Raw genomic sequence first — 42,275 nt, forward strand, 5'->3', positions numbered from 1 at the left:
CGTCCGCACAAATCTCATGCACAGACGGCCGATCAACAACTTGCTCGAACTACGGCAATCCGTCCCAATCAACCAAAATCAGTTGAACCTTGGACTATACTTCCAATGAACCGGACAGCCGTGGGCTTGTCCCGGGCATCCACGTTCTTCGTACCGCGTGGCAAGGCGTGGATGGCCGGGACAAGCCCGGCCATGACGGAGAGAACACCTCACGCCTCGATATCCAGCGCGCAGTCGAAATTCGGCGCCGAATGCGTCAGCGCGCCCGCCGAGGCGTAATCGACGCCAGTCGCCGCAATCGTCGCGATCGAGTCGAGCGTGACGCCGCCTGACGCTTCCAGTTTGAGGCGGCCCTCGTTGATCCGCACCGCCTCGCGCAGCGTCGCGAGATCCATGTTGTCGAGCAGCACGGCGTCGGCCATTCCACTGTCCAGCACCTCGCGCAGCTGCGCCAGCGTATCCACCTCGATCTCGATCTTGACGAGATGGCCGGCATGGGCACGGGCGCGCTCCAGCACCGGACGGATGCCGCCGGCGACTGCGATGTGGTTGTCCTTGATCAGGATGGCATCGTCGAGCCCGAAGCGATGGTTGAAGCCGCCGCCGCAGCGCACCGCGTATTTCTCCAGCGCGCGCAGTCCCGGCGTGGTTTTTCGCGTGCAGCAGATGCGCATCCTGGTGCCTTCGGTGCGCGCGACATAGTCCGCCGTGAGCGTGGCTATGCCCGACAGGCGGCCGACGAAATTCAGTGCGGTCCGTTCCGCCGTGAGAATGGCGCGCGCAGGTCCCGAGATCGTCAGCACGTGCCGCCCGCGGACAACGCGCGCGGCGTCGCGGACATGTGCGCGCACCTCGACGTCGGGCGACAGCCTCTGCAGGGTCGCGAGCGCCAGCGGCAGCCCGGCGATCACGCCGGACTGGCGCGCGACGAGGATGGCTTGCGCTCTCGTCGCTTCCGGGATCGTCGCTAGCGAGGTGATGTCGCCGGCGCGGCCGAGGTCCTCATCGAGCGCGCGCTGCACAGCCGCGTCGATCGCGAGCGGAGAGAGAAAGGCATCGGGGTAGAGCAGTGAGGTCGGGGGGATCATGGGGCCTCCTTCAGGCAATCATGGCTTGCGCAATGCGTGGCAGCGGACGATCGTTCAGGCTCTCCGCGACCTCGCGCGCTGCGGCGAGCGTGGTCATCGTTCTCTGCGCCAGCGCGGGGTTGTCGGCCGGATGATCGGAACGGAAATGCGCACCGCGGCTCTCGCGCCGCGTCCAGGCCGCAGCGGCGACGAGCAGGGCCGATGTCGCCATGTTGCGGACAGCGATGTTTCCAGCCTCGCGCTCGAGCGTGGCGAAGTGGCGCACGGCTTGCGCAAGCCCGTCATCATCGCGGATCACGCCGACATGCGCGCTCATCATCGCACGCAGCCGCGTCACCGCTGCAGCATCCAGCGTGCCTGCGCGCGGCGTCACCAAGGCGTCGGGAAGGCCGGCGGGCGAGGGCACCGTGCGGCCGGCGATGTCGTCGGCAATCCGGGCGGCATAGACGACGGCTTCGAGCAGCGAATTCGAGGCGAGCCGGTTGGCGCCATGCGCACCGGTCGAGGACACTTCGCCGCCGGCCCAGAGCCCGTCGATCGAGCTGCGGCCGCGCGCGTCCACCGCGATGCCGCCCATGTGGTAGTGCGCTGCGGGCGCAATCGGAATCGGCTGCGCCGCGGGATCGATGCCGGCGGCGATGCAGCTCGCATGCACGGTCGGAAATCTTTCGGCGAAGCGCGGGCCCAGCGCCTGCCGCGCATCGAGGAAGGCGCCGCGCCCGGCCGCGATCTCGGCGAACACGCCGCGGGCCACGATGTCGCGCGGCGCGAGCTCGGCGAGCGGGTGGCGCGCTCTCATGAATCGCTCGCCATGGCCGTTGATCAGCGTTGCGCCTTCGCCACGCAGGGCTTCGGTGGCGAGCGGCGCCGGATCGCGGCCGACCATGATGGCGGTGGGGTGGAACTGCATGAATTCAGGGTCGGCGATCACGGCGCCGGCGCGGGCCGCGATCGCAAGGCCCGAGCCGCTCGCTTCAGGCGGATTGGTGGTGGCGGCGTAGAGATGGCCGAGTCCGCCGGTCGCAAGCACGACAATGTGTGAGGCGAGCACGACCGGCCGTGCCGCGGGATTGCCGGCCTCGCGCAATTGCAGACCGGTGACCGCACCGTCCTCGGTCAACAGTGCTTCGGCGACGAAGCCTTCCATGAGGCGGATCGAGGGCGTGCGACGTACGGCATCGCTCAAGGCCGCGATGATCGCGGCGCCAGCGCCATCGCCGCGCACATGCACGATGCGACGGGCGGAATGCGCAGCTTCCCGTCCGACGGCGAGCCTGCCGTCGAGATCGCGATCGAACGGCACGCCATAGGCGAGAAGATCATGGATGCGCGACGCTGCCTCGCGCGCGATCCCGAGTGCGACGGCTTCATCGACGAGACCGCCGCCGACCGCGATGGTATCGGCGGTGTGTGCTTCCGGCGTGTCGCCTTCGGCCACTGCTGCCGCGATGCCGCCTTGCGCCCATGCGGACGATGCGCCCTGTCCGAGCGGTGCCGCCGAGATCAAGGTCACCGGCCGCGGCGCGAGCTTCAGCGCGCAGAACAGCCCGGCAAGGCCGCCGCCGACGATGACGACGTCGTCGGTTGAGCGGGTGAGGTTGCGGATGGTGATTGTCATGGCTTTCTCCATTCACTCCGCCGTCGTCCCTGCGAAAGCAGGGACCCATACGCCGCGGCGGACATTGTTCTTGCGAAGCTCTGCAACGCCGTTCGTCGCCAAACATCTTCCTGTGGTTATGGGTCCCGGATCTGCGCGCGCTCGAGGCGCGCTTGTCCGGGACGACAGCTGTGCTTGTGGCTGCGTCCCGCCCTAATTCTTCAGATTGATCATCCGCTCGACCGAGCGCCGCGCGCGTTCCGCAAGCGCGGGATCGATCGTCACCTCCTCGCGGAGCGTCAGCAGGCTGTCCAGAATATTGGCGAGCGTGATGCGCTTCATGTGCGGGCAGAGATTGCAGGGGCGGAGCATCTCCACATCAGGCAGCTCGGCCCGGACATTGTCGGCCATCGAGCATTCCGTGATCATGACCAGCCGCCGCGGCCGCTTCGCCCGCACCCAGTTGATCATGTGCGCGGTCGAACCGGTGAAATCGGCTTCCGCCAGCACGTCCGGCGGGCACTCCGGATGCGCGATGATCTGGACGGACGGATCGGCCTCGCGAAAGTTCCGCAGCTCCTCGCCCGTGAAGCGCTCATGCACCTCGCAGGCGCCTTTCCAGGCGATGATCTTCACGTCGGTCTTCGAGGCCACGTAAGTGGCGAGGTACCGGTCGGGCAGGAAAATAACGCTCGGCGCGTTCAGACTCTCGACCACCTGCACCGCGTTCGAAGACGTGCAGCAGATATCGACCTCCGCCTTCACCTCCGCCGAGGTGTTGACATAGGCAACGATGGGCACGCCGGGAAATTTTTCACGGAGCAGCCGCACGTCCGCGCCGGTGATGCTGGCGGCAAGCGAGCAGCCCGCGCGCGAGTCCGGGATCAAGACGGTCTTGTCCGGATTGAGCAGCTTCGAGGTTTCCGCCATGAAGTGCACGCCGCACTGGACGATGATGTCTGCCTCCACCTTGGTGGCTTCGACTGCGAGCTGCAGCGAGTCGCCGCCGATATCGGCCACACAGTGGAAGATCTCCGGGGCCTGGTAATTGTGGGCGAGGATGACCGCGCCCCGAGCGCGCTTCAGCTCGTTGATCGCGTGAATCGTCGGCGCCATCAGCGGCCATTCGATTGGCGGGATGACGTGCTTTACGCGGTCGTAGAGCGGCGCGGTGGCGCGTTCGACCGCCGGCGTCCATTCCAGCGAGGGCATTGGCAATGTCGGCCCCGCGGGCACTGGTGCGGCGCGCGGGGAGGTGATCGGCTGGCCCTGCGGCCGGTTGGCAAAGTCGTCGGGGCCGTAAATTCCAATGATCGGCATTGAAGCCTCCCAAGCGCGGTTATTATGCTCAATTTGAGGATATATGCGGCCCGAGAAATCCGGCCGAGAGGCCGGTTGAACGTCGTCGCTGCCCTAATATGCTCAATCTGAGTAAATCGAAGATAGCACGCTCCGCTGCGCGCCGCTAGGTCCTGCCGCACACATTCCCGTCAATTCGCGGCTGGAGCGTAAGGCGGCGAGACCGTGTTGAAACGCAATGCTCCCGCGGCAGCTCCTCGTGGAATGCAACCGTTTTTCACTTGGGCTTTTCATGCAAATGCATTAAACGGGCTCTCCCGCGGCTGCTGATTTGCGGATCCGCCAACGACAGACGAGGAACACCATGTCGACACAGATCGGCGAACTCGCACCGGCCTCGCGTTCCTCCAACTGGCGCACCCCGGCCGTCATCATCCTCTGCGGTTGCGCCATCGGCATGCTCGGTTTCGGCCCGCGTTCGGCGCTCGGCTTCTTCGTGCAGCCGATGAGCCACGAGTTCAGCTGGGGCCGCGACGTGTTTGGCCTCGCCATCGCCGTGCAGAATCTGTTGTGGGGGCTGGGCCAGCCGCTCGCCGGTGCGGTCGCAGATCGCTTCGGTCTGTTTCGGGTGATGTGCGTCGGCGCGCTGCTCTATGCCGGCGGCCTGCTCTTGATGCGCTATTCCTCGACGCCGCTGTCGCTGAATGTCGGTGCAGGCGTGATGGTTGGCTTCGGCCTTGCCGGCTGCTCGTTCAATCTGGTGCTGTCGGCCTTCAGCAAGCTCCTCCCGGCCGAGAAGCGCGGGCTTGCGCTCGGCGCCGGCACCGCGGCGGGCTCGTTCGGCCAGTTCCTGTTCGCGCCCATTGGCGTCGCGTTGATCGATAATTTCGGCTGGCAGCAGGCGCTCTCCGTGTTCGGCTTCCTGATGCTGCTGATCATCCCGTTGTCGCTGGCGCTCTCGACGCCTCCGGTCGCAGCGACCAACAGCGCAACGCCGGCGGATGACCAGACCTTCACCAGGGCGCTTGCCGAAGCCTTCGGCCACCGCTCCTACGTGCTTTTGGTGCTCGGCTTCTTCACCTGCGGATTCCAGCTCGCCTTCATCACCGTGCATCTGCCGGCCTTCCTGGTCGATCGCGGCATCTCGACGCAAACCGGCGGCTGGGTGATCGCTGCGATCGGCCTGTTCAACATCATCGGCTCTCTCAGCGTCGGTTATCTCCAGAACTATCTGCCCAAGCGCTACATCCTCTCGACCATCTACTTCACGCGTGCGCTTGCAACGCTGGCCTTCATCTCGTTCCCGATCACGCCGTTCTCGGCGATCGCGTTCGGCGCGATCTCAGGCCTGACCTGGCTGTCGACGGTGCCGCCGACCTCGGCGCTGGTGGCGCTGATGTTCGGCACACGCTGGCTCGCGACGCTCTACGGCTTTGCCTTCGTCAGCCATCAGGTCGGCGGCTTCCTCGGCGTCTGGCTCGGGGGCATCGTGTTCGAAAGGTTCGGTTCCTATACGCCGATCTGGTGGCTCTCGATCCTGTTCGGCGTGCTCTCGGCGCTGATCAATCTTCCGATCGTCGAGAAACCTGTCGCGCGGGCGGTTGCGCAGCCGGCCTGATCGGCTAAACATCCCTGACAAACAAGTCAGGGAGTGCAGTCGTGGCGACATTCAAGGCGATCCGGATCGACAAGGCGGACAAGGGCACCACCGCGCAGCTCGCGCAGTTCGACGAAGCCGAGCTGATGGAGGGTGACGTCACCGTCCGCGTCGAATGGTCGACGCTGAACTACAAGGACGGCCTTGCGCTGACAGGCAAGGCGCCGGTGGTGCGCCGCTTCCCGATGATCGCCGGCATCGACTTTGCCGGCACGGTCGAGACCTCCTCGCATCCGCAGTGGAAGGCGGGCGATAAGGTCGTCTGCACCGGCTGGGGCATGGGCGAGACCCATCTCGGCGCCTATGCCGAGAAGGCGCGGGTGAAGGGCGATTGGCTGGTCGGCCTGCCGCAGGGCCTGTCCGCGCGCGACGCCATGGCGATCGGGACCGCTGGCTTCACCGCGATGCTCTCGGTGCTGGCGCTGGAGAAGCACGGCATCTCGCCGAAGAGCGGTCCCGTGGTGGTAACGGGCGCAGCCGGCGGCGTCGGCTCGGTCGCAACCGCCGTGCTGTCCAAGCTCGGCTACCACGTCATCGCCTCGACCGGCCGCGCGGCGGAAGCCGATTACCTGAAGCACCTCGGTGCCGCCGAGGTCATCGATCGCAATGAATTGTCGGCGCCGGCAAAACCCCTCGCCAAGGAGCGCTGGGCGGGCGGTGTCGACAGCGTCGGCTCGACCACGCTCGCCAACCTGCTCTCGATGACCAAATATGGCGGAGCGATTGCGGCTTGCGGCCTGGCCGCCGGTATGGACCTGCCGTCCTCGGTCGCGCCGTTTATTTTGCGCGGAGTGTGCCTTCTCGGCATCGATTCCGTGATGTGCCCGATCGAACCGAGGAAGGCGGCCTGGCAACGCCTCGCGTCCGATCTGGATCGGACAAAACTATCTGAAATAACTCAGGAAATTGCGCTCGACGAGGTTTCGGAGTGGGGCGCGAAAATCCTTGCCGGCCAGGTCCGGGGCCGTATCGTGGTTAAAATTGTCTAATGGCGTTTAGACTTTACCAACCAAGCTGCTCCAATGTTGCCTTGGTTCGTATGGTAAGCAGCGGGTAACAGAGATAGGGCATCGCCCGCTGCGGGGGTTGAGTTCGGAGTTGAGCATGCTTGCGCGTATTATGTTGGGGGCTGTCACGGCGGCAGCGACGTTTGCGCCGGCCATTGCTGGAAGCATGAACGCCGACGAGGCGCGCCGCTTCGTCGCCGGCAAGGTGTTCGCCTTCACCTGTTTCGATGGCACCCGCGGTGCGGGCCGCATCCTCGACGATCTCGGCGCCGCCGGTGCGGTGCAGTTCTCGGGCGCAGGCCCGGTCCGCCATCTTCGCCTGCCCGGCAATACGCTCCAGATCCGCGGCCAGAACGTCTGCGCCTCCATCAAGGGCATTCCGTTCGAGCCCTGTTTCAACCTGGAAAAGACCGATGATCGCAGCTTCCGCGGCTCGGTGTCGGGCATGGGCTTCGCCTATTGCGACTTCCACCACCAGGGCGGCAATCAGATGCTGATGGCGCGGGCTGCGGCGCGGCCACGCTCGCTACGCTCTGCAGAGCACACCGGCTCGGTCGCCTCCTCGAACACAGAGGTCGCCGCGCGCGTCGAGACCCCGCGTGTCGAGAGCAGCCGGCTCGAGCCGGTGAAGTCCGAGCCCGCGAAGAACGAAGGCCCGCTGGAGCTGCGCCGGTCGACCCAGTGAGCTGGCCTGCGCGGGACAACCCGCGCATTTTGTCGTCGAAGACGTCCATCGAACACGAAGCCGCCGTGCCGTAGTCATACGGACGGCGGCCTTCATGCGTTGGTAGCTGTTCGCGCCTCAGTTTGCGTGCTGCCGGGGGGCGGTCCCACGCAAGGGTTCAACGATGTCGCTGTATTTCTTCCGCATCAGCACCGGCCGCTATTCCGGCGCCGCCGACCTGCCGTACGAGTTCGAGGATCGCGCGGCCGCCTGGACCGAGATGACCGAGGTGTGCGCCAATCTGCTCGGCGGCATCGCGCGCAGCCTGAAGCCGAACGCCGAGTGGTGCATGGAGCTGCTCGACGAGAACAAGAAGCCGGTGTTTCGAATCAGCCTCGTCGGTGAGGCCATCGGATGCAAGGCTTCCTAGATCCGACTTGAAGCTGCAATTTACAACTATGACGAGATCATTTCCCTTCGCGTTCAATCAATTAGCGTACAAAATCAGTATTTCTGCGAGGGATCTTGTTAACCAGAAGATGGAGCTCTGATCGGTAGCTTCGCGGTAAGGGCGATCAACGTCCACGCAGCCAACAATGACTTGGCAGCTCGTTTCCAGGGGAAACGCACCGATGTTGAGCCTCTTTCGGAATCTGCAGATCGGGACCAAGCTGGCGATCGCTTCGGCTCTCGGAGGGCTGCTGGTTGGAGCCATGATCGCAAGCCAGATGCTCGGCAATGCGAGCATCCGCGAGACCAGCCAGAGCGCGCTTGCGCAGCAGCAGATCGCCCGCGACGCAGTGAAGGCCGAGGCCGCAGTTCGCGGCATGCAGCTCGCGGTCCGCGACCTTCGTCTCGCCCATAGCTCGGCCGATATTCAGAAGGCCACCCAGAGCCTGGGCGAGCAGCAGAAATCGACGAATTTGCTGGTCGATGAGATGCTGAGGCTTTCTCACGAGCCGGAGAACCGCGCTCGTATGGAGAAACTGAGATCGCTGGCCGCGGAATACGAAAGGGCTGCGCAGCAAATCGCGGGCGTACGCGGCGAAGCCCTGGCGGCGAGTGGAGCAGACGGCGCCACGCGCGCCGCGAAGCTCAATGAAGACGTCATTCGCATCGCACGCGAGACGACCCTGCCGATTGCGAGTCAACTCGACGTGCTGATCGGCCAGATCGCCGATTACGCGGGACACAAATCCGAAGAGAAGAATGCCGCAGCCGCCGCACAAATGAGATCGAGCGAGCAGCTTGCGATCCTGGTCGGGGCACTCGCCATGCTCGTCCTCGTCGGCTCCTGGCTGATGTCGTTCCTGACCATCGCGCGGCCGATCCGCGCGCTTACCGTGACCATGGACAAGCTCGCCGGCGGCGATTTCTCCGTGGTTCTGCCCGGTCTCGGCCGCAAGGACGAGGTCGGCGGGGTCGCTGCCGCAGTCGAGAAGTTCAAGATCGTGTCCGAGCAGAAGGCGCGCGAGGAGGCCGAAGCCAAGATCAGGCAGGACCAGATTGCGGCCGCGCAGCGCAAGACCGAGATGCACAAGCTCGCGGACAGCTTCGAAGCCGCGATCGGTGAAATCATCGATACCGTGTCCTCGGCCGCGACCGAGCTGGAAGCTTCTGCGTCGACGCTGACGTCGACTGCGGCGCGCGGACAGGAGCTCACCACCATGGTTGCCGCCGCCTCCGAGGAAGCGTCCACCAATGTGCAGTCTGTAGCGTCGGCGACCGAGGAGCTGTCGTCGTCGATCACCGAGATCAGCCGACAGGTGCAGGAATCAGCCCGCGTCGCGAGCGATGCGGTGAACCAGGCCCGCACCACGACCGATCGTGTCGGCGAGCTTTCCACTGCCGCGTCGCGGATCGGCGACGTGGTCGAACTGATCAACAACATCGCCGGCCAGACCAATCTCCTGGCGCTCAATGCAACCATCGAGGCCGCGCGGGCCGGCGAGGCGGGCCGCGGCTTTGCCGTCGTCGCCTCCGAGGTCAAGGCGCTTGCCGAGCAGACCGCGAAGGCGACCGGCGAGATCGGCCAGCAGATCGCCAGCATCCAGACCGCCACCGAGCATTCGGTCGGCGCGATCAAGGACATCAGCCACACCATCGAGAAGCTGTCGGAGATCTCCTCGACCATCGCAGCCGCGGTGGAGGAGCAGGGCGCCGCAACGCAGGAGATTTCCCGCAACGTGCAGCAGGCGGCGGCAGGCACCCATCAGGTGTCGTCCAACATCACCGATGTGCAGCACGGCGCAAGCGAGACCGGTTCTGCGTCCTCGCAGGTGTTGGCGGCGGCGCAATCGCTGTCCGGCGACAGCAACCGGCTGAAGCTGGAGGTCGGAAAGTTCCTGGGTACCGTGCGCGCGGCCTGACGCTCGTCGTTCGCAAGCGGTGCGAGAGCCGCGCGGTCGCTGTCGCGGGAGAGCAATCGCCTGAAGAGCGAGGTGGCGCGTTTTCTGGAGTCGGTCGGGCGGCGTAACGGCGACCGTATTCCGATTTGGATGCTGCAATGCGTTAGGGGCCGCGCCCTTCGCGTCGCAGCCGCAAATGTCTGTGCGGTTGCAACAGGCGGTTGCGGAGAAAATGACGGGCGCCGGGCCTGCCGGCAGTTTTACGTAGGATCATGTTAACGCCTGCTTGCGAATATGGAGCGCAATCTTCACGAGATAAGAACCAGCCAGCATTGTTGAACTGACCTCCGCCCTGTCGTCCGTCGCGACGACTGCGGCGCAGGTGATTTGCGCGTGCTGGTATCATCGGGATTTGTGTGATGTCGAAGTTGTCGATCGTCTTCAAGCTGCTGACCGTGCTGTCGATCCTCGTGCTCTCGCTCGCCGGTGTCGGCGTGATGGCGATCGGCACGATGCAGAACATCAACGCCCATACCGTCGAGATTGCGCAGGGCTGGCTGCCGAGCGTGCGTGCCCTCGGCTCGATGCGTGCCGACATCAATGAGCTGCGCGTCGTCCTGCGACTCCACCTGATGCAGGAGAGCATTGAAGGCAAGGACGCCGCTGAGAAGCGCATGGCCCCGCTACGCGAGCGCATCGAGAAGACGCGCAAGGTCTATGAAGGCCTGATCACCTTGCCTGCGGAACGCTCTATCTATGAGCAGTGGACCAAGGCCTGGGCCGAATACCTGAACGGCGTTCAGGAGACGATGGCGCTGTCGCGCAAGAGCCCCGGCCGCTTCCCGACCGATGCCAATGAGCTGTTGCAGACGAAGGTCGCGAAGATGGCTCAGGCGGCGGATCCCCTGCTCCTGAAGAGCATCGAGCTCAACAACAGCGGCGCAGAAGCTGAAACGAAGCAGGCGGCCGACAGCTACGCCACGATCTTCCGCGTGCTGGTCGGCATCATCGTTGCAGCCGTCGCGATTGCGATTGCTGCCGCCTATTATCTCGTGCGCGACGTCTCGCGCGGCATCGCCTCGATCATTCGCCCGATGCAGTCGCTCGGCGAGGGCGACCTCTCGGCCGAGGTGCCGCATCGCGGCGAGAAGACCGAGATCGGTTCGATGGCGGATGCGCTCCAGATCTTCAAGGAGGCGTTGATCGCCAAGAAGGCTGCCGACCAGGCGGCGGCGCGCGACGCCGAGGCCAAGATCGAACGCGGCCGCCGCGTCGATGCCATCACCCGCAATTTCGAGACCATGATCGGCGAGGTCGTCGAAACCGTGTCATCGGCCTCGACCGAGCTCGAGGCGTCCGCGGCCACGCTGAGCGGCACAGCGCAGCGCGGTCAGGAGCTTGCAACCGTCGTCGCGGCTGCGTCGGAGGAAGCCTCCACCAACGTCCAGGCGGTGGCGTCCGCCTCCGAGGAGCTGTCGTCCTCCATCACCGAGATCAGCCGCCGCGTGCAGGATTCTGCACGGATGGCTGCGGAAGCCGTCGAGCAGGCGGCGCGGACCAACGAGCGCGTCAACGCGCTGTCGCAGGCGGCCGCCCGCATCGGCGACGTCGTCGAGCTCATCAACACCATCGCGGGCCAGACCAACCTCCTCGCGCTGAACGCGACCATCGAGGCGGCGCGCGCAGGCGAAGCCGGCCGCGGCTTTGCCGTCGTCGCCTCCGAGGTCAAGGCACTGGCCGAGCAGACTGCGAAAGCGACCGGCGAAATCGGGGCGCAGGTTTCGGGCATCCAGGCCGCGACGCAAGAATCCGTCAGTGCCATCCAGGAGATCGGCGGCACCATTGAGCGGCTGTCGGAGGTGTCCTCGGCCATCGCCGCCGCCGTCGAGGAGCAGGGCGCGGCCACACAAGAGATTTCGCGCAACGTTCAGCAGGCCTCGCTCGGCACGCAGGAAGTGTCGTCCAACATCACCAACGTGCAGCGCGGGGCGATCGAGACCGGCTCTGCCTCGGGCGAAGTGCTGTCGGCGGCGAAGTCGCTGGCGACCGACAGCACGCGGCTCAAGGTCGAGGTCGCGCAGTTCCTGGAATCGGTCCGCGCGGCCTGATCCTTAGCTGCCCGTCTGCGGAGCCGGCGGTGTGACCTGCCGTCGGAACAGGATGCGTTGGTACAGCCAGCCGATCGCGACCAGCACGACGCCGAGGCACATGAACGAGAGCGCGCGGTAGACGCCTGTCAGCGTCCAGACGTCGACGGCGAAGGCCTTGAAGATCGTCAGCGCGATGACGGCGGCAGAGGCCAGCCGCGCACGCTCCGAATTGACCAGGATGCCGATGCCGAGCAGCACCACGCCGAAGGCGAGCCAGCCGATCGAATAGGTATATTGCTCGGCACTCGTGGTGCCGTCGTAGAGCAGCACCGGGCCGTGATAGAAGCGGCGGATCTCCAGCGTCACATAGGTGAGCGCCAACACCAGGGCGCCACCCGCAATCGTGTTCGCGTATGCGACAGGGCGATATCCCGCCACCGCGTAGGATAGCAGCAGCATCAGCACGGCCGGCAACGCATAGCCGAGCAGCAGCAGATTGAACACGAGGCCGCCGACGTCGACGCTGGAGAGCAGCAGCGGGTTCTCCAGGATCAGCAGGCCGAACACGCTGATGAGGCCGGCGATCGCCGTCAGCACGACCGCGCCGACATTGTGCACGATGCTGCGGCTGCGCAGCCGCAGGCGCTCCAGCCCGATCGCCATCGCCAGCGTGACACAGGCTTGCAGCGCGAATTCGAGCAGCGAGGGGGCCGCGGTCATGCGGCCGCCGGTCGCAAAGTGCCGGATCTCCATGAAGGCGAGCAGCGCGGTGAACAGGATCGCGGCCGCCTCGACGACGCGCAGCGGCACGTCGTCACCGTGGCGGCGCAGGAAGATGCTCGCGCCCCAGAACGAGGCCGCCGGCAGGCCGTAGCCCCACAGCAGCCAGTTGAAGACCGGCGTCGTGCCGACGGCATCGCCGACGATACGCGGATCATAGATGATGCGTGCGATGACGATCGCGGCGAAGATCGCCGCGAGCCGGCGCAGCACCGGAATCGGCCGCTGCAACGAGATCCAGGCGGTGCCGAGCGACATCAGTGCGAGCGCAATGGTGAGCCAGCCCTTCTCCAGTGCAAAGGTCAGCGCCAGCGCCAGCGCGCCGAGCGTACCGGTCGCGAACAAGGCGATCGAGGTTGCGATGCCCGGCCGCGTCTCGCGACGCATCAGCGCTTCGGTCGCCGCGCCGAAAGCCGCAGCAAGCAGCACCGCTAGGATCGCAAATGGGATCGAGCGGTCGAGATGGGCGATGCGCGCGTAGAGCGCGACCAGGATCGCAATCGGCGTCGCGACTGCCGATGCGGACCACACCACCGGAATGATCGCCGAGTTCGAGCGGCCCTGCGCCAGGAAGCCCGCGATGCCGAAGCCGGCGGCGAAGATCGCGGCCGTCACGAGGTGTAGCGTCACCGAGCTGTCGGTCGCGACAGGGCCGACGCCCGGCATCGGGCCGCCCGGCAGCACCAGCATGTCGGGATTGGCGCGCACCGCCCATTCGGCGAACACGATGAACACGGTCGCTGCAGCCGCGCCGAGGGTGCCCGTGGCCGCCGGCGCACGCCAGGCGACGAACAGCGTTCCTGCGACCAGCAGCGTGAAGGCAATCAACGCCAGATCGGCATGTCCGCTCGACAGCACGATCAGCATCGCGCCAAACAGATAGGCGCCGAGCGCGCCCGATGACACCGGCTCGATCTCACCGTCCTCGAAGCTGGGTCCGAACATGAAGCCGCAGACGACGAGCAGCGCGGCCAGCACGAAGCCGGCGATGACATGGAAGGCGTGCGGCGCGACCTGCAACTCTTCCGTATCGAGACCCGGGAAGATCCAAAGCACCGCGAAGGCAATGGTCGTGACCGCAAGCCAGCGCCACAGCCTGATGCGGGCGAGACCAAAACTCGCAGCGGTCACGATCGCCAGATAGATGTAGAGCGCCCAATAGTCCGGCTTGCCGCTGGAGACGAGGATCGGCGTCACGAAGGCGCCGACGACGCCGAGGCCGGCGAGCGCGGGGCCGTGCAAGAGCGCTGCGGCCAGCGTGCCCATCGCAACGATGCCGAGCAGCACGAAAGCGGTCGCAGGCACAAGGAAGCCGTAGAGCGCATAGGCCGCGTAGATGGTCGCGAACGCCACCGCCGTGCCGGCTGCGGTGAGGATCGCTGGAATGTTGGCGATCGGCAGCGCCTGGATGCTCGAGATGCTCTCCTTGCGCCGCGTCCATTCGCCGGCACCCAGCAGGGCCAGTGCGAACAGACCGCCGAGGAACACGCGCACGCCGGGGCCGAGCAGGCCGGCCTCGATCGAATAGCGCACCATGAAGAAGCCGCCGAGCGCGAGCGCAAGCCCGCCGATCCACACCACCCAGCGGGTGCCGAGCCGCTCCTCGAAGCCGGGTGCTGCCTCCGGCACCGGAGGCGGCGCATCGGCGCCCGCGCTCGGCTCAAGCGGGGGCGGTGAAATCTCTTCGGTGACGAGCGGAGGCGGCGTCGTTTCGGCTTCCGGCGCCAGCGGCGGCGGCTCGGCGGCTGCAGTCGTCGCGGGTGCTTCGGCCTGCGCCGGCATCAGCGGCGGCGGTTGCACAGGCCGCTGCGCATAAAACTTCTCTTCGAGCAAGTTGAGCCGCCGTCGCAGCTCGGTCGCCTGGCTGGACGCCTTGATCGCGATCAGGAAGGCGATGATCGCAATGATCAGCGCAAAGACGTCGAACGGGCCGTCGAACATGAAGCCTCCAGGCAACCGGCGGGCAGGGGCCGGTAGCACAAATATCAGGATCTAGCGCCGGGAGCGCACGCGCAAGCCCGGCGCGGGCCGCTCCTGGAGCACTTCGCGGCGGAAGCGGTAGAGCGCTGCCGGCCGTCCGCCCGTCTGTGTCGACATGATCCCGGTCGGTTCGACCAGGGCCTCCATTTCGACCAGGCGCCGGAAATTCTGCTTGTGCAGGTGCCGGCCGGAGATTGCCTCCACCGTGTGCTGCAGTTCGGTAAGTGTGAATTCAGCTGGCAAAAGTTCAAAGACGACAGGACGATACTTCAGTTTTGCACGCAGCCGCGCGATTCCCGTGGCGAGAATCCGGCGGTGGTCGAACCGCATCGAGGTTCCGAGCAGGGGAAGCGTCTTGCGCGCTAATGCCGCGGGACGGCCGTCGCGCCGCGCCTCCTCGATCAGCCCGGCCTCGTACAAGAGCTCATAGCGGTCGAGCACGCGTTCCTCGTCCCAGGGCGCGCCATCGAGGCCGAAATAGAACCGGACGCGGTCCTTGCGCGGCAGCGCGCGCGTCGTCTCCGGCGTCTCCTCCTCGGCCCACTTGGTCAGTGCCGGGATGATGTCGCGGGCGATGATCTCTGGCGGCTGCTCGCGCCAGTCCTCCCAGGGGAAGAAGCGGTACCATGGCGCGAAGCTCGCCGCGTTCGCTGCGAGCTCGCCGTCCACGGGGCGCGTCAGCGCGAGATAGCCGATCGACACCATATGGGCGCCGGTGTCGCCGGCTTCGGCATGACGGCCGCGATCGCCGAAGGTGTAGAGCTGCTCGACATAGCCGAGACGCAGGCCCGCCTGTTGCTCGACCCAGGCGCGCAAGCCGATCTCGAAGGTGCGATGGCTCACCGCGTCGAACGGACCGAACGGCAGGCCGGCAAGCCCGTCAGCACCGCGTGCGGTCAGGATCAGCGGCTCGTGGTCCTCGATCGCGACGATTGCGGCGGTGAGGCCAATCTCGATCGGCGTCAGCTGCGTGTCGCTCATGCGGTGACGATCGCAGCTGTTGCGAGAAAGTCATGCTGAGTAATTGAGGCGGTCTCTCCGCGGGCTCGTTGCACCTCTCCTGCTTGCGGGGGAGGTCGACGCGCTCGAAGAGCGCGGCGGGTGGGGGCTCTCTCCCCACGGGGGTCCTCGCTTGCGGAGATACCCCCACCCCAACCCTCCCCCGCAAGCGGGAGAGGGGGCGCCCCTGCATTGTGGCGCGCCGCTGTCATTCGAGCTCGATCACGAAGGGGCGCCCCTCCACCATCATCGCGCCGGGGCCCATCTCGTCGAGCGCGCGCAGCATGCGGCCGTTGCGCCCGAGTGCACGATCGGCGAGGCTGACGATGCGCCGGTTGGGCGAGGCGATCGGCGAGGCCGCGCGGATCTTCCTGGCGATCTCGATTTCGTCGCGATTGGGATTGAGCGCGCATACCGCTGCGAATGCGCTCGCGGTGGAGCGGCTGATGCCGGCATAGCAATGCACCACCAGCGGCGCGCTGCGGTCCCAGCCGCGCACGAAGTTCAGCACCTGGTCGATATGCGTTTCCGATGGCGCAACGAAGCCGTCCATCTCCTCCGTGATGTCGTCCATCGACACCTTGAGATGGTTGGCTGGCAGCACGGATACCGGCCGCGCCACCTGCTCGACATTGGCCATCACCGTCAGCACGTGGCTGGCGCCTGTGAGGCGGACGGTTTCGGGAAGCGCGGCGAGGGAACAGACGTGGATCATGGCGGACCTTTTTGCTGATTATAGCCGCGGCCGGTAGGGTGGGCAAAGCGAAGCGTGCCCGCCATTTTTGTCGCAAACGCGAAGAGATGGTGGGCACGGCGCAAGAGCGCCTTTGCCCACCTACAGGACCTACGCAAACACGGCGCCAAACCGCTCCAGAAACTGCCTCTCAGCCCGCGCCGCCGTCCAGGGCGTCAGGTAATCGCGCCGGACGCTGTCGGACAGGCCGGGATCTTTGCCGAACAGGCGCCTTGCCTCGGGCTGCTTGAAGCCGGCCAGCACGGTCGCCTCCAGATAAGCCGCGCCGCGATCGGCAGTCTTGATGGCCAGCGTGATCTCCTCCGGTAGCACGGGTGGCAAACCGAACCGGACATGGATGGCGCCGAGCAGGCGTTTCTCGACCGCCTTGTAGTGGCCGTCGAGCACCGCCTTGAACGGCGAGATCATGTCGCCGATCACGTATTCCGGCGCATCGTGCAGCAGGGCTGCGAGCCGCACGCGCTGATCGACACGTGGCATCTCGTGCCGCAGCACGGTCTCCACCAGCAACGTATGCTGTGCGACCGAAAAGATGTGCGCGCCAAAGGTCTGCCCGTTCCAGCGCGCCACCCGCGCCAGCCCATGGGCGATGTCGCTGATCTCGATGTCGAGCGGAGAGGGATCGAGCAGATCGAGCCGTCGGCCCGACAGCATGCGCTGCCAGGCGCGGGACTGCGCATCGCGGGCGGTCTTCTTCGCGGTCATTTGGCCTTGAGGCGCGGCTTGCGCTGCGTCTTGCCGCAGGTGGCGTGACAATGGCAGTCGACCAAGTGGTCGTTGACCATGCCGGTCGCCTGCATGAAGGCATAGACGATGGTCGGGCCGACGAATTTGAAGCCGCGCGAGGACAGCTCCTTGGATATCTGCACCGACAGCGGCGTCGAGGCCGGCACGCTCGCGCTGGTCTTGAACTGGTTGACCTTGGGCCGCCCGTCCATGAAGTCCCACAGCAGCTTCGAGAAGCCCGGGCCCTTCTCCATGATATCGAGATAAGACTTCGCGCTCAGGATCGCGCCTTCGATCTTGGCCTTGTTGCGCACGATGCCGGCATCGTTCATCAGCGCATGAACCTTCTTAGGCGTATAGCGCGCGATCTTCTCCGGCTGGAAATCGTCGAAGGCTTTGCGGAAATTATCGCGCTTGCGCAGGATCGTGATCCAGGACAGGCCGGCCTGGAAACCGTCCAGAATCAGCTTCTCGTACAGCGCGCGGTCGTCATATTCCGGCACGCCCCATTCGGTGTCGTGATAGGCGACATAAAGCGGATCTTCGCCCGGCCAGGGGCAGCGGGTCTTTCCGTCGGGATGCAGACGAGGGGCTCGGCTCATGCGGTGGGCTGCTTCGCAGGAATACGGACGACGTCGGGTTCTGCCAGCTTCAACGCGAGGCCGCCGGCGGTGAGCGCCTGGCCCGCGTCGAGCGCATCGGCGACGCGGTCGATCCGCACCAGCGCGATGCCCTTGCCGCCGGCGGTCGAGCCGATCGTGCCGACAGGCTTGTCGCCGGCAAGAATGGTCGCGCCGATTTCGGGTGAAGGACCGTCGAGCAGCACCTTGACGCTGCGGGTGCGTGCAGTGCCGCGATGCTGCATGCGCGAGACGACCTCCTGGCCGACATAGCAGCCCTTGTCGAAATCGACGCCGGCAAGTCGATCCATGTTGGTCTCGTGCGGGAACGCATCGCTGTACATGAAATCGAGCCCGCCGCGCGGCACGCCGAGCGCGATACGGTGCGCCTCGTATTCGGCCGCATCGACCAGCTCGGCGCCGATGAGGTCGGACAGCTTCTGCTTGAGATCTTCCGGGATCAGGATGCGGGTGCCGAGCCCGTCATTCCGCGGATCGGCGAAGGCAAGGTCGGGCTGGACCGCGGGCTGGCCGTCCCAGGCCGCGAGCACGCCGAGATCGCCGGAAAGGTTATCCACCGTCACCTTGGCGCGCAATTTGTAGAACTTCAGCTTGGTGGCCAGGGTGTCCGCCAGCGCTTTCGGGCAGTCGACCAGGAACCCGCCGCCGTGACCCGCGGGCGCTTCCGTGATCAGGAAGTCCACGATGATCTTGCCCTGCGGCGTCAGCAGCGCGCCGAATCGCCCAAGGCCGGGTTTCAGCCGGTCGACGTCGGTCGTGACCAGGCCGTTGAGGAAGTTGCGCGCATCCTCGCCTGCGACCTTGACCACGCCCCGGTCGGGAAGAAACGCCGATTTCATGCGAAAATCTCTTGCGACATGTTGCTCCGGAACGTAAGCCCGCAACGCATAAACGACAAGACCTCGAGCCCTGCGCTTGGGGATGAGAGAGGCCTTCAGCCATGAGCCAGCGTTTCGATGTGATCCTCAAGGGCGGCACCGTGGTCAACCAGGACGGCGAGGGTGTTCGCGATATCGGCATCGCGGGCGGTCGCATCGCCGAGCTGGGCCCGCTGTCGCAAGACAGTGGCGCGGAGGTGATCGACTGCAAGGGCCTGCACATCCTGCCCGGCGTGATGGACACGCAGGTGCATTTCCGCGAACCCGGGCTGACGCACAAGGAAGACCTCGAGACCGGCTCGCGGAGCGCCGTGATGGGCGGCGTCACCGCCGTTTTCGAAATGCCGAACACGGCGCCGCTGACGGTGACGGAGACCGAATTCACCGACAAGGTGAAGCGGGCCCATCACCGCATGCATTGCGATTTCGCCTTCTTCATCGGCGGCACCCGCGAGAACGTGCAGGACCTGCCGGTGCTCGAGCGCGCACCCGGCTGCGCCGGCGTCAAGGTCTTCATCGGCTCCTCGACCGGCGCGCTCCTGGTGGAGGACGACGAAAGCCTGCGCCGCATCTTCCAGGTGATCCGCCGCCGTGCCGCCTTCCACGCCGAGGACGAGTATCGGCTCAACGAGCGCAAATCGCAGCGCGTCGAGGGCGATGCCCGCTCGCATCCGGTCTGGCGCGACGAGACCGCGGCGCTGATGGCGACGCAGCGCCTGGTCAAGCTCGCGCACGAGACGGGCAAGCGCATCCACGTGCTGCACATCTCGACCAAGGAAGAGATCGAGTTCCTGCGCGACCACAAGGACGTCGCCTCCTGCGAGGCGACGCCGCACCATCTCACGCTGGTCGCGCCCGAATGCTACGAACGGCTCGGCACGCTCGCGCAGATGAACCCGCCGGTGCGCGGCGCCGATCATCGCGCCGGCATCTGGCGCGGCATCGAGCAGGGCATCATCGACGTGCTCGGCTCCGACCACGCCCCGCATACGCTGGAAGAGAAGCAGAAGACCTATCCGGCCTCGCCGTCAGGCATGACCGGCGTGCAGACGCTGGTGCCGATCATGCTCGATCACGTCAATGCCGGTCGGCTCTCGCTGGCAAGATTCGTCGACCTCACCAGCGCCGGTCCTGCGCGCATCTACAACATGGCCTGCAAGGGCCGCATCGCCGCCGGTTACGATGCCGACTTCACCATCGTCGATTTGAAGCGCAGCGAGACCATCACCAGCAAATGGGTCGCGTCCAAAGCCGGCTGGACGCCTTATGACGGGTTGCGCGTACAGGGGTGGCCCGTCGGCACCTTCATCCGCGGCCGCCGCGTGATGTGGCAGGGCGAGCTCGTGACGCCCTCGCAGGGCGAGCCGGTGCGGTTCCTGGAGACGCTGAAGCAGTAGGGCGCGCAAGGTTCAGCTTCTCGCTCAGCTGTCATGCCCCGGCTTGACCGGGGCATCCAGTACTCCGCGGCGATAGTTGGCTGACACGACCGCTGCCTCTGGAATACTGGATTGCCCGCCTTCGCGGGCAATGTCAGTGTGCCAAGAAGCGAAAGCGCAAATTGGGAGAGAGCAATGTCCCAGCCAGCCGCCCTCATCACCACCGAGCAGCTCGCCGCCATGCTCGGCGATCCCAATCTCCGTATCTACGATTGCACGACCTACAACGAGCCGGTGCCACCCGGCAGCGACGTGCCTTATCGCGCGGTGCCCGGCGACAAGACGTTCGCGGCCGGCCACATCCCGGGCGCGGATTTCCTCGACCTGCAGGGCGAGTTCTCCGACACCTCGTCGCAACAGTTTTTCATGATGCCTGGCATGGCCCAGTTGGAGGCCGCCTTTGGCCGCCACGGCCTCGATGCGAGCAAGACCATCGTGCTCTACAGCATCGGCACGATGATGTGGGCAACGCGGTTCTGGTGGATGCTGCGCTCGCTCGGCGTCGATGCCCGCGTGCTCGACGGCGGTTTCGACAAATGGAGGGAGGAGGGGCGGCCGGTCGAGACGGGGGCACCGAAGGGCTATCCAGCGACGACCTTCGAGGCCGCGCCGCGCCCAGGCTTCTTCGTCGACAAGGAAGCCGTGCTGGCGCGGATCGGCGATCCCGCGACTGTCATCGTCAACGCGCTCGGGCCGCAGTTTCACCGCGGCCTCGAGCCGAGCCGCTACGGCCGGCCGGGCCGCGTTCCCGGCAGCGTCAACGTGTCAGCCGCAACGCTCGTGAACACCGACAAGACGCTGACGAATCTTGCGGACGCCGAAGCGAAATTCGCGGCCCAGGGCGTCACGCGCGACAAGACCGTGATCTGCTATTGCGGCGGCGGCATCTCGGCGACGATCGACCTGCTGCTGCTGACGCAGCTCGGCTTCGACAAGCTGACGCTCTACGACGCTTCAATGGGTGAGTGGGCGAGGGACCCGGCGCTGCCGATCGAGACGGACTAGCTCTTACCCTCATCTGGAGGGCCCTCCAGGGCAGGGTAAGAAAGTTGGGAACCTTTTTTCCTAGCCTGCATCCAATGTCTAGAACGACGCGAAACTAGCAGGTGACCGCTATGCCAGGGACCGCAGCCGGCCTGTCCGCCGGTGCCAGGACATCGGAAGCCGCGTTGGTCGACCGCGCGCGGCGCCGGGACGAGGCGGCTTTGCGCGAGATCATGCAGGCCAACAACCGTCGGCTCTATAGGCTTGCCCGTGGCATCCTGCGCAGCGACAGCGAAGCAGAGGACGTGGTGCAGGAAACCTATGTCCGCGCATTCACGCATCTCGACGGTTTTCTTGGCGGCTCGGCGCTGTCGACATGGTTGTCGCGCATTGCGATCAACGAAGCGCTCGGACGCGCACGCGGTCGGAGGCCGCAGGTCGAACTGGGATCGCTGCCGGAGGCAGTGCTCGAAGCGCAGATCATCCAGTTTCCGCTTTCGTCCGCCGCAACTGATCCGGAAAAGTCCATGGCCCAACGCGAGATCCAGCGCGTCGTCGAACACGCGGTCGATGAACTACCCGACGCCTTCCGCATGGTCTTCATCGCGCGGGTGATGGAGGGGATGAGCATGGAGGAAACCGCCGAGCTGCTCGGCATCAAGCCCGAGACCGTGAAGACGCGGTTGCACCGTGCGCGCACGCTGCTGCGCGAAAATGTCGAGAAGAAGATCGGTCCGGTCGTGATGGATGCGTTTCCATTCGCCGGCCGGCGCTGCGAGCGCCTGACCGAGGCCGTGCTCAGGCGCCTTGGCGTTGGCGCATAATTTTTCGGGAACGTTCGCGCGGAATTGGCATCCAACCTGTGCAAGCAACACGCCGGAAAGTTTCCGGCCCCACAGGAGTGTCAAGCCATGTTGATCCGATGGAGCGCGGCGGCGGCCGCAGCAATTCTATTGTCGAGTCCCGTACTGCTGCAAAGCGCCAGCGCAGCCGACAAGCCCACCGATCCGCAGATCGCACATATCGCCTACACCGCGGGCGTGATCGATATCAACGCCGCCAAGCAGGCGCAGAAGAAGGCGAAGAGCAAGGACGTCAAGGCGTTCGCCGAAGACATGCTGCGCGACCACGAGGCGGTCAACAAGCAGGCCCTCGCGCTGGTCAAGAAGCTGAACGTCACGCCGGAGGACAACGACACCAGCAAGGCGCTGTCGAAGCAGGCGAGCGACAAGCTCGTCGAGCTCGACAAGCTAGACGGCGCAGCGTTCGACAAGGCCTATGTCGCCAACGAGGTCGCCTACCACAAGGCGGTCAATGGCGCGCTGGAGACGCAGCTGATCCCATCGGCGAACAATGCCGAGCTGAAGAGCCTGCTGCAGACCGGCCTGAAGATTTTCCAGGGTCATCAGCAGCACGCCGAGCACGTCGCGGCCGAGCTGAAATAGGAGCGTCAGATGATGCCGGGACGCCTCGCTTCGATCGCACTTGCGGTCGTCCTCCTGTCGATGGTCGTCCCAGCGCGGGCGACGACTATTCGCATCACGATGGAGAATCTCGTGATTTCACCAGCCGAAATGTCGGCGAAGGTGGGCGACACCATCGAATGGATCAACAAGGACGTGTTCGCCCACACCGCCACCTCAGACAATGGCGATTTCGATGTGAACTTGCCGCCGAAGAAATCGGCGACATTCGTTCTGAAGAAGGCGGGAGCGATCGACTACTACTGCCGCTATCATCCCAACATGAAGGCGACGCTCAAGGTCGCGCCATGATGGAGGGAGGGAACGCATCCCCGATCGTCTCAGGAACATCTCCCGCTCATTGCAAGACTAATGCTTGTCCGCGGGGAACGGCTTTCGTGCGATAAATCGCGGCAGACTTCGCGACGACATTCGCAAAGTCATTCATCCGTCAACTGGCCCCGCCCGAATGGCGGGGTCATTTTCGAGGCGGCTTACTGCCTGGAGATACCGACCGAGAATTCGCCGTTGCGAATGCGGCTGGGAAAGCCCTCGACGAACTTCGCCACCGCGTCCTCGCCATAGGTGCCGACGAGCTCGGCCAATGCCGCGAACAGGCTCGCCTGCGCCAGGCAGTCGCCGTCGACGCCGTCATGGCGTGCCTCTGCCCAGGCCTCGTTGAGATAGCTCAGGGCAGCCTGTTTCTGCTCGTGATCGGGCAGCGGCGCGCGGGCGGGGGCGTAGGAAATCGGCTGGCTCATGAAACTCGATCAGGGCTGGGGCGCGATCCACGGCGATGCGCTGTGCGAGAGGTGTAGCACGGGCGTTAACGACCGCTAGGCCACATCTTTAAGAACGGTTAACGGCTGTGAACAAAGTCGATGACAGGGTTCCCGTCGCGCGCCTGCGTCGACCGCCGTCATTCCGGGGCGCGAAGAAGTCGCGAGCCCGGAATCCATCGGGCCGCAGAGACGATGGATGAATGGATTCCGGGTTCGCGCGGCGCGCGCCCCGGAATGACAACGTGGAGAGAGCTAGTTCGCGTAGCGTGCCGTCAGATCCCGCGAGATCTTTGAGCCTTCTTCGATATACCGCCGGATCGCCACCGTCGCGGCCGGCGTACAGCTGCGGTAGGTCTGCTGAAAACCGTTATAGCCGCGGTTGAACCCGGCGATCATGCGGGTGCGGCGCTCCCCGGAGGGGGTCTCGGCATCGATCAGCGCCTGCATCTCGTTGCGCCATTTGTTGCCTTCGTTGGATCCGCAGATGCCGCGCAGATAGTGCAGCCCGCCGAGGATCTCGGCCAGCCGCTGCAAATCGGCGTCGAACGGCGCCGCCACGTCCTGGGCCCTCGCGGGCACGGCGGCGCAGGCGAGAATCAGGGCAAAAATGGCCAGAAATCGCGTGGACATCGGCCGGTGTATGCCCCCTCGGGACGGCGGGCGCAAGGCGGGCCGTCAGGCCCCAAGCAGCCGATGGGCGGACAGGATGACCTCCTCCAGCCCCCCGGTCAGCTTGAGGTCGCCGAGGCTCGCGAGGGCATCCGGCGCGATCCAGCGGTAATCGTCGAGCTCGTCGTTGAGAGCCGGTTCGTTCGCCGCCCAGCGGGCGGCAAAGGACATGATCAGGTAGTGGCCGGCCCCGGCCGTGGCTGGCAACACCTCGCGCCAGCCGGCGAGGCCAATGATCTCGATGCGAAGGCCGGTTTCCTCGTCGACCTCGCGGCTCAGGGCCTGATGCAGCGATTCGCCGAATTCGACCCGGCCGCCCGGAAGCGAATAGAACCCCTTGGCGGGCGAGCGGGCGCGGCGGACCAGCAGCACCTTGCCGTCGCGGAAGATGGCCGCGCTGACCGCAAGCTGGGGGTGGGTGGGCTGGACGATTGCGGCCAATCGCGTCACCTATCCGGCCGAGTTCGCCATGATGGTGTCGACGTCGGCTTCCGCCCCGCCATTGATGATGCCGCCGCAGGCCGCGATCAGCGGCTTGACCCAGAGGGTGGCCTGCTCGGCGAGGCGGACGCGGGTCGTGTCCTTCTCGACCTCGCGCATGGCCGAGCCCACCGCGGTCAGGATCGAGGTCATGGTATCAGTGATGTGGTCGAACTGGGCGCGCACGTTGGGATCGGCCTTCTCATAGGCCTCGATGGCAAGGTCCCGTGCCTTGAAATTCGAGGCCGTGAAATGCTCGGCATAGGACAGCGGCGACCAGGTCAGGAAGTCTTCGGCGCATTCGGGCATATCCGGGACCATTTCAAGCAGCATCACGGCTTCATTGAAATGGTTGAGATAGTCGGTGGCAAGCCCGGTCCGGGGGTTGATGTTGGCCACGCGCAGCCGTTCGGCCCAGGCCGCAGCCTCGGGGCCCGTCTGTACATGCGTCCGCGCGGGTTTGGAGGCCGTTGAGCTCATCTGCCGCAGTGTTAACGTTCGGGGTTAAAAGGACCTGAACGGACCCTATATAGACGCCCAAGGATGTGTGGACGCTTCGTCATAACTTCGGCCCCCGCGGCTTTGCGGCAACTGTTCGGCTATGTCGAGCAGCCGAATTTCCCGCCCCGGTACAATGTCGCCCCGACACAACCGATCCCGGTCGTGCTGGTCGAGAACGGCGCGCGGCATTTCCGCCTGATGCGGTGGGGCCTGCTGCCGGGCTGGGTCAAGGATCCCCGCGGATTCACGCTCCTGATCAACGCCCGCTCCGAGACGGTGCTGGAGAAGCCCGCCTTCAAGAACGCGATTCGCCGCCGGCGCGGCCTGATCCCGGCCGACGGCTATTACGAGTGGAAGTCGGAGGGCGGCCGCAAGCAGCCCTTCTTCATCCACCGTGCTGACGGCGAACCGCTCGGCTTTGCCGCAGTGTTCGAAACCTGGGTCGGGCCGAACGGCGAGGAGCTCGACACGGTTGCGATCGTCACCGCCGCGGCGGGAGAGGACCTCGCCGCGCTGCATGACCGGGTACCCGTCACCATCAGCCCGCGCGATTTCGAGCGTTGGCTCGATCATCGCGGCGACGAGGTCGACGCGATCCTGCCGCTGATGACCGCTCCGCGCATCGGCGAATTCGCCTGGCACCCGGTCTCCACCCGCGTCAACCGCGTTGCCAATGACGACGAGCAATTGCTCCTGCCGATCAGTGCGGAGGAGATGGAGGCAGAGGCGATGAAGCCGAAGAAGGCGGTGCGGAAGGTTGCTGCTGTGTCATCAGATGACGGGCAGGGCTCGTTGTTCTAGCAAAGTTGGGTTTGAGCCAAGCTGGCGTCATTCACTCCGCTGTCGTCCCGGACAAGCGCGCCCCGGGACGACGAGAAGAGTGTGTGGCAGCGCCGCCCTCACACAATCTCCCTTGCCCTCAACCCCGCGATCTCCGCTGCATCGAATCCCAGTTCGCCGAGCACCGCGTCCGTATCTGCCCCCAGCTCCGGTGCCATGCGATCCAGCTTGCCGCCCCCATGCGCGAGCTTGAAGCCGCTGCCCGCAAACCGTAGCCGGCCGTATTGCGTGTCCAGCTCCTGGATCGCGCCGCGCGCCTTGAGTTGCGGATGGTCGATGACCTCTTCGACCTTCCAGATGCTGGCGCAGGGCGCGCCCGCGTCTTCCAAAATCGTCTCCCATTCGCGCGCCGGCCGTTTCGCCAGCGCCTCTTCGATGATGGCGCGCAGCGCGCCCTCGTTCTCGTTGCGCGAAAACCAATCCGCAAAGCGCGGATCGCTCAGCGTGTCCTCGCGGCCGAGCGCGGACATCAGCGCGCGGTACTGCTTCTCGTTGTTGACGGCGAGCAAGATGTGGCCGTCGCCAGCCTTGAACAGGTTCGCGGTGGTCTTGCGGCTGACTGCCTGGTTGCCCGAGAGTGTCTGGCGATGGCCGGCGACCGACCAGTCCGCGATCTGGCCCGAGAGAAACGCCAGCGTCGCCTCCAGCATCGAGACGTCGATGAGCTGGCCCTTGCCGGTGCGGTCGCGCTGGTACAGCGCGCTCGACACGCCGAACGCGGCCGTGGCGCCCGAGAGCACGTCGCAGACCGCAAAGCCGGCACGCGTCGGCCCCGTCTCGGCGTGGCCCGTGATCGCCATGATGCCCGACAGCGCCTGCATCTTGCCGTCATACCCCGGCCGCAGGCGGTCCGGTCCGGTCTGGCCGAAGCCGGAGACCGCGCAATAGATCAGCTTGGGATTGATCGCCGACAGCGCCTCGTAGCCGATGCCGAGCTTGTCCATCACGCCGGGCCGGAAGTTTTCCATGACCACATCGACCTGGCTTGCGAGCTTCTTCACGATCGCGATCGCCTCGGGCTTTTGCAAATCGAGCGTCAGGCTGCGCTTGTTGCCGTTGATGGCCTGGAACGCCGGTGCCAGCCCGCGCTCGGCCCATTCGCGGGAGAGCGGCGTGCGGCGCATGTCCTCGCCCTCGCGCCGCTCGACCTTGATGACGTCCGCACCCAGCAACGCAAGTTGGTAGCTGGCGTAGGGACCGGCCAGCACTTGCGTAAAATCCAGGATCTTCACGCCCTCGAACGGTCGCGTCACGTCGCTCTCCCTTGGTTTATTGTTGTTGGAGGGCGTCAGGCGGCGCGGTTGCCGCGCGCGATCTCCTTTTGCCTGTCGAATTCGGCGCGGCGCCGCGCCAGCTCTTCAGGGGAGAGCTGCGCGACATTGTTGTAGTCGAGCTTCCAGGAGGCATCCTCGCTCCAGCGCAGCGGCGACTGCATCGTGGTCTGCGGGCCGCTCGCGGTCTCCAGCAGCCGGAGCGCGAGCTCGAGCGTCTGGGCCTGCGAGGCGATGTCGTGCGGCTTGCCGGCGGAATTGCCGAGCGGGAAATCGCTGAACAGGAAGCGCGGCACGGCGGCGTGCTCGATGATGTCCTTGGCGCAGCCCATGATCACGGTCGCAATGCCGTTGCGCTCGAGATGCCGCGCCACCAGCGCCGTGGTCTGGTGGCAGACCGGGCAGTTCGGCACCAGCACCGCGGCATCCACCTTGTCGGCGAGGCAGCGCGAAAGAAGCTCCGGCGCGTCGGTGTCGAGCGTGACACGATGGCTGCGGTTGGTCGGCGCGCCGAAGAAGCGCTGGCTCACTTCGCCGATCCGCCCCGCGGCGCTGGCCTTCAACAGCTGCGGCAGCGGAAACCAGGTGCCGCTGTCGGTCGCCGAGGTGTGCTTGCGGTCGTAGCCGATGTGCGAGATGCGCAGATCGTGCTGCTTCGACGTGTCGCCGTCATAGACCTGGTAGAATTTTGCGCTGCCGTTATACGCCGCGCCCGGCCCCTGATCGCCCTTGGTGGGATCGTACGGCGCGGCCGTCGTGATGATGGTGACGCGCGACTGGGCCAGCGGCTTCTTGAGCGGCTGGAACGGCGCCTCGGTGTAATGCGCCCAGCGATACGGCGTGGTGTAGCCGATCGCCGCGTAATAATCGCGCGTGCGCTGCATGTAGGGGACGGGGGCATCGTAGTCGGGCGCAAAGCCGAATTCGTCGTCGCGCGGAGCGGACATGGCGCGTCTCCTGGTTCTTGGTTGGCTCCAGACTAGAGATAGTTTGTGCGTTGCTCAACGGGGGGCGGGAGGACGCAGGACAGAATTGCAGATGAGGATGGTGCGGCGGCGGTGCTGCTAACCCTCTCCCCTTGTGGGCCCCTTGTGGGAGAGGGTGGCTTCGCGGCAGCGAAGCCGGGTGAGGGGTCTCTATCCTCACGAACGGTTTCGCACGTGGAGAGATACCCCTCATCCGGCGCTTCGCGCCACCTTCTCCCACAAGGGGAGAAGGGTTTGCACCTCGCGCGCGGATAGACTCACCTACCTGAACACGTGCAGCGCCGCGTATTGCAGCAGCATGATCGCCTTGGCGTCGATGATGCGGCCGTCGGCGATCATCGCCAGCGCCTCGTCAATGCCGAGCTCCAGCACCTCGATGTCCTCGCCCTCGTGTTCGAGGCCGCCGCCATCGCTGACGCGCATCGAAGGCTCGTATTCGGCGACGAAGAAATGCAGCTTCTCGGTGATGGCGCCGGGGCTCATGAAGGCCTCGAACACCTTGTGGACGTGGTGCAGGCGATAGCCGGTTTCCTCCTCGGCCTCGGCGCGGATGCGCTCTTCCGGGGAAGCATTATCCAGCACGCCGGCCGCCGCCTCGATCAGGAGGTCGTCATAGCCGCGGATAAAGGCCGGCAGGCGGAACTGGCGCACCAGGATCACGGTCCGCCGCGCGAGATTGTAGGGCAGCACGGCGGCGGCGTTGTCGCGTTCATAGGTCTCGCGCTGCTGGGTCTGCCACTCGCCATTGGTCCGCCGATACTCGAAGGTCGTGGTCTTCAGCGTGGTCCAGCCGTCCGAGAGCACGCGGACGTCCTTGATGCGGACGCGGTCGGAAATGGTCATGGCTGGATCTCAGTTGCTTGGCGTGGTCGCGCGGCCGTCGAGCCACTTCTGGAACATGACGGAGGTGGATAGCTCGAAACCCAGCGATCCGTAGAACGCATTGGCCTGCGCGTTCTCGCGGCGGACAAGGAGCTGCAGTTTTGGAATTCCGGCCGCGCGTAGCCAATCCTCCGCCGCCGCCATGATGGCGCGGCCATGGCCGCGCTTCTGGCTATCCGGATCGACCGCGACGTAATAGACCCAGCCGCGATGGCCGTCATGGCCGACCATGATTGTCGCGACGATCGCGCCGTCGTCGCGGCCGATCAGCACGGTGGAATTGTCGCGCCGCCGCGCCAGCGCGATGTCGGCATGCGGGTCGTTCCAGGGACGCGTCAGGCCGCAGCGCCGCCACAGCGCGACGACCCTCTCGACGTCGGCGTCGGCGATGGGGTCGATCGCGAGCGGAGCAGGCGAGACCGATGCGCTCACAGCACCTTCCCCGGATTCATGATGCCGAGCGGATCGAGCATCGCCTTGATGGAGCGCATCAGCTCGATCGCGGTCTTGTCCTTCACTTCGGGCAGCTCATCGCGCTTCAGCACGCCGATGCCGTGCTCGGCCGAGATCGAGCCGCCCATGCGCAGCACGATCTCGAACACGACGGCGTTCATCTCGTGCCAGCGCGCCAGGAAGTCCGCGCTATCAGCGCCAATCGGCTGGCTGACATTGTAGTGCAGATTGCCGTCGCCGAGATGGCCGAACGGCACCGGGCGCGCGCCGGGGATCAGCTTCACCACGGCGGCGTCGGCCTCGGCGATGAATTCAGGCACGGCGGCGACGGGCACGGAGATGTCGTGCTTGATCGAGCCCCCCTCCGGCTTCTGCGCCGCCGACATCTCGTCGCGCAGCTTCCAGAACGCACCGCGCTGGGCAAGGCTCGCCGCGATCACGGCGTCGTCGACGATCTCCTCCTCCATGGCGCGGGCGAGGATCGTCTCCAGCGGCGTGCGGGCATCCTCGCTCGGTGAGGACAATTCCATCAGCACGTACCAGCGATGCTTCTCTGCAAGCGGATCGCGTACGTCGATGCCGTGGCGGACCGAGAAGTCGACCGCCATCTCCGAGAGCAATTCAAAACTCGTCAGCGCATTGGCGGCTTCGCCTTGCGCGATCGTCAGCAGTTTCAGCGCCGCCATCGGCGACTTCAGCCCGACGAAGGCCGTCTCGATCGCCCGCGGCTTCGGAAACAGCTTCAGCGTCGCCGCCGTGATGATGCCGAGCGTGCCTTCGGCGCCGATGAAGAGGTTGTGCAGATTGTAGCCGGTGTTGTCCTTCTTCAGCTTCGTCAGCGCGTTCAGCACGCGCCCGTCGGCGAGCACCACCTCCAGTCCCAGCGCCATCTCGCGGGCAACGCCATAGGCGAGTGCCGCGGTGCCGCCGGCATTGGTCGAGAGATTGCCGCCGATGGTGCAGCTTCCTTCCGCGCCCAGCGACAGCGGAAACAGCCGGTCCACCTCCGCCGCCTTCGCTTGCGCGATCTGCAGCACCACGCCGGCCTCGCAGGTCATGGTGTTGGAGGCGGTGTCGACCTCGCGGATCTTGTCGAGCCGGCGCAGCGACACCACCACTTCGCCATTGTGCGGCGTCTGCCCGCCGACGAGCCCGGTGTTGCCGCCCTGCGGCACCAGGGCGATGTTGTGCGCGGAGGCGAGCTTGCAGATCGCGGAGACCTCCGCCGTCGAGCCCGGGCGCAGCACCAGCGGCGAGCGGCCGTGGAACAGATTGCGCTCCTCGGTGACGTAAGGCTCGATGTCGGCGGCATCGGTGATCGCGTGGCGCTCGCCGACGATCTTGCGGAATTGCTCGATCAGCTCGGGCGCAAGCGGAGGCGTGGCAGATTTGTTGATGTTCATTATTTCGTCTCTTCTTCCACTCTATCGCGCAACCGCCGCCCGGCGCAGCCGGTCGTTGATCGCTTCGCCCAAACCGTCTTCGGGGATCGGCATCACCGCGATCGACCGCGGGCTCTTCGCATCCAGGCTACGAAGATAGCCGAACAGATTGGCAGCGGCTTCATCGAGATCACCGCTGAGCGACAAATTCATGACGGCCGCGGCACCGTCAATGCCGGGCAGGCGCGACGGCCCAAACGCCAGCAGCGCCTCGCCCGGCATGACCTCGCGCGCATCGAGCCGCACATGGGCGCGCGGCGCGTAATGCGAGGCCAGCATGCCCGGCGCCAGCGGCTGGCTGTCGTCGCTTTCAGCTTCCATCGGCGGCCGCGCCAGCGGCATGCCCAGCACCGCCTCGATTCGTTCGCGTGAGAGCCCGCCGGGACGGAGCAGCATCGGCGCGTTGAGGCAGCCGACAATGGTCGATTCGACGCCGACCGCGACCGGCCCGCCGTCGACGATCAGGTCGATCCGCCCCGCAAGGTCGCTCTCGACATGGGCGGCCAGCGTCGGCGAGACGTGGCCGGAGATGTTGGCGGACGGCGCCACCACGGCGCCGCCAAAGGCGCGCAGGATCGCCTGCGCCACCGGATGGGCGGGAATGCGGATCGCGACCGTGTCGAGGCCGGCGGTGGCGAGATCCGCCACCGGGCAATCGTCGGTCTTCGGCACGACCAGCGTCAGCGGCCCCGGCCAGAACGCCTCCGCGAGCTCTAGGGCGCGCGCGTCGAACCGCCCGATCCGCCGTGCGGCCTTTAGGTCCGCAACATGCGCGATCAGCGGATTGAACGCCGGCCGCCCCTTGGCGGCATAGAGATGGGCGATCGCGGCTGCATTTGCGGCATCCGCCCCGAGCCCGTAGACCGTCTCGGTCGGAAACGCGACCAGCCCGCCGGCCGCCAAGGTCCGGGCGGCGGCCTCCGCGCCGGCCGCGCCGGCCGGCAAAATCAGCGTTTCAACACCCGTTTTCACAGGGATAAAATTCCTCGTCTCGGCCGCTTGCAGTGCGTCAAACCCGACGCTATAAGCCGCCTTCTTGTCGGAGTGTGGCTCAGCCCGGTAGAGCACTGCGTTCGGGACGCAGGGGTCGCAGGTTCGAATCCTGCCACTCCGACCATTATTTCAAGTACTTATAGTTTCTATGTTTTTCGGGCGCAATGAAATGCGCAACGAATTGAGGCACGGCAGCCATGCCCATCGATCTCAAGGCTTACGCCAAGGACGTCGAGGAGCAGATAAAGCAGATCCGGGACGATCTTGCGCCGCTGGAAGCCGGGAAAATGACGATCGGGGAACGCGAAGGAAATAGGCCTTGGCGAGACGTCACGCAAGACATGATCAGGCACCAGAAGTCCTCCCTCCGGACCTATGAGTTAATTCTGGCTGACCTGCGGGCAAGAATAGCCCGCGGCGAATAGAGTTCAGAGTTCAGCTCAGCGCCTTCCCCTAAACGCCTCTGCGGCCTCTTCCTGGAAATCTGGATGGTGATGGCCGTAGTTGGCCTCGAGCTGCTCCACGGTCATGCCAAGCCAGCCTGCGGCTTCCCACATATCGACACCTGCCTGCATGAGCCAGGTCGCCGCGGTGTGGCGCAAGGAGTGGCGAACCACGTCATCGCCTAGCCCCGCATCCTCCAGGATACCCTCCCAAGCCGATCTGATCTTGCCAGCAAGCGGCTGGCCATCGTGCATACGGTTGACGACGAAGCGAATCTGGTCGCCGTCCTTCAAAAGGCCCGCCGCTCGCAGCTCGGACGAGCGCGTCTGGTCGATCTTCCGCCAACGGACCAAGTGAGGGCGTAGCCGGCTGGCAATCTTTGCGGGCGGGCGTCGCTTTTTGGTTGACCGTTCCAAAGCCCCCTTGCCTTGGTAAACCATCGCGTCCAGATTCATCCAAGGATGGGTCGTTGTCGGCAGCCACTGTGTCCGGCGGATCGTCTCTTCGCGGCGAGCGCTGTACATGCCAACCAGAGTGAAGCGCGCAGCCGGATAGCGGCGACGGATAATCCATCGCTCACGTCTCATGAGCTTGCCATCTTCCCTGCGTTTCCAGGTCTCCCGCTCATTGTCCCACACGTAGCCAATCGCAGCGCCGAGCAAGCGGGCGGCTTCATTGCGTGTCAACCATCGGTGACGCCCCTCCGCCTTTGGGGGCAGGGTAATCTTTGGCACCACGTTAAGCGTGTGTTCCGCGTGATACGCGTTAATTGCAGCCCGAAAGTCCTCAAGTCGACGTCGCGCGGTCTGGTCCGAGACCGTACCGTCGCGGGGCTTGATGCCGGCTTTCCTGTTGTTGTCGTTCGGCGTGCCCGTAGACCAGTCTACGAAATCGCGACAAAGCTGAGCCTTGAGTTCGCCGACCGTCCTGTCGCCAAAGAAGTTATTGAGATCTAGCAAGCGAATGAGCAGCAGGTCGTGCTGGGCCCATGCCCGCTGGTCGCTCTTGTCTTTGGGACGCTTTGAAATCTCGTAAGCGGTGAGGACGTCAGCTATGGCGAGGACGCCGGGGTTGGTGGCGCCGATCGTGCTGGTATGCCGCTCGCCGATGTAGTTTTCGAGCGCCTTCGCAGCGCCGTCAATGTCGTCGCGGCCGCAGCCTGTGCGGATTTGCCGGCCACGGTCGAGGATGATCCAGGTTTCATCATCCTCTCGGAACCAGAGGCGTGGGGGCTTGGCTTTACGGCCCGGCATGATGGCTTGACCAATTTGCGGATGGCGCGAGGTGTGGTCAAATCTTTGCCTGCCACTTTGGCGATTTCAAGAGTCCCAGCGGCTGCGGCCCTGCGCAACGAAGATAAAGTCAATGGACCGTGCGGAAAGAATACGACAGCGGCCTCGACGAGAGTCATCACTTCGTCCTCGTCCCATTGGGCAGGATCGGGCCGTACTTTCGCGCGAGCGAGCTTGTCGATCTTGCGCTTTGGCATATCTGAACGCGGTGCTTGTGTTTGCGCGAGGCCCTTCGGTTCGGCCACCGGGTCCTAGGTGTATGCGAAATCTGCTCTTCGAGAAGCGCGCCTCTCGCTAGGTGCGGCAATTGGCGGTTTCCGAGTGCAAATCGGACAATTTGGGATTCTTAATCAGCGGGTTCTACGTTCGAGCCGTGGTGCGTCCCCAAGACGCGGAGGAGGACAGGGCGCTGGATAAGTTGGATGGTATAACTAGCGTTTCGCGACGAGCTGATTCACCCGTCGTCAACTGTGGAAATTCACGTCCACACCCTTGCGGCCAATCCGGGTAGTTCCCATGTCCTCCGCGACACCGAAATAGTCGAAGCGTGTAGGGGACACCGGTAGACTCGTAAACGTCCAAAAATCCCCAGCTCGCTGGCTTAACGCGCGATGTCGACTACGTTAGGACCCCGCGCACGATGACAGGAGACCCGTATGGGGATCTTCCTCGTCCTCGAAGCCAGTCAGCCGAACGGTACGACGTATCGTCTTGGTCTCGGATGCCTTGTGCCTCCGAAGCTGGCCTCGATGGTAGCCGTGATCGTGCGGCTGTTCTGAACGAAAGGGCCGCTCCGTGAGGGGTGGCCTTTTCTATTTTAGACGTTCTGCGACCGCACAAGATCCCGGTACTCATCAAATCCCGAGTCGGAAAGGGCCGTGCGGTCTGTCCGATTGAAATACTTGGCGACTCGAGCCGGAGTGACTTCCGCTGTACCGCTGGTGAGATCGCAGTTGAAAGCCGTAATAGCGGCCCGTGGGGAAACCAGTTTGCCAGGGTTGGGAATGAACCCGGCAGCAACGCACGTGTCGCGGATGTCCTCGTAGGCGGCCGTAAGTACCGCCTCGTCGTTGTGCGAGCCAATGAAATCGTCGAGGTAGACCGAGATACACACCCCCTTCGCTAGTGCCCGCTCGATTGCATCGGCTACCTCGGACTTCATTAGGGCGAGGCTCGCGAGCAGTGGAGATTGTACGAAACCAATGGGGAGTGCGTGCGGAGGTCCCGGCAGCGGATTGCGAACGCACGACCACATAGCGAAAGTGTTTGCGCCGGGGTAGCCCCACTGCCGTAGCGCACGGGTTACGCGCATCCGCGCGATCGAGTAATAGAAGTTCTGGATGTCGATTTTGAAGAAGAGGTGATTGTTCAGGTGCGCGTGTAGGGCAGCAACATGGCCGCCCTTTTTGAAGTGATACATGTAGTCTGGAAACACGACGCGGCGTTTGAAGTAGCCGAGCATCCGCCGGCCACGCCGTTCGCACTTGTCGTTCGGGACGAAAAACCACTTACCGCGCGACCGATATTTGAACTCGTAATTGACGATCATGGCAGTTGGCGACCTTACCCACAATTTCAATCAGAAGCTTGATGGCAGTCAAAACCGGCACCAACCATTCCGCGATCTTGCGGGTAAGGGTCGCCATACGTGCTAAAAATTTGCGCATATGGCATCTCCATAGTTCCCCGCCAGCTACCCGCGACCCAATAACTTGGAGTCGTCAACCGAGAAGCACCTGATACGCAACGTTACATCACGCATCAGTTGTCCGAACGCGAACATCTGAACCATTACGATCCAAACATCCGGTGTCGCCAGGTCATTGCCAGCGGAAAGCACAACGTGGAGATGCACGTTCCACGATGCAAGGGCTTATTGGATTAAGAGACCATTGTTTCTGGTTTTGTTCTATGAGAAACTGGTGCAGTAACACGTGCTCATGCAGGCGAGCCGGGCTTGAATCCGTAAGGTCTTCATCGCAGGACTCTCCTCACGATGATCATCAAGCGGATCGACTTTACCCCTCTCAAGGCTGAAACAGGGGTTCGATTCCCCTAGGGAGCGCCAGCAAGTTTTTTCAAATACTTAGCCAGGTTTTTAGCGGTGTTAGCGGCGCCAGCTAGCGGAAGTATTTTCTTGCTCGCAACGCACGTACCGAACTCGCGAAAGCTAGCACTCGCTTCAGGAGACCTGCTGACGTCCCGAGGGCGGTGTGAAGGTGTAGAGAGAGCGTTGGCGGCCTTCACCCATTCCCCCTCGATCCGCCTACGCTCCATCTTGATGGCTACGTCGAGGTCGCCGAGATCATCGCTTTCGGTGAGATAGGAGCCGAACACGCGCACTTCTGTGACATAGGGAGGAGCTCGCCATCGCTGTTGATTCTGGCGATGCGCTCTAGGACCTCTTCGAGCAATTTCTCCGCCGCCGCGCGGTTCATGCGTGGAACCAGGAATTTCATTCCGGTCGCGTGGCCGTCATCCGTGACCCGGTAGACCATGCGGCCGTCGCTTTCCCGGCCCTCTTCGCAAATCAGTTCGTGCGCGAGCAACGCCTTGATGAGACTTGTGTCTGAGGAGCAAAATCCGGTACTTTGGGTAAGCGCACTCCGAAGATCTTGTCGCGCTTGCGTGCGTTCATCCAAAGGCGCAGGGCATGGCCGCGGTTGGATCGGTCTAGCTTGCCAGTTTCGATCAAGTGATCGATGATCGAGCGCCACCATGCCCTGAAGAGATGTTCATCGACCAGATTTGCAAAGAAGCCGTCCGAATTCGTTGCGTCTGCTAGAAGGTCGCGGATGAGTTTGGCTGGCTGCCCTCCGATCTGTGTTTTGCGGTCGATTTTCATTGGGCCTCGGCATCAAGGAGAGATGCCAGCAAAGAGAATCCTTGCTCGATGTATGAGATTATTGACGGTGATGATCATCGGTTCGCCGCTTCACCGAAGCTTTCGATTGCCTCCTGGAGCACCTCCGAAATTTGCTAGGGATATCGAGCGCGTAGCTCTCGAGGATGTAGAAAGTGTTGGCGGGCCGATGCTACGGCCTTTCTTCGGTTTACTTATGCTCGTTACCTCGAATTCGATTTTGTTCGCGACCCGCGGTCGGCGAGTACCAGCCAGTCCTCCTGGATGAATCTGATAATCCTAGCGTTACTGAACAAAGCCGCAGGCCGCTTGGAGCGTCACGTCGACTGCGTCGAAATAGGCGTCATCCTTATCCGACGCTTCCAAAAGTCCAATTCTCAAGCCGCACGAATTCGTGGAAGCGACATCCCGGTTCTGGACATACCACGCTCGGAAAGACATTTCCTTCAGGATCTACACGGTGTCTTCGGAGCGTCAGAACATGTCCCGACGTGCAGGCCATCGTGGCCTTAAATCGCTCCCTAGTCGACGGGTGACACGGACACCAAGTACCGTGTCGCGGCCGGTCGGCGTCATCGGTCTGCCGCCATATCACGATGCGGCGTGCTTTCCGTCTCCGACGCTGAAGGACCGAACGTAGGATATAGAGCGTTCCGTCTACCCAGCGGGAAATCTGTATGCTCGGCTTCGGCAAGGTAAACTACGCTCCAAATACCGAGGCTTTCCTCTTAGATGCGAGGCCCAACGTTAACACGGCCCGCGTCGTCGAGAAGCATTCGATCCGAAACTCCCAGTTCTCGCCGGTATCATCCGCAAGTATGTCGGTGACTTCGAAGACGGGGCCCTTCGTGCGATTGGTAGCGTGGGCTTTGACGAGAGAGTACGCCATCTCGGGGCTTAAGTTAGAAAACTTGCCTTTGAAGGCCGGAGACCTGATGAAGTAGCGCCACGCTAACGGGCCGTCGTGAGCCCCGACCTTCGGGAACCGAGGATGCGAGCTGACGACACCGAACACTGCATGCTCCGGGTCGCGGCTCTCAATCAAGCGCCAGAACGTCGACACGATGGAGTTGTCGTACCGCTTGGCAAGCTTTTTGACCGAGTCGAAGGTCGGTGCCAAGTCCCGAGCCTCCGCGGTGAACCGATCCGACATGAACAGTAAGCGACCTGCGCCGTAGTTGGCTTCAGCCTCAATCGTGGCGTGACAAGTCGGATCAAGGGTGACTCTGTTGTCGCCCAGCAAAAAATCCTTGTGCCATCCGATGACGCTATGGCTGATTTCGTGGCTCTCGATCCAGCGGTGCTTGGGTTCCGGTACGGTCTCGTCCAAGAGAATGCGCATAGATGATGGAACCCAGAACGCCGTCAACTTGGACTGGGTCAGTGCGTCGCTAAGTATTCTGCCGACGTCCGGAATGGTCTTCCTGGCGAACAGCTTGAACCGGTGCGTGATTTCATCGAGAAACCCTGGATCGGTGCTCTTGTAGTAGCGAAGGTCGAGGTTGAGTAATTTTCTCACTTCCGCGAGGCGAATGGGCGGTTCGGGGTTTCCCAAGTCACGTAGGATGCGGTTGATCTGAGCATCGATCTCGCGCCTTTCGTATTCTCCGACTTCATCCTCGATCATCGTATGCACCCGTCAGGCCAATTCGTTCAGTGCTCCAACAAATGCCTCCAATACCTCCAATTGCTCCCTCGAAAGATTGGAAACATCGTCCGAATGGGCCGCGAACTGGACTGCCGTGTTGTACAATCTTCGATCTATTGCGACCGTTGCGCCGGACATCTGAGAAAGGTTGTTCAGCGAAACTCCGAAAAACTTGGAAAGATTACTGAGAAGGCGAGGGCGAGCCGTGTAGCTTGGGTTCGTCTCGACCTGTCGGAGCTCTTCTTCCGAAACGTCCGCCCGCACGGCCAATTCCGGCAACGTCAGACGATCCCGCATCCGCAACTGACGGACGAGCGCCCCCAGCGCAATCCTCAACTGAAGAGCAGTGCGCGGTGCCACGATCGATGATTTTCCGCTCGCCAGGTCGTCCGCCACCGCGTTTCGCTCGAGTGACCTTCCGGCATCCGTCTCGATATCCGGATCCGACTTGATCTTCTGCTCAAGCCATTGCGTCGAAAACAGAAGCTTCATGGTCAAACCTCCGCTCCCTTGAGGAATTCGATCGCCTGTTCTTCCGTCATTTCGAAGTAACGCATTCCCTCTGCTTCATCGAAGCCACAGTCGGTAAGGCCGAGCTCCTGGTACCAGGTTTCGGATTGTTCGAGCGCGTGCAGCCCGATCCTGCCGTAAAACTCGAGATCGATGCTCAAGCTGACACTGGTGGCGAACAGCGCGCGACCTACTCCCTTGTATTTCGGCGTAGCGGTGAATTTGTGCCTGTTCCAGGGCGCGGTCGCAATCCGGTCGATGTAAGCGAGCTCACGTCCATTGTGGGGCGCAAGCTTCGCGAATTTGGTAGCGACGTTGACGTTCATAAAGCCTTGCGTCACGCCGCCGCATTCGATGACGAAGCTCTCATAGGAAAGGCTCGATGTCATGATCTCATCCCATTCCCAGTGCGAGTCTTGTGCGTTGCCTGATGCGGAATCATCCCAGTTCGCGAAATCGGCGTTGCGTCGCACCAGTTCCGGCTTCCACAGCTCTTCGTAATGTCGACGGTTCGCGTCGTCGCACCCCGAGAATATCTGCGCAGGCTCAATTTCGCCCGTGTGCCGATTCAACAGAACCGCGGCGCCGAGAAGCTTTTTCATAGCACGACGAGCTCGGCCTTATCTTTCGTGGTCGGATGCTCCACGAAGACCTTCTCCCCGCGCTCGATCCGCTCGGTGACAGATTGGTAGAGCCGGAGCGCCTGGCGGAGCAGGGCGGTCTTCGACATGCCGCGCCGCTGCGAAAGTTCGTCGAGAACCTCCATCTCTTTGTCGCTCAGGATGAGCGTCATTTGCCGGCGATCCATGGCCAAACCTGTCGAGTGTGTCGTTGTGTAGAAGAATTATGGGCTATTCGGCTATAAAGTCAACAAAATTAGCGTCGAAAAATGGCCATTGACTACATAAAAAATAACGATTATATGGTGATTAGGATGATTTCCCGGCCATGGAGGAGGATCATGAGCGACGATTTGGAGAAGGCTGAGCACGATCTCGCCAAAGCCCGCGGGGACCTTGAACGAGCTGAGGCTCTTTACGCTGAGGCCGAAAAAGAGATGGCCAAGGCTCGCAGCGAGTTGGCGCAGGCAGAGGAAGAGATCGAGAAAGCCAAGAAGAATCACATCGAGGTCTCGATCTCGACTACGGCCGGCTTCCATCCCGCCGAAGGGTTCAATTCGGTTTCTGAAAATCAGATTGTCCAGCACGAGCTAGACAAGGCGAAGAAGGAGCTGAACATCAAGGACGTCACCGGCTGGATCGCGAGCGTGATCACGCCCGCGGGGAAGCGGACGCTCGATCCGTCAAAGAGCTACGTCGAAAACGGCCTTAGCAGTAAGGCCGAGATCGACTGGGGTCCGAGCGAAGGAGGCGGTGGATAATGCATCCCGCGGCCGTACAAGCGCTGTTCGAGGAGGAAACGAAACATCTCGGCCCCGCATTGTGCGCGCGGCGCGGATGGACAATGCATCGCATTGATTTCCCGATCATCAACTGTTCCTTCAATGGCTGCGGCAGGACACCGCTGCGGCTGACGTTGACGTGCGACAATTGGAACGAACTTCCGCCTTCCATTCGTCTGGAGACGCCTTCGGGCGAACCGCTGCGGGTTTTGCCGCCAAATCCGACAGGGGTCTTTCATGCAGGGCCGCACCATGTCACGAACTTGCCTTTCGTCTGCATGCGTGGATCCCGCGAATACCACACGCACCCCAGTCACGTGACGGATTACTGGGACGGTTGTCGCGGAAGCTCGAGCTACACGATCGGCGGCATCATGACTCAGATCTGGAACGCTTGGCTCAAGGGAGCAGGTTGATGATCCATTGTTCAGGCCAAGTGATTCAAGCGACGCTGTCGTTCCTGCGGGCCGCCGGAGAGCAGAACAGCGAGTGCGTCGTATTGTGGTTGGGTCGTCCCGGTCGTGAGGGTACAAGCGTCGTCGAGTGCTATCGTCCTCATCAGCTCGCCAGAGCCGACCGGTTCCAGATTCCGGTCCAAGGAATGGACATGCTGCGCGCGAAGCTCCGTTCGGAAAGGCTCATGGTCGCAGCCCAGGTCCATTCGCATCCGCAGGACGCCTTCCATTCGAAGGCTGACGACGCTTGGGCGATAGTCCGGCACGAAGGGGCATTGTCCCTCGTCGTGCCGAGGTTCGCCCGGGATACTTTCCCCGAGAATTTCCTGGCGCAAACGAAGGTGTATAGGTTCTCCAACGCAGCGACCTGGGACGAGGTGCCCGGCGAGCGATGGGTACAAGAATGTCTACGGATAATCTAACTGCGGAAGCCAGACGCGAGAACGCCGCAATGCTTGCAGCGGCGCTCGGGATCGACCTCGAATCTGCCGGCGAAGCGCTGCAGTTCGGCGTGGCGATCACATTCGATCCTGCGGACACGACTGCTGCCGCGATAGCGGACGATTTGGCAGCTCTTTTGGGGCGGACCGTCGGGGGCGTTACTTTTGGAATCGCAGAGGCGGATACTGTTCTCGAAGTCTTGGTCGGAAAAGTAGACGCGAACACCAGACTGCCGAGCCTGCTGGTATACGTCGGATCTGGTGGAGCTGTGATCGGAGGCCGTCCCGCCCAGGAGCCTTGCGCAGGCATTCCCCGCGTTCTCTGCCTCTTGGTTGCTTGCTATGCGGCTGCGGCGACCATGCAGGCCGTTTTCGGCGCGCGGCTGCCTTTCGAAGCCGCATTTCCGCAGCGGATATCGTTTGATCAGTTGGGAATCGATCCGGGGGCATTCGTTGGTCCGGTCGCTCTCGGAGACGTCTACCTTGCCGGTGCTGGCGCCATCGGGAATGGCTTCCTTTGGGCGGCGAGGCACCTGAACTTCACCGGAACTCTGCACATCGTCGACGACGACGTCGTCAGTCCCGGAAATCTCAATCGTCAGATATGGTTCGCCAAAGACGACATCGGCCTTTCAAAGGCCGAACGTCTGTCGTCTCTCGCACAGAATGAGTTTCCGGGCCTGAAGCTGACGCCCAGAACGCATCGACTGCAAGATTTGCCGGAAAAGTCGGATGGTCCTTGGTTGAGGCGACTTCTGGTCGCGGTCGATAGCCGGCGGGCCAGACGAAAGATCCAGATGGAATTTCCCGGAGAGGTCTTCGATGCATCCACGACGGACATCCGTGAGATCGTGGTGCACTATCATAGGCAGCCGACGCAAGGAGCCTGCTTGAGCTGCATATACGAAGCCGATCAAGAGGAGTTCACCAGAGAGCACCACATTGCGGAGCATCTCGGCGTGTCAGTCGAGGACGTGAGGTCCGAGCGGATCAACCCCTCCGCTGCGGACCGGATTGCTGCGCATGTTCGAGGCATCGAAGCCTCGGCACTGGTGGGGATCGCCTACGATACGTTGTTCAAGCAGCTCTGCGGTGAGGGGGCGTTGCGGACCCTTGAGGGACGTAGAGTCGTTGCGCCCTTTGCCTTTGTTTCGGTTCTGGCGGGCACCCTCCTTGCCATTGAAATTCTGCGAAGAGTTGGAGTAGGCCGCAACAGCGTCGATTTCAACTACTGGAGGGTTAGCCCCTGGCACTGTGTACTCGAACGCAGGCGCATTTTCCGACCACCGCAGGTCGGTTGCGAGTTCTGCGGCAACACGGTTCTGCGCTCGGTAAATGCCGCTCTCTGGGGAGCTTTATCACCGCCAAGGACGGAGTAGGGCTCTGCTAGGAAACTCCTTGCTCTGTCGACGAGGCGCATTTGCAGCGGGTGATCCGGGCGGTCCGTTCGGCATGATCCCCTCTGGTGTGAAGGTGTACCTGGCCAGCCATCCAGTCGACTTCCGCAAGGGGATCGACGGCCTTGTTGCGC

44 protein-coding genes and 1 tRNA gene are annotated in these 42,275 nt (G+C 63.7%); 18 read left to right on the forward strand and 27 right to left on the reverse strand.

Annotated features, from left to right (window positions below):
* Positions 1-209: 209 nt before the first annotated feature.
* The 3 genes from nadC to nadA all read right to left on the reverse strand — a co-directional run bounded on the left by nadC (position 210) and on the right by nadA (position 4,005).
* Entirely contained in the window at positions 210-1,088 is an 879-nt protein-coding gene (gene nadC / locus CVM73_RS34730) for a carboxylating nicotinate-nucleotide diphosphorylase (protein ID WP_100236275.1), read from the reverse strand.
* A gap of 10 nt (positions 1,089-1,098) precedes the next feature.
* Positions 1,099-2,706, reverse strand: a complete 1,608-nt coding sequence (locus CVM73_RS34735; RefSeq protein ID WP_100236316.1) for an L-aspartate oxidase — start codon at positions 2,704-2,706, stop codon at positions 1,099-1,101.
* Positions 2,707-2,898: 192 nt separating this feature from the next.
* Entirely contained in the window at positions 2,899-4,005 is a 1,107-nt protein-coding gene (gene nadA, locus CVM73_RS34740) for a quinolinate synthase NadA (RefSeq protein WP_100236276.1), read from the reverse strand.
* A 343-nt stretch (positions 4,006-4,348) separates the two neighbouring features.
* Between nadA and CVM73_RS34745 the strand changes: the two genes are divergently transcribed.
* The 6 genes from CVM73_RS34745 (at position 4,349) to CVM73_RS34770 (ending at position 11,768) form a co-directional block, all read left to right on the forward strand.
* A complete protein-coding gene (locus tag CVM73_RS34745; RefSeq protein ID WP_100236277.1) occupies positions 4,349-5,602 on the forward strand; it encodes an MFS transporter in 1,254 nt (417 codons plus the stop codon).
* Between the two features lie 41 nt (positions 5,603-5,643).
* The gene (gene acuI, locus CVM73_RS34750; protein WP_100236278.1) at positions 5,644-6,630 is read left to right on the forward strand and encodes an acrylyl-CoA reductase (NADPH); all 987 of its coding nucleotides are present in this window, start codon (positions 5,644-5,646) and stop codon (positions 6,628-6,630) included.
* Between the two features lie 115 nt (positions 6,631-6,745).
* Positions 6,746-7,333: a hypothetical protein gene (locus CVM73_RS34755; RefSeq protein WP_100236279.1), complete on the forward strand. Its 588-nt coding sequence runs from the start codon at positions 6,746-6,748 to the stop codon at positions 7,331-7,333.
* 163 nt (positions 7,334-7,496) lie between these two features.
* The gene (locus CVM73_RS34760; RefSeq protein WP_100236280.1) at positions 7,497-7,742 is read left to right on the forward strand and encodes a DUF6894 family protein; all 246 of its coding nucleotides are present in this window, start codon (positions 7,497-7,499) and stop codon (positions 7,740-7,742) included.
* 202 nt (positions 7,743-7,944) lie between these two features.
* Positions 7,945-9,681 (forward strand): methyl-accepting chemotaxis protein, encoded by a 1,737-nt coding sequence (locus tag CVM73_RS34765; RefSeq protein WP_208639276.1) that lies wholly within the window; start codon positions 7,945-7,947, stop codon positions 9,679-9,681.
* Positions 9,682-10,079: 398 nt separating this feature from the next.
* On the forward strand, positions 10,080-11,768 hold the full coding sequence (locus CVM73_RS34770) for a methyl-accepting chemotaxis protein (protein WP_167407233.1): 1,689 nt from the start codon (positions 10,080-10,082) through the stop codon (positions 11,766-11,768).
* Between the two features lie 3 nt (positions 11,769-11,771).
* On the opposite strand, the gene CVM73_RS34775 is transcribed toward CVM73_RS34770, so the two are convergent.
* The 6 genes from CVM73_RS34775 to ygfZ form a co-directional block, all read right to left on the reverse strand.
* Entirely contained in the window at positions 11,772-14,471 is a 2,700-nt protein-coding gene (locus CVM73_RS34775) for a DUF2339 domain-containing protein (RefSeq protein WP_100236283.1), read from the reverse strand.
* A gap of 51 nt (positions 14,472-14,522) precedes the next feature.
* A complete protein-coding gene (locus CVM73_RS34780; RefSeq protein ID WP_100236284.1) occupies positions 14,523-15,491 on the reverse strand; it encodes an NUDIX hydrolase in 969 nt (322 codons plus the stop codon).
* Between the two features lie 226 nt (positions 15,492-15,717).
* Positions 15,718-16,224: a tyrosine phosphatase family protein gene (locus tag CVM73_RS34790; RefSeq protein WP_100236286.1), complete on the reverse strand. Its 507-nt coding sequence runs from the start codon at positions 16,222-16,224 to the stop codon at positions 15,718-15,720.
* Between the two features lie 129 nt (positions 16,225-16,353).
* Complete coding sequence (locus CVM73_RS34795; protein WP_100236287.1) at positions 16,354-16,968, reverse strand: YfbR-like 5'-deoxynucleotidase; 615 nt, start codon at positions 16,966-16,968, stop codon at positions 16,354-16,356.
* The gene (locus CVM73_RS34800; protein ID WP_100236288.1) at positions 16,965-17,591 is read right to left on the reverse strand and encodes a DNA-3-methyladenine glycosylase I; all 627 of its coding nucleotides are present in this window, start codon (positions 17,589-17,591) and stop codon (positions 16,965-16,967) included. Before CVM73_RS34800 ends, CVM73_RS34795 begins: the two co-directional genes overlap by 4 nt.
* The gene (gene ygfZ, locus CVM73_RS34805) at positions 17,588-18,469 is read right to left on the reverse strand and encodes a CAF17-like 4Fe-4S cluster assembly/insertion protein YgfZ (protein ID WP_100236289.1); all 882 of its coding nucleotides are present in this window, start codon (positions 18,467-18,469) and stop codon (positions 17,588-17,590) included. Before ygfZ ends, CVM73_RS34800 begins: the two co-directional genes overlap by 4 nt.
* A 101-nt stretch (positions 18,470-18,570) precedes the next feature.
* Here ygfZ and CVM73_RS34810 point away from each other — a divergent pair, with 101 nt between their 5' ends.
* The 5 genes from CVM73_RS34810 to CVM73_RS34830 all read left to right on the forward strand — a co-directional run bounded on the left by CVM73_RS34810 (position 18,571) and on the right by CVM73_RS34830 (position 22,703).
* Positions 18,571-19,905, forward strand: a complete 1,335-nt coding sequence (locus tag CVM73_RS34810) for a dihydroorotase (protein ID WP_100236290.1) — start codon at positions 18,571-18,573, stop codon at positions 19,903-19,905.
* A 174-nt stretch (positions 19,906-20,079) separates the two neighbouring features.
* Positions 20,080-20,949 carry a sulfurtransferase gene (locus tag CVM73_RS34815; protein ID WP_100236291.1) on the forward strand — a complete coding sequence of 290 codons (870 nt, stop codon included), beginning with the start codon at positions 20,080-20,082 and terminating at the stop codon, positions 20,947-20,949.
* A 110-nt stretch (positions 20,950-21,059) separates the two neighbouring features.
* Positions 21,060-21,752, forward strand: a complete 693-nt coding sequence (locus tag CVM73_RS34820; RefSeq protein ID WP_100236292.1) for an RNA polymerase sigma factor — start codon at positions 21,060-21,062, stop codon at positions 21,750-21,752.
* Between the two features lie 87 nt (positions 21,753-21,839).
* Positions 21,840-22,373, forward strand: a complete 534-nt coding sequence (locus tag CVM73_RS34825) for a DUF4142 domain-containing protein (RefSeq protein WP_100236293.1) — start codon at positions 21,840-21,842, stop codon at positions 22,371-22,373.
* 9 nt (positions 22,374-22,382) lie between these two features.
* Positions 22,383-22,703 carry a cupredoxin domain-containing protein gene (locus CVM73_RS34830; protein WP_100236294.1) on the forward strand — a complete coding sequence of 107 codons (321 nt, stop codon included), beginning with the start codon at positions 22,383-22,385 and terminating at the stop codon, positions 22,701-22,703.
* A 182-nt stretch (positions 22,704-22,885) separates the two neighbouring features.
* Here CVM73_RS34830 and CVM73_RS34835 read toward each other — a convergent pair whose 3' ends face one another.
* From CVM73_RS34835 to CVM73_RS34850, 4 genes are all read right to left on the reverse strand, one after another.
* Positions 22,886-23,152, reverse strand: coding sequence for a hypothetical protein (locus tag CVM73_RS34835; RefSeq protein WP_100236295.1), 267 nt, complete (start codon positions 23,150-23,152; stop codon positions 22,886-22,888).
* A gap of 273 nt (positions 23,153-23,425) precedes the next feature.
* Positions 23,426-23,803, reverse strand: a complete 378-nt coding sequence (locus tag CVM73_RS34840) for a TIGR02301 family protein (RefSeq protein ID WP_100236296.1) — start codon at positions 23,801-23,803, stop codon at positions 23,426-23,428.
* 45 nt (positions 23,804-23,848) lie between these two features.
* A complete protein-coding gene (locus CVM73_RS34845; protein WP_100236297.1) occupies positions 23,849-24,283 on the reverse strand; it encodes an NUDIX hydrolase in 435 nt (144 codons plus the stop codon).
* Positions 24,284-24,292: 9 nt separating this feature from the next.
* A complete protein-coding gene (locus tag CVM73_RS34850; protein ID WP_100236298.1) occupies positions 24,293-24,802 on the reverse strand; it encodes a hypothetical protein in 510 nt (169 codons plus the stop codon).
* Between the two features lie 63 nt (positions 24,803-24,865).
* On the opposite strand from CVM73_RS34850, the gene CVM73_RS34855 reads away from it, so the two are divergent.
* Complete coding sequence (locus CVM73_RS34855) at positions 24,866-25,624, forward strand: SOS response-associated peptidase (RefSeq protein ID WP_100236299.1); 759 nt, start codon at positions 24,866-24,868, stop codon at positions 25,622-25,624.
* A 98-nt stretch (positions 25,625-25,722) separates the two neighbouring features.
* Here CVM73_RS34855 and CVM73_RS34860 read toward each other — a convergent pair whose 3' ends face one another.
* The 6 genes from CVM73_RS34860 to CVM73_RS34885 form a co-directional block, all read right to left on the reverse strand.
* Positions 25,723-26,916, reverse strand: a complete 1,194-nt coding sequence (locus CVM73_RS34860) for a CaiB/BaiF CoA transferase family protein (RefSeq protein WP_100236300.1) — start codon at positions 26,914-26,916, stop codon at positions 25,723-25,725.
* A 35-nt stretch (positions 26,917-26,951) separates the two neighbouring features.
* A complete protein-coding gene (locus tag CVM73_RS34865; RefSeq protein ID WP_100236301.1) occupies positions 26,952-27,881 on the reverse strand; it encodes a glycine/sarcosine/betaine reductase selenoprotein B family protein in 930 nt (309 codons plus the stop codon).
* A 300-nt stretch (positions 27,882-28,181) separates the two neighbouring features.
* Positions 28,182-28,763, reverse strand: coding sequence for an NUDIX hydrolase (locus CVM73_RS34870; RefSeq protein ID WP_100236302.1), 582 nt, complete (start codon positions 28,761-28,763; stop codon positions 28,182-28,184).
* Between the two features lie 9 nt (positions 28,764-28,772).
* Positions 28,773-29,234: a GNAT family acetyltransferase gene (locus CVM73_RS34875; protein ID WP_100236303.1), complete on the reverse strand. Its 462-nt coding sequence runs from the start codon at positions 29,232-29,234 to the stop codon at positions 28,773-28,775.
* Positions 29,231-30,658: an FAD-binding oxidoreductase gene (locus tag CVM73_RS34880; protein WP_100236304.1), complete on the reverse strand. Its 1,428-nt coding sequence runs from the start codon at positions 30,656-30,658 to the stop codon at positions 29,231-29,233. The genes CVM73_RS34875 and CVM73_RS34880 overlap by 4 nt, the downstream gene beginning before the upstream one ends.
* A gap of 21 nt (positions 30,659-30,679) precedes the next feature.
* The gene (locus CVM73_RS34885) at positions 30,680-31,669 is read right to left on the reverse strand and encodes an L-threonylcarbamoyladenylate synthase (protein ID WP_100236305.1); all 990 of its coding nucleotides are present in this window, start codon (positions 31,667-31,669) and stop codon (positions 30,680-30,682) included.
* 68 nt (positions 31,670-31,737) lie between these two features.
* Between CVM73_RS34885 and CVM73_RS34890 the strand changes: the two genes are divergently transcribed.
* Together CVM73_RS34890 and CVM73_RS34895 are read left to right on the forward strand one after the other, a co-directional pair.
* Positions 31,738-31,814 (forward strand) — tRNA-Pro (locus CVM73_RS34890).
* Positions 31,815-31,887: 73 nt separating this feature from the next.
* Entirely contained in the window at positions 31,888-32,115 is a 228-nt protein-coding gene (locus CVM73_RS34895; protein WP_100236306.1) for a hypothetical protein, read from the forward strand.
* Positions 32,116-32,130: 15 nt separating this feature from the next.
* On the opposite strand, the gene CVM73_RS34900 is transcribed toward CVM73_RS34895, so the two are convergent.
* Positions 32,131-33,387 (reverse strand): site-specific integrase, encoded by a 1,257-nt coding sequence (locus CVM73_RS34900; RefSeq protein WP_100236307.1) that lies wholly within the window; start codon positions 33,385-33,387, stop codon positions 32,131-32,133.
* Positions 33,388-34,082: 695 nt separating this feature from the next.
* Here CVM73_RS34900 and CVM73_RS41550 point away from each other — a divergent pair.
* Positions 34,083-34,205, forward strand: a complete 123-nt coding sequence (locus CVM73_RS41550) for a hypothetical protein (protein WP_283809980.1) — start codon at positions 34,083-34,085, stop codon at positions 34,203-34,205.
* Positions 34,206-34,243: 38 nt separating this feature from the next.
* On the opposite strand, the gene CVM73_RS34905 is transcribed toward CVM73_RS41550, so the two are convergent.
* The 7 genes from CVM73_RS34905 to CVM73_RS34930 all read right to left on the reverse strand — a co-directional run bounded on the left by CVM73_RS34905 (position 34,244) and on the right by CVM73_RS34930 (position 39,240).
* On the reverse strand, positions 34,244-34,975 hold the full coding sequence (locus tag CVM73_RS34905; protein WP_100236308.1) for a reverse transcriptase domain-containing protein: 732 nt from the start codon (positions 34,973-34,975) through the stop codon (positions 34,244-34,246).
* 736 nt (positions 34,976-35,711) lie between these two features.
* Positions 35,712-35,924 (reverse strand): hypothetical protein, encoded by a 213-nt coding sequence (locus CVM73_RS34910; protein ID WP_146006703.1) that lies wholly within the window; start codon positions 35,922-35,924, stop codon positions 35,712-35,714.
* Positions 35,925-35,956: 32 nt separating this feature from the next.
* The gene (locus tag CVM73_RS39455) at positions 35,957-36,271 is read right to left on the reverse strand and encodes a hypothetical protein (protein WP_146006704.1); all 315 of its coding nucleotides are present in this window, start codon (positions 36,269-36,271) and stop codon (positions 35,957-35,959) included.
* 718 nt (positions 36,272-36,989) lie between these two features.
* Positions 36,990-37,916 (reverse strand): M78 family metallopeptidase domain-containing protein, encoded by a 927-nt coding sequence (locus CVM73_RS34915; RefSeq protein WP_208639277.1) that lies wholly within the window; start codon positions 37,914-37,916, stop codon positions 36,990-36,992.
* 12 nt (positions 37,917-37,928) lie between these two features.
* Positions 37,929-38,429 (reverse strand): helix-turn-helix domain-containing protein, encoded by a 501-nt coding sequence (locus tag CVM73_RS34920; RefSeq protein ID WP_100236310.1) that lies wholly within the window; start codon positions 38,427-38,429, stop codon positions 37,929-37,931.
* 2 nt (positions 38,430-38,431) lie between these two features.
* A complete protein-coding gene (locus tag CVM73_RS34925) occupies positions 38,432-39,049 on the reverse strand; it encodes a GNAT family N-acetyltransferase (RefSeq protein WP_100236311.1) in 618 nt (205 codons plus the stop codon).
* Positions 39,046-39,240: a ribbon-helix-helix domain-containing protein gene (locus CVM73_RS34930; protein ID WP_094194346.1), complete on the reverse strand. Its 195-nt coding sequence runs from the start codon at positions 39,238-39,240 to the stop codon at positions 39,046-39,048. The genes CVM73_RS34925 and CVM73_RS34930 overlap by 4 nt, the downstream gene beginning before the upstream one ends.
* Positions 39,241-39,408: 168 nt before the next feature.
* On the opposite strand from CVM73_RS34930, the gene CVM73_RS34935 reads away from it, so the two are divergent.
* From CVM73_RS34935 to CVM73_RS34950, 3 genes are all read left to right on the forward strand, one after another.
* The gene (locus CVM73_RS34935) at positions 39,409-39,828 is read left to right on the forward strand and encodes an HlyD family secretion protein (protein ID WP_146006705.1); all 420 of its coding nucleotides are present in this window, start codon (positions 39,409-39,411) and stop codon (positions 39,826-39,828) included.
* On the forward strand, positions 39,828-40,265 hold the full coding sequence (locus tag CVM73_RS34940; protein WP_100236313.1) for a putative metal-binding protein: 438 nt from the start codon (positions 39,828-39,830) through the stop codon (positions 40,263-40,265). The genes CVM73_RS34935 and CVM73_RS34940 overlap by 1 nt, the downstream gene beginning before the upstream one ends.
* Positions 40,266-40,707: 442 nt before the next feature.
* Positions 40,708-42,123 (forward strand): ThiF family adenylyltransferase, encoded by a 1,416-nt coding sequence (locus tag CVM73_RS34950; protein WP_158237643.1) that lies wholly within the window; start codon positions 40,708-40,710, stop codon positions 42,121-42,123.
* Positions 42,124-42,275: the final 152 nt, after the last annotated feature.

The organism is Bradyrhizobium forestalis (genome assembly GCF_002795245.1).
Classification (GTDB): domain Bacteria; phylum Pseudomonadota; class Alphaproteobacteria; order Rhizobiales; family Xanthobacteraceae; genus Bradyrhizobium; species Bradyrhizobium forestalis.

Coding starts and splice junctions, on each gene's coding strand:
- nadC (WP_100236275.1), bottom strand. CDS start 1,088: ATGATCCCCCCGACCTCACTGCTCTACCCCGATGCCTTTCTCTCTCCG.
- CVM73_RS34735 (WP_100236316.1), bottom strand. CDS start 2,706: ATGACAATCACCATCCGCAACCTCACCCGCTCAACCGACGACGTCGTC.
- nadA (WP_100236276.1), bottom strand. CDS start 4,005: ATGCCGATCATTGGAATTTACGGCCCCGACGACTTTGCCAACCGGCCG.
- CVM73_RS34745 (WP_100236277.1), top strand. CDS start 4,349: ATGTCGACACAGATCGGCGAACTCGCACCGGCCTCGCGTTCCTCCAAC.
- CVM73_RS34755 (WP_100236279.1), top strand. CDS start 6,746: ATGCTTGCGCGTATTATGTTGGGGGCTGTCACGGCGGCAGCGACGTTT.
- CVM73_RS34760 (WP_100236280.1), top strand. CDS start 7,497: ATGTCGCTGTATTTCTTCCGCATCAGCACCGGCCGCTATTCCGGCGCC.
- CVM73_RS34765 (WP_208639276.1), top strand. CDS start 7,945: ATGTTGAGCCTCTTTCGGAATCTGCAGATCGGGACCAAGCTGGCGATC.
- CVM73_RS34770 (WP_167407233.1), top strand. CDS start 10,080: ATGTCGAAGTTGTCGATCGTCTTCAAGCTGCTGACCGTGCTGTCGATC.
- CVM73_RS34775 (WP_100236283.1), bottom strand. CDS start 14,471: ATGTTCGACGGCCCGTTCGACGTCTTTGCGCTGATCATTGCGATCATC.
- CVM73_RS34780 (WP_100236284.1), bottom strand. CDS start 15,491: ATGAGCGACACGCAGCTGACGCCGATCGAGATTGGCCTCACCGCCGCA.
- CVM73_RS34790 (WP_100236286.1), bottom strand. CDS start 16,224: ATGATCCACGTCTGTTCCCTCGCCGCGCTTCCCGAAACCGTCCGCCTC.
- CVM73_RS34795 (WP_100236287.1), bottom strand. CDS start 16,968: ATGACCGCGAAGAAGACCGCCCGCGATGCGCAGTCCCGCGCCTGGCAG.
- CVM73_RS34800 (WP_100236288.1), bottom strand. CDS start 17,591: ATGAGCCGAGCCCCTCGTCTGCATCCCGACGGAAAGACCCGCTGCCCC.
- ygfZ (WP_100236289.1), bottom strand. CDS start 18,469: ATGAAATCGGCGTTTCTTCCCGACCGGGGCGTGGTCAAGGTCGCAGGC.
- CVM73_RS34810 (WP_100236290.1), top strand. CDS start 18,571: ATGAGCCAGCGTTTCGATGTGATCCTCAAGGGCGGCACCGTGGTCAAC.
- CVM73_RS34815 (WP_100236291.1), top strand. CDS start 20,080: ATGTCCCAGCCAGCCGCCCTCATCACCACCGAGCAGCTCGCCGCCATG.
- CVM73_RS34820 (WP_100236292.1), top strand. CDS start 21,060: ATGCCAGGGACCGCAGCCGGCCTGTCCGCCGGTGCCAGGACATCGGAA.
- CVM73_RS34825 (WP_100236293.1), top strand. CDS start 21,840: ATGTTGATCCGATGGAGCGCGGCGGCGGCCGCAGCAATTCTATTGTCG.
- CVM73_RS34830 (WP_100236294.1), top strand. CDS start 22,383: ATGATGCCGGGACGCCTCGCTTCGATCGCACTTGCGGTCGTCCTCCTG.
- CVM73_RS34835 (WP_100236295.1), bottom strand. CDS start 23,152: ATGAGCCAGCCGATTTCCTACGCCCCCGCCCGCGCGCCGCTGCCCGAT.
- CVM73_RS34840 (WP_100236296.1), bottom strand. CDS start 23,803: ATGTCCACGCGATTTCTGGCCATTTTTGCCCTGATTCTCGCCTGCGCC.
- CVM73_RS34850 (WP_100236298.1), bottom strand. CDS start 24,802: ATGAGCTCAACGGCCTCCAAACCCGCGCGGACGCATGTACAGACGGGC.
- CVM73_RS34855 (WP_100236299.1), top strand. CDS start 24,866: ATGTGTGGACGCTTCGTCATAACTTCGGCCCCCGCGGCTTTGCGGCAA.
- CVM73_RS34865 (WP_100236301.1), bottom strand. CDS start 27,881: ATGTCCGCTCCGCGCGACGACGAATTCGGCTTTGCGCCCGACTACGAT.
- CVM73_RS34870 (WP_100236302.1), bottom strand. CDS start 28,763: ATGACCATTTCCGACCGCGTCCGCATCAAGGACGTCCGCGTGCTCTCG.
- CVM73_RS34880 (WP_100236304.1), bottom strand. CDS start 30,658: ATGAACATCAACAAATCTGCCACGCCTCCGCTTGCGCCCGAGCTGATC.
- CVM73_RS34895 (WP_100236306.1), top strand. CDS start 31,888: ATGCCCATCGATCTCAAGGCTTACGCCAAGGACGTCGAGGAGCAGATA.
- CVM73_RS34900 (WP_100236307.1), bottom strand. CDS start 33,387: ATGCCGGGCCGTAAAGCCAAGCCCCCACGCCTCTGGTTCCGAGAGGAT.
- CVM73_RS41550 (WP_283809980.1), top strand. CDS start 34,083: ATGGGGATCTTCCTCGTCCTCGAAGCCAGTCAGCCGAACGGTACGACG.
- CVM73_RS34905 (WP_100236308.1), bottom strand. CDS start 34,975: ATGATCGTCAATTACGAGTTCAAATATCGGTCGCGCGGTAAGTGGTTT.
- CVM73_RS34910 (WP_146006703.1), bottom strand. CDS start 35,924: ATGGTCTACCGGGTCACGGATGACGGCCACGCGACCGGAATGAAATTC.
- CVM73_RS39455 (WP_146006704.1), bottom strand. CDS start 36,271: ATGAAAATCGACCGCAAAACACAGATCGGAGGGCAGCCAGCCAAACTC.
- CVM73_RS34915 (WP_208639277.1), bottom strand. CDS start 37,916: ATGATCGAGGATGAAGTCGGAGAATACGAAAGGCGCGAGATCGATGCT.
- CVM73_RS34920 (WP_100236310.1), bottom strand. CDS start 38,429: ATGAAGCTTCTGTTTTCGACGCAATGGCTTGAGCAGAAGATCAAGTCG.
- CVM73_RS34925 (WP_100236311.1), bottom strand. CDS start 39,049: ATGAAAAAGCTTCTCGGCGCCGCGGTTCTGTTGAATCGGCACACGGGC.
- CVM73_RS34930 (WP_094194346.1), bottom strand. CDS start 39,240: ATGACGCTCATCCTGAGCGACAAAGAGATGGAGGTTCTCGACGAACTT.
- CVM73_RS34935 (WP_146006705.1), top strand. CDS start 39,409: ATGAGCGACGATTTGGAGAAGGCTGAGCACGATCTCGCCAAAGCCCGC.
- CVM73_RS34940 (WP_100236313.1), top strand. CDS start 39,828: ATGCATCCCGCGGCCGTACAAGCGCTGTTCGAGGAGGAAACGAAACAT.
- CVM73_RS34950 (WP_158237643.1), top strand. CDS start 40,708: ATGTCTACGGATAATCTAACTGCGGAAGCCAGACGCGAGAACGCCGCA.